The sequence below is a fragment of the Ensifer sp. Root31 genome, assembly GCF_001424825.1.
Classification (GTDB): Bacteria; Pseudomonadota; Alphaproteobacteria; order Rhizobiales; family Rhizobiaceae; genus Ensifer; species Ensifer canadensis.
The window spans coordinates 56,853-113,974 of record NZ_LMCO01000066.1 but is presented as its reverse complement, the minus strand read 5'-3'; the positions used below and the strand labels follow the sequence as shown (position 1 = coordinate 113,974).

51 protein-coding genes, 3 tRNA genes, 1 pseudogene and 1 riboswitch (2 of these 56 cut by a window edge) are annotated in these 57,122 nt (G+C 60.7%); of the genes and pseudogenes, 43 read left to right on the top strand and 12 right to left on the bottom strand.

What is annotated here, in order from left to right; all coding sequences use genetic code 11:
• Positions 1-200 carry the start of an agmatinase gene (gene speB / locus ASD00_RS34840; RefSeq protein ID WP_057211432.1) on the bottom strand. 763 nt of this gene lie to the left of the window's left edge, so only the first 200 of its 963 coding nucleotides appear in the window; it begins with the start codon at positions 198-200; its stop codon lies beyond the left edge, outside the window.
• A 183-nt stretch (positions 201-383) separates the two neighbouring features.
• Positions 384-1,175, bottom strand: a complete 792-nt coding sequence (locus ASD00_RS34835; protein WP_025426554.1) for a phenylalanine 4-monooxygenase — start codon at positions 1,173-1,175, stop codon at positions 384-386.
• Between the two features lie 112 nt (positions 1,176-1,287).
• Between ASD00_RS34835 and ASD00_RS34830 the strand changes: the two genes are divergently transcribed.
• On the top strand, positions 1,288-1,761 hold the full coding sequence (locus ASD00_RS34830) for an Lrp/AsnC family transcriptional regulator (protein ID WP_051509158.1): 474 nt from the start codon (positions 1,288-1,290) through the stop codon (positions 1,759-1,761).
• Between the two features lie 54 nt (positions 1,762-1,815).
• Here the strand turns inward: ASD00_RS34830 and rpsI are convergent, their stop codons facing one another.
• From rpsI to ASD00_RS34815, 3 genes are all read right to left on the bottom strand, one after another.
• Entirely contained in the window at positions 1,816-2,283 is a 468-nt protein-coding gene (gene rpsI / locus ASD00_RS34825; protein ID WP_025426556.1) for a 30S ribosomal protein S9, read from the bottom strand.
• The gene (gene rplM, locus ASD00_RS34820; protein WP_025426557.1) at positions 2,283-2,747 is read right to left on the bottom strand and encodes a 50S ribosomal protein L13; all 465 of its coding nucleotides are present in this window, start codon (positions 2,745-2,747) and stop codon (positions 2,283-2,285) included. The genes rpsI and rplM overlap by 1 nt, the downstream gene beginning before the upstream one ends.
• Positions 2,748-2,972: 225 nt before the next feature.
• On the bottom strand, positions 2,973-3,404 hold the full coding sequence (locus ASD00_RS34815; RefSeq protein WP_025426558.1) for a PaaI family thioesterase: 432 nt from the start codon (positions 3,402-3,404) through the stop codon (positions 2,973-2,975).
• Positions 3,405-3,576: 172 nt separating this feature from the next.
• On the opposite strand from ASD00_RS34815, the gene ASD00_RS34810 reads away from it, so the two are divergent.
• Positions 3,577-4,398 (top strand): enoyl-CoA hydratase, encoded by an 822-nt coding sequence (locus tag ASD00_RS34810; protein ID WP_025426559.1) that lies wholly within the window; start codon positions 3,577-3,579, stop codon positions 4,396-4,398.
• A 19-nt stretch (positions 4,399-4,417) separates the two neighbouring features.
• Here the strand turns inward: ASD00_RS34810 and ASD00_RS34805 are convergent, their stop codons facing one another.
• Positions 4,418-5,254, bottom strand: a complete 837-nt coding sequence (locus ASD00_RS34805) for an EamA family transporter (protein ID WP_025426560.1) — start codon at positions 5,252-5,254, stop codon at positions 4,418-4,420.
• 198 nt (positions 5,255-5,452) lie between these two features.
• Between ASD00_RS34805 and ASD00_RS34800 the strand changes: the two genes are divergently transcribed.
• From ASD00_RS34800 to ASD00_RS34790, 3 genes are all read left to right on the top strand, one after another.
• Positions 5,453-5,881 (top strand): CoA-binding protein, encoded by a 429-nt coding sequence (locus ASD00_RS34800; protein WP_025426561.1) that lies wholly within the window; start codon positions 5,453-5,455, stop codon positions 5,879-5,881.
• A 212-nt stretch (positions 5,882-6,093) separates the two neighbouring features.
• Positions 6,094-7,377, top strand: a complete 1,284-nt coding sequence (locus ASD00_RS34795) for an O-acetylhomoserine aminocarboxypropyltransferase (RefSeq protein WP_025426562.1) — start codon at positions 6,094-6,096, stop codon at positions 7,375-7,377.
• Between the two features lie 56 nt (positions 7,378-7,433).
• Positions 7,434-7,778 carry a cupin domain-containing protein gene (locus ASD00_RS34790; RefSeq protein ID WP_025426563.1) on the top strand — a complete coding sequence of 115 codons (345 nt, stop codon included), beginning with the start codon at positions 7,434-7,436 and terminating at the stop codon, positions 7,776-7,778.
• An 8-nt stretch (positions 7,779-7,786) separates the two neighbouring features.
• On the opposite strand, the gene ASD00_RS34785 is transcribed toward ASD00_RS34790, so the two are convergent.
• Positions 7,787-8,275 (bottom strand): MarR family winged helix-turn-helix transcriptional regulator, encoded by a 489-nt coding sequence (locus ASD00_RS34785; protein ID WP_025426564.1) that lies wholly within the window; start codon positions 8,273-8,275, stop codon positions 7,787-7,789.
• A gap of 128 nt (positions 8,276-8,403) precedes the next feature.
• Here ASD00_RS34785 and ASD00_RS34780 point away from each other — a divergent pair, with 128 nt between their 5' ends.
• Complete coding sequence (locus ASD00_RS34780) at positions 8,404-9,222, top strand: SDR family oxidoreductase (protein ID WP_025426565.1); 819 nt, start codon at positions 8,404-8,406, stop codon at positions 9,220-9,222.
• A 94-nt stretch (positions 9,223-9,316) separates the two neighbouring features.
• On the opposite strand, the gene ASD00_RS34775 is transcribed toward ASD00_RS34780, so the two are convergent.
• On the bottom strand, positions 9,317-10,564 hold the full coding sequence (locus tag ASD00_RS34775; RefSeq protein ID WP_025426566.1) for a cytochrome P450: 1,248 nt from the start codon (positions 10,562-10,564) through the stop codon (positions 9,317-9,319).
• Between the two features lie 257 nt (positions 10,565-10,821).
• On the opposite strand from ASD00_RS34775, the pseudogene ASD00_RS34770 reads away from it, so the two are divergent.
• From ASD00_RS34770 to ASD00_RS34730, 9 genes and pseudogenes are all read left to right on the top strand, one after another.
• Positions 10,822-11,392 (top strand): annotated as a pseudogene (locus tag ASD00_RS34770) (VOC family protein).
• Positions 11,393-11,628: 236 nt separating this feature from the next.
• Complete coding sequence (locus tag ASD00_RS34765; RefSeq protein ID WP_025426567.1) at positions 11,629-12,486, top strand: endonuclease/exonuclease/phosphatase family protein; 858 nt, start codon at positions 11,629-11,631, stop codon at positions 12,484-12,486.
• A gap of 22 nt (positions 12,487-12,508) precedes the next feature.
• On the top strand, positions 12,509-14,068 hold the full coding sequence (locus ASD00_RS34760) for a phospholipase D family protein (RefSeq protein ID WP_025426568.1): 1,560 nt from the start codon (positions 12,509-12,511) through the stop codon (positions 14,066-14,068).
• A 291-nt stretch (positions 14,069-14,359) separates the two neighbouring features.
• Complete coding sequence (clpP, locus tag ASD00_RS34755; protein ID WP_025426569.1) at positions 14,360-14,992, top strand: ATP-dependent Clp endopeptidase proteolytic subunit ClpP; 633 nt, start codon at positions 14,360-14,362, stop codon at positions 14,990-14,992.
• A 294-nt stretch (positions 14,993-15,286) separates the two neighbouring features.
• Complete coding sequence (clpX, locus tag ASD00_RS34750; RefSeq protein WP_025426570.1) at positions 15,287-16,564, top strand: ATP-dependent Clp protease ATP-binding subunit ClpX; 1,278 nt, start codon at positions 15,287-15,289, stop codon at positions 16,562-16,564.
• Between the two features lie 378 nt (positions 16,565-16,942).
• A complete protein-coding gene (gene lon, locus ASD00_RS34745; protein WP_025426571.1) occupies positions 16,943-19,363 on the top strand; it encodes an endopeptidase La in 2,421 nt (806 codons plus the stop codon).
• A 222-nt stretch (positions 19,364-19,585) separates the two neighbouring features.
• Positions 19,586-19,861 carry a DNA-binding protein HupB gene (hupB, locus tag ASD00_RS34740; protein WP_025426572.1) on the top strand — a complete coding sequence of 92 codons (276 nt, stop codon included), beginning with the start codon at positions 19,586-19,588 and terminating at the stop codon, positions 19,859-19,861.
• A 122-nt stretch (positions 19,862-19,983) separates the two neighbouring features.
• Positions 19,984-20,236, top strand: a riboswitch (FMN riboswitch).
• An 86-nt stretch (positions 20,237-20,322) separates the two neighbouring features.
• Positions 20,323-21,222: a DMT family transporter gene (locus ASD00_RS34735; protein WP_057211431.1), complete on the top strand. Its 900-nt coding sequence runs from the start codon at positions 20,323-20,325 to the stop codon at positions 21,220-21,222.
• Between the two features lie 98 nt (positions 21,223-21,320).
• Positions 21,321-23,516: an esterase-like activity of phytase family protein gene (locus ASD00_RS34730; protein WP_057211430.1), complete on the top strand. Its 2,196-nt coding sequence runs from the start codon at positions 21,321-21,323 to the stop codon at positions 23,514-23,516.
• Positions 23,517-23,610: 94 nt separating this feature from the next.
• Here the strand turns inward: ASD00_RS34730 and ASD00_RS34725 are convergent, their stop codons facing one another.
• Both ASD00_RS34725 and ASD00_RS34720 read right to left on the bottom strand, forming a co-directional pair.
• Positions 23,611-24,084 (bottom strand): MarR family transcriptional regulator, encoded by a 474-nt coding sequence (locus tag ASD00_RS34725; RefSeq protein ID WP_025426575.1) that lies wholly within the window; start codon positions 24,082-24,084, stop codon positions 23,611-23,613.
• A gap of 183 nt (positions 24,085-24,267) precedes the next feature.
• Complete coding sequence (locus tag ASD00_RS34720) at positions 24,268-26,106, bottom strand: HAMP domain-containing methyl-accepting chemotaxis protein (RefSeq protein ID WP_025426576.1); 1,839 nt, start codon at positions 26,104-26,106, stop codon at positions 24,268-24,270.
• 376 nt (positions 26,107-26,482) lie between these two features.
• Between ASD00_RS34720 and ASD00_RS34715 the strand changes: the two genes are divergently transcribed.
• Genes ASD00_RS34715 through ASD00_RS34705 form a run of 3 tightly spaced genes read left to right on the top strand, consistent with a single transcriptional unit; the run spans position 26,483 to position 31,672 of the window.
• On the top strand, positions 26,483-27,760 hold the full coding sequence (locus ASD00_RS34715) for an exonuclease SbcCD subunit D (protein WP_057211429.1): 1,278 nt from the start codon (positions 26,483-26,485) through the stop codon (positions 27,758-27,760).
• A complete protein-coding gene (locus ASD00_RS34710) occupies positions 27,760-31,221 on the top strand; it encodes an AAA family ATPase (protein ID WP_057211428.1) in 3,462 nt (1,153 codons plus the stop codon). The genes ASD00_RS34715 and ASD00_RS34710 overlap by 1 nt, the downstream gene beginning before the upstream one ends.
• A 52-nt stretch (positions 31,222-31,273) precedes the next feature.
• On the top strand, positions 31,274-31,672 hold the full coding sequence (locus tag ASD00_RS34705) for a cupin domain-containing protein (RefSeq protein WP_025426579.1): 399 nt from the start codon (positions 31,274-31,276) through the stop codon (positions 31,670-31,672).
• 298 nt (positions 31,673-31,970) lie between these two features.
• Here the strand turns inward: ASD00_RS34705 and ASD00_RS34700 are convergent.
• Positions 31,971-32,046, bottom strand: a tRNA-Val gene (locus tag ASD00_RS34700).
• A gap of 461 nt (positions 32,047-32,507) precedes the next feature.
• Between ASD00_RS34700 and ASD00_RS34695 the strand changes: the two genes are divergently transcribed.
• The 25 genes from ASD00_RS34695 (at position 32,508) to ASD00_RS34575 (ending at position 56,667) form a co-directional block, all read left to right on the top strand.
• A tRNA-Asp gene (locus ASD00_RS34695) sits at positions 32,508-32,584 on the top strand.
• 75 nt (positions 32,585-32,659) lie between these two features.
• Positions 32,660-32,736, top strand: a tRNA-Asp gene (locus ASD00_RS34690).
• A 295-nt stretch (positions 32,737-33,031) separates the two neighbouring features.
• Complete coding sequence (locus ASD00_RS34685; protein WP_025426580.1) at positions 33,032-33,397, top strand: NADH-quinone oxidoreductase subunit A; 366 nt, start codon at positions 33,032-33,034, stop codon at positions 33,395-33,397.
• Positions 33,388-33,966 (top strand): NADH-quinone oxidoreductase subunit B, encoded by a 579-nt coding sequence (locus ASD00_RS34680; protein WP_025426581.1) that lies wholly within the window; start codon positions 33,388-33,390, stop codon positions 33,964-33,966. Before ASD00_RS34685 ends, ASD00_RS34680 begins: the two co-directional genes overlap by 10 nt.
• 18 nt (positions 33,967-33,984) lie before the next feature.
• A complete protein-coding gene (locus ASD00_RS34675; RefSeq protein WP_025426582.1) occupies positions 33,985-34,590 on the top strand; it encodes an NADH-quinone oxidoreductase subunit C in 606 nt (201 codons plus the stop codon).
• 57 nt (positions 34,591-34,647) lie between these two features.
• Positions 34,648-35,838, top strand: coding sequence for an NADH-quinone oxidoreductase subunit D (locus ASD00_RS34670; RefSeq protein ID WP_025426583.1), 1,191 nt, complete (start codon positions 34,648-34,650; stop codon positions 35,836-35,838).
• Complete coding sequence (locus ASD00_RS34665) at positions 35,838-36,092, top strand: hypothetical protein (protein WP_025426584.1); 255 nt, start codon at positions 35,838-35,840, stop codon at positions 36,090-36,092. Before ASD00_RS34670 ends, ASD00_RS34665 begins: the two co-directional genes overlap by 1 nt.
• 16 nt (positions 36,093-36,108) lie before the next feature.
• The gene (locus ASD00_RS34660; RefSeq protein WP_025426585.1) at positions 36,109-37,236 is read left to right on the top strand and encodes an NADH-quinone oxidoreductase subunit E; all 1,128 of its coding nucleotides are present in this window, start codon (positions 36,109-36,111) and stop codon (positions 37,234-37,236) included.
• Between the two features lie 11 nt (positions 37,237-37,247).
• Entirely contained in the window at positions 37,248-38,552 is a 1,305-nt protein-coding gene (gene nuoF, locus ASD00_RS34655; RefSeq protein ID WP_025426586.1) for an NADH-quinone oxidoreductase subunit NuoF, read from the top strand.
• Positions 38,553-38,558: 6 nt separating this feature from the next.
• Positions 38,559-39,233, top strand: a complete 675-nt coding sequence (locus ASD00_RS34650) for an NADH:ubiquinone oxidoreductase (RefSeq protein ID WP_057211427.1) — start codon at positions 38,559-38,561, stop codon at positions 39,231-39,233.
• Between the two features lie 103 nt (positions 39,234-39,336).
• Positions 39,337-41,409 carry an NADH-quinone oxidoreductase subunit NuoG gene (gene nuoG / locus ASD00_RS34645; RefSeq protein ID WP_057211426.1) on the top strand — a complete coding sequence of 691 codons (2,073 nt, stop codon included), beginning with the start codon at positions 39,337-39,339 and terminating at the stop codon, positions 41,407-41,409.
• A 20-nt stretch (positions 41,410-41,429) separates the two neighbouring features.
• Positions 41,430-42,473: an NADH-quinone oxidoreductase subunit NuoH gene (nuoH, locus tag ASD00_RS34640; RefSeq protein WP_025426589.1), complete on the top strand. Its 1,044-nt coding sequence runs from the start codon at positions 41,430-41,432 to the stop codon at positions 42,471-42,473.
• 64 nt (positions 42,474-42,537) lie between these two features.
• Positions 42,538-43,029: an NADH-quinone oxidoreductase subunit NuoI gene (gene nuoI, locus ASD00_RS34635; protein WP_025426590.1), complete on the top strand. Its 492-nt coding sequence runs from the start codon at positions 42,538-42,540 to the stop codon at positions 43,027-43,029.
• A gap of 137 nt (positions 43,030-43,166) precedes the next feature.
• Positions 43,167-43,781, top strand: coding sequence for an NADH-quinone oxidoreductase subunit J (locus ASD00_RS34630; protein WP_025426591.1), 615 nt, complete (start codon positions 43,167-43,169; stop codon positions 43,779-43,781).
• A 28-nt stretch (positions 43,782-43,809) separates the two neighbouring features.
• Positions 43,810-44,118 carry an NADH-quinone oxidoreductase subunit NuoK gene (gene nuoK / locus ASD00_RS34625; protein ID WP_025426592.1) on the top strand — a complete coding sequence of 103 codons (309 nt, stop codon included), beginning with the start codon at positions 43,810-43,812 and terminating at the stop codon, positions 44,116-44,118.
• A 7-nt stretch (positions 44,119-44,125) separates the two neighbouring features.
• The gene (nuoL, locus tag ASD00_RS34620; protein WP_057211425.1) at positions 44,126-46,120 is read left to right on the top strand and encodes an NADH-quinone oxidoreductase subunit L; all 1,995 of its coding nucleotides are present in this window, start codon (positions 44,126-44,128) and stop codon (positions 46,118-46,120) included.
• Positions 46,120-47,631 (top strand): NADH-quinone oxidoreductase subunit M, encoded by a 1,512-nt coding sequence (locus ASD00_RS34615; RefSeq protein ID WP_057211424.1) that lies wholly within the window; start codon positions 46,120-46,122, stop codon positions 47,629-47,631. Before nuoL ends, ASD00_RS34615 begins: the two co-directional genes overlap by 1 nt.
• A gap of 19 nt (positions 47,632-47,650) precedes the next feature.
• Positions 47,651-49,096 carry an NADH-quinone oxidoreductase subunit NuoN gene (nuoN, locus tag ASD00_RS34610; protein WP_057211423.1) on the top strand — a complete coding sequence of 482 codons (1,446 nt, stop codon included), beginning with the start codon at positions 47,651-47,653 and terminating at the stop codon, positions 49,094-49,096.
• Positions 49,096-49,860: a biotin--[acetyl-CoA-carboxylase] ligase gene (locus ASD00_RS34605; protein ID WP_162249774.1), complete on the top strand. Its 765-nt coding sequence runs from the start codon at positions 49,096-49,098 to the stop codon at positions 49,858-49,860. The genes nuoN and ASD00_RS34605 overlap by 1 nt, the downstream gene beginning before the upstream one ends.
• 24 nt (positions 49,861-49,884) lie before the next feature.
• Positions 49,885-51,552, top strand: coding sequence for a ribonuclease J (locus ASD00_RS34600; RefSeq protein ID WP_025426597.1), 1,668 nt, complete (start codon positions 49,885-49,887; stop codon positions 51,550-51,552).
• A 69-nt stretch (positions 51,553-51,621) separates the two neighbouring features.
• Complete coding sequence (gene mce, locus ASD00_RS34595; RefSeq protein ID WP_025426598.1) at positions 51,622-52,026, top strand: methylmalonyl-CoA epimerase; 405 nt, start codon at positions 51,622-51,624, stop codon at positions 52,024-52,026.
• 228 nt (positions 52,027-52,254) lie between these two features.
• Complete coding sequence (locus tag ASD00_RS34590) at positions 52,255-52,524, top strand: DUF1467 family protein (protein ID WP_025426599.1); 270 nt, start codon at positions 52,255-52,257, stop codon at positions 52,522-52,524.
• Positions 52,525-53,304: 780 nt separating this feature from the next.
• Positions 53,305-54,633 carry a proline--tRNA ligase gene (gene proS / locus ASD00_RS34585; RefSeq protein ID WP_025426600.1) on the top strand — a complete coding sequence of 443 codons (1,329 nt, stop codon included), beginning with the start codon at positions 53,305-53,307 and terminating at the stop codon, positions 54,631-54,633.
• Between the two features lie 20 nt (positions 54,634-54,653).
• Positions 54,654-55,964: a lipoprotein-releasing ABC transporter permease subunit gene (locus ASD00_RS34580; RefSeq protein ID WP_025426601.1), complete on the top strand. Its 1,311-nt coding sequence runs from the start codon at positions 54,654-54,656 to the stop codon at positions 55,962-55,964.
• 16 nt (positions 55,965-55,980) lie between these two features.
• Positions 55,981-56,667, top strand: a complete 687-nt coding sequence (locus ASD00_RS34575) for an ABC transporter ATP-binding protein (protein ID WP_025426602.1) — start codon at positions 55,981-55,983, stop codon at positions 56,665-56,667.
• Positions 56,668-56,730: 63 nt separating this feature from the next.
• On the opposite strand, the gene ASD00_RS34570 is transcribed toward ASD00_RS34575, so the two are convergent.
• Positions 56,731-57,122, bottom strand: partial view of a DUF5680 domain-containing protein gene (locus ASD00_RS34570; RefSeq protein ID WP_025426603.1) — the 3' portion only. Its footprint extends 76 nt past the window's final position; 392 of the gene's 468 nt are visible here — the last part of the coding sequence; its start codon lies beyond the right edge, outside the window — the gene reads right to left on this strand; the stop codon is at positions 56,731-56,733.

The following is a 57,122-nucleotide window of genomic DNA, read 5'->3' as shown; positions in this document are numbered from 1 at the left end:
GCCTGCGGCCCGAAGCGGGCGCCGGGACGATTGGAGGTTGCGGCGTCGAACGGGATGCCCCAGACGACGGCATCGACGTCCTTCAGCTGCTTTGAGTATTTGCGCCGCATGAAGGAGAGAATGCCGGCATGCGTCGGGTCCGATGCCGCCGATGTGAGTGAGCGCGCCGTTAGCGCGTGATCGATCGTCCTGTTCGCCATATCCCGTCTCCCGTGTATGGCGGAACGTTGGACAATCGTCGCCGGCAAGGCAAGTCCCTGCCGGCGAATTCTACTGCATAGTTCCTTAAATCGATTCCGATTTAAGGATAAAAATATGTAGCAGGTTCAAAGTGTTACAGCGTCCTTCGCGCGTCATATTTGACGCGCGGCGCTGTAATGCTGTCAGGACGCCTTGGCTTCGAAGGTCGGCGCGAAGTCACCCAGCGCCTTGGCCTCGGTAATGCGCGCGCCGATGTCCTCTTCGATGATGGACTCGAGCTGCGCGAAGCTGTCGATCACGTAGTAGATCGGCTGGACGATATCGATGCGATAGGGGGTGCGCAGCACCGTCATCAGGTCGAAGGGGCGAAATTCACTCGCCGACGGCTCCATCGCCGTGCGGGTCTCGTTCGGCGACGACACGATGCCGGCACCGAAGCAGCGCCGACCTTGCGGCGTGTTGATCAGTCCGAACTCGACAGTGAACCAGAAGATCCGGAACATATGCCAGGAATAACCCTTGCCAAGTGCGACGGCCTTTTCGCCGAAGCGGCGGACGAAGTTGGCGTAGCTCTGGTTGGTCAGGAGCGGGCAATGGCCGAAGACCTCGTGGAAAATATCAGGCTCTTCGATATAGTCGATGTGTTCGCGCCTGCGGATGAAGGTTGCGAGCGGAAACTTGCCCTCAGACAGAAGTTCGTAGAACCGCGATGGCGGGATCAGTGCCGGTACGCCTTCGACACCGAAGCCGGTGGTTTCCTGCAGGCGGCGGTTGACGTCCTGCAACTGCGGCACGCGGTCAGGGCCAAGGCCAAGTTTGCGCGCGCCCTCCAGATATTCGTCGCAGGCCTTGTCGGCGAGCAGTGCCATCTGTCGCTGGTAAAGTTCGCCCCAGATCGCATCTTCCTCGGGCGTGTAGTGGTAGCTGCCATCGGGCTCCGGCAGTTTCGCGGTGTAGCTGCTTTCCTTGGGCATGACGTCTCCTCATTCGTCAAAACATCCGGTTGTTGCAATTGTATCGCGAATGGAGCGAGTATTTGTTTCACAGTTGCCGGCGGAAGCCGCTGATGCGGGAGGAAATTTCAAAATGTCGTCGGATTTGAAGGAAACTTCCCAGCCATTGCGCAAGCTGCTGAGGCTGATTCAGGCCGACAGCGGCCAGTCGCTGTCGGAGCTCGCGGAAAGCGCGGGCATGTCGCAAAGCTCCGCCTGGCGCCGGCTGCAGGAACTGGAGGCCGACGGCGTGATCCGCAAGCGGGTGGCGCTGCTCGATCCGTCGAAACTGGATCTGAAACTCTGCATCATCGCCCATGTGACGCTGGAGGATCATCATGACGAGGCCATCGCCTCTTTCTCGGCGGTTGTCCGCGATCGGCCGGAGATTATGGAGTGCTATGCGCTGTCGGGAACCTTCGACTACATGCTGAAGATCCGCGCGAACGACGTCGACAGCTATGACGCCTTCATGACGCGCTATCTCATGCGCAATCCGCATGTGCGCACGGTGGTTTCAAGCTTCGTGCTGCGCGAGTTGAAGTCGACGACCGAGCTGCCGATCTGAAACAAAAAAAGGCCGGGCGAACCCGGCCTTCCAAAATGCAGTGTCTTCCAGCGATTAACGCTTGGAGAACTGGAACGAACGGCGGGCCTTGGCCTTACCGTACTTCTTACGTTCGACGACACGGCTGTCGCGGGTCAGGAAGCCGCCCTTCTTCAGGACCGGACGCAGGCCCGGTTCGAAGTAGGTGAGCGCCTTGGAGATGCCGTGACGAACGGCACCGGCCTGGCCGGAGAGACCGCCACCGGCGACCGTCGCGTCGATGTCGAACTGGCCATCACGGGCAGCTGCGACGATCGGCTGCTGCAGGATCATCTGCAGAACCGGACGAGCGAAGTAGTCGAGGTACGGCTTGCCGTTGACGGTGATCTTGCCCGAGCCGGGCTTGACCCATACGCGGGCGACAGCGTTCTTACGCTTGCCGGTCGCGTAGGAGCGGCCCTGTGCATCGACCTTCTTGACGTGAACCGGAGCTGCCGGTTCCGCAGTCGTGGCGATTTCCTTGAGAGCGGAAAGGTCGGCCATTAGGCGCTCCTTGTGTTCTTGCTGTTCAGCTTGGCGACGTCGAGGACGGCCGGCTGCTGTGCTTCATGCGGATGGTTCGTGCCTGCGTAAACGCGCAGGTTCTTCATCTGGCGACGGCCGAGCGGGCCGCGGGGAACCATGCGCTCGACGGCCTTCTCGATGACGCGCTCCGGGAAGCGGCCTTCGATGATCTGGCGCGCGGTGCGCTCCTTGATGCCGCCGGGGTAGCCGGTGTGCCAGTAGTACTTCTTGTCGGTGTACTTCTTGCCCGTAAGCACGGCCTTCTCGGCGTTGATCACGATGACGTTGTCGCCATCGTCAACATGCGGCGTGAAGGTGGCTTTGTGCTTGCCGCGCAGGCGGTTCGCGATGATGGAAGCGAGGCGACCGACAACGAGGCCTTCGGCATCGATGATGATCCACTTCTTCTCCACCTCTGCAGGCTTCTGAACGAAGGTTGCCATAACAAAACTCTTTCTCTGGACCCGAACGGCGAACCGCTGGGCGTTTCTTGTTGCTTGGTTTTGACTGAAACTCAGCCAAAAGAAGAAAGCGGCCCGAGAGGGACCGCGATCTGAGGGTGCTTATACCCAAGCCCTAAACCGGCGTCAACAACGTGAATTTTGCAAGGTCGAAATAAAGTATTGCGAAAACAACGACTTAGCAATGTGGTACATTGATACCTCAATTTACTGAGGCGGAATCGAATAGGTCGCTGTCGCATGCGCCACGAGATCGTCGCTGCTGACCATTGCGATAGCGGCGTCAAGAACGGCCAATCGCTTACCGAGCTTGAGGATGCGGCAGGTGCATTCGAGCGGCCGCGGCTCCGGCTTGCGCAGGAAATTGATGTTGAGATTGGTGGTGACGGCAAGCGCCACAGGTCCGATATGGGCGATCAGCGCGATATAAGCCGAAACGTCCGCAAGCGCGAAAAGTGTCGGGCCCGATACGGTGCCGCCCGGCCGGATATGACGCTCGTTCGGATCGAGTCGCATCGTCGCAAATCCGGGGCCGGCCTCGGTGACATGGAACACTTTGCCGTCCGTGTGGACCTGAGGAAAGTCCGTGTCGAGAAACCGGTTCAGCTCCTCGACCGTCATGATGGGCTGGATCTTCATCGGCAGGTATTCCTTTGCGCTAACATCGACACTTAGTGAAGCCGACATGCGTTTTTGCGCAAGGCGGAAAAAGGTCTAAGTCGCGACAGCTACCACTGACTTGAAAGGTTGCAGGAGGCGGCGTACCACGGATGCCCATTTACGGGGATAGACAGGACAGCAGGAGAAAAGCATGGCGGACGTTGTTTCATTTCGGAAGGAAGAGCCGAGTGCATTGCTGGTGCGCGAGCTTTCGGGACCGGTGCTTCGGCTGACGCTCAACAACCCGCCAGCCAATGTGCTTTCGATCGAGCTGATGGAGGCGTTGCATACGGCGCTCGATGCCGTTGCCCATTCCAAGGACATCAGAGTTGTCGTGCTGGCGGCATCCGGCAAGCTGTTCTCCGCGGGCCACGACCTCAAGGAAATGACGGCACATCGGGCCGATGCCGACGGGGGCAGGGCCTTCTTCGAAACGACGATCCGCCTTGCTGCAGATTTGATGATCAAGATCACGCGGCTGCCCCAGGCGGTCATCGCCGAGTTCGACGGCCTGGCGACGGCAGCCGGTTGCCAGCTTGTTGCCAGCTGTGATCTGGCGATCTGCACCGACAGCTCCACCTTCTGCACGCCGGGCGTCAATATCGGCCTGTTCTGCTCGACGCCGATGGTGGCGCTGTCGCGGGCAGCACATCGCAAGCAGGCGATGGAAATGCTTCTGACAGGCGAGACCATCGATGCATCGACCGCCAAGGATTTCGGCCTGGTCAATCGCATCGTGCCCCAGCAATATCTTCGCCAGGTCGTCGACAAATATGCAGCCGTCATTGCTTCGAAATCGCCGCAGGCGCTGAAGATCGGCAAGGAAGCGTTCTATCGCCAGGCGGAAATGAGCCTTCCCGAGGCTTACGATTATGCGGTCGGCGTCATGGTCGAAAATATGCTGGCAGGCGACGCCGAGAACGGCATCGGCGCCTTCCTCGGCAAGCGGATGCCGGAGTGGGATAGGGAATAATTGGGATTGGGAATAGCGGTCAGGCCAGTTTCAGGAGCAGGGCGCCAAGCGCGATTACGCAGGCGGCGGCGATGCGCCAGATGCTGACGCGCTCCTTCAGAAACACCACGGAGATAACGACAGCGAACAGGATCGCGGTCTCGCGCAGCGCTGCGACGGTCGCGACCGGCGCCTTCGTCATCGCCCACAGTGCCAGGCCGTAGGCGCCAATGGAGCCGGCGCCGCCGATGAGGCCGCGCCACCAGTTCTTGTAGACGTGGCGGGCGACCGGCTTGATGCCCCGCCGGGCAAAGGCCCAGGTAAACAGCAACACCGGCGGAAGCAGCGCCATCCACAAAGTGTAGGAGATCGCGTTGCCCGACACCCGCGCGCCGATGCCGTCGACAAAGGTATAGCATGCAATCACGCAGGCATTGAGTAGCGCCAGGATGATCGCGTGTTTGCCGCCTTTTCGCGATTCGAAGGCGAGCGTCAGCACGCCGACGCTGATGGTCAACACACCCGCCATGGCGCCGGTTGTCAGCTGCTCGCCGATGATGACGCTGCTGGTGGAGGCGACGATCAGTGGCGCGACGCCGCGCATCAGGGGATAGACTAGCCCGATATCGCCGGCACGGTAGGAGGCAGCGACCAGCTGGAAATAGGCAAACTGGAAAAGCGCCGAAACCAGGATGAACGGCCAGGCTTCCGGCTGCGGCAATGGCAGGAACGGCAGGAAAGGAATGGCCACGACTGCCGCGCCGAGTGCGATCATTGCCGCATCGAGCGATTTCTCCGAGCCCGCCTTGACCAGCGCATTCCAGGTCGCGTGCAACAGCGCCCCGAAGAGGACGAGCGCAATGACATCAAGGGGCAAGGTGAAACCTCAGTGGAGAATGGGGCAGGCCGTTGCCAGCGTTGTCGCGCCACTGTACGGGAAAAGCAACCGGAAATTGGCGGGAGGATGCCTGTGCGGCGCTACAGCCGTTCCGCCGCCGCCATCGGGCGCTCGATTGACACCCGCCGCCACCGTGCGAACTATACACGCGTATAACAGATGAGTTCGGATCAGAACATGAACCACGACGCCTACCCGGATTATTACCTCGCCGACATCCTGCGTTCGACAAAGACGATCGCCCTCGTCGGTGCATCGCCGAACGCCGAGCGGCCGAGCCATCGGGTCATGGCCTTCCTGTTGCGCAAGGGCTATCGCGTCATCCCCATCAATCCGGGTCATGTCGGCAAGACGATCCTCGATCAGCCCGTCGTCGGCAGGCTCACCGACGTCAAGGAGCCGATCGACATGGTCGACGTCTTTCGCGCGGCCCATGCACTGCCGGCGCTCGTCGACGAGATCCTGGCGCTCGAGACCTTGCCGAAGGCGATCTGGGGCCAACTGTCGGTGAGGCACGACGCCGCTGCTGCCAAGGCGGAGGCCGCCGGTATCAAGGTCGTCATGGATCGCTGTCCGGCGATGGAGTATCCGCGTCTGATCGGCTGACACGGCATCGGCCACAGCGATGTTTCGTGCAACCGTCAGTTTTGAAAAAATCTTTCTTTGACCACGCGTGGCGGCTCTGGGATAGTGCCGCCGCTCCAGCGCATGAAGCCGAAATCGAAGCTGTTCTTCGACGCGCACGATGCCTGGAATCAAAGGGATAGGGTGCGTTTGGCGCCTCCATGGGAGGTGCGGCGCGGTCATGGGAGGGACGAATGACGAAAGACAATCCTGGTTTCAGCACGCTCGCAATCCACGCCGGAGCGCAACCAGATCCGACGACGGGCGCCCGGGCGACGCCGATCTACCAGACGACCAGCTTCGTCTTCAACGACACCGACCATGCGGCAGCACTCTTCGGCCTCCAGCAGTTCGGCAATATCTACACCCGCATCATGAACCCGACGCAGGCGGTGCTGGAAGAGCGCCTCGCCGCATTGGAAGGCGGCACTGCGGCGCTGGCGGTTGCTTCCGGGCATGCGGCCCAGCTTCTCGTATTCCACACGATCATGAGCCCGGGTGACAATTTCGTCGCCGCCAACCGTCTTTACGGTGGCTCGGTCAATCAGTTCGGCCATGCCTTCAAGTCCTTCGATTGGCAGGTTCGTTGGGCGGATCCGGGCGATCCTTCGAGCTTTGAGGCGAAGATCGATGCGCGCACCAAGGCGATCTTCATCGAAAGTCTCGCCAATCCGGGTGGTACCTTCGTCGATATCGCCGCGATTGCCGAGGTCGCACACAAGCATGGCCTGCCGCTGATCGTCGACAACACGATGGCGACACCCTACCTGCTGCGTCCGCTGGAGCACGGTGCGGATATCGTCGTGCATTCGCTCACCAAGTTCATCGGCGGTCATGGTAATTCGATGGGCGGCGTCATCGTCGATGGCGGCACCTTCGACTGGTCGAAGTCCGGCAAGTACCCAATGCTGTCGGAGCCGCGCCCGGAATATGCAGGCGTCGTGCTGCATCAGGCCTTTGGCAATTTCGCCTTTGCGATTGCTGCTCGCGTTCTCGGGCTTCGCGACTTCGGGCCGGCGATTTCGCCGTTCAACGCCTTCATGATCCTGACTGGCGTCGAGACGCTGCCGCTGCGCATGCAGCGCCATTGCGACAATGCGCTCGCCGTTGCCAAGTGGCTGAAGGGCCACGACAAGGTGTCCTGGGTCAACTATGCCGGGCTTGAGGACGATCCGAACAATGCGCTGCAAAAGCGCTATGCACCGAAGGGTGCCGGCGCCGTCTTCACCTTCGGTCTCAAGGACGGCTACGAGGCAGGAAAGCGCTTCGTCGAGGGGCTCGAGATGTTCTCTCACCTTGCCAATATCGGTGATACCCGTTCGCTCGTCATTCACCCGGCCTCGACCACCCATCGTCAGCTGACCCCGGAGCAGCTGGTTGCGGCGGGGGCAGGTCCCGATGTCGTGCGCCTGTCTGTCGGTATCGAAGACGTTTCCGACATCATCGCCGATCTCGAGCAGTCGCTCGCAAAGATCTGATATTGATATGAAAAAGAGGGGACGGACCTTCCGTCCCCTTATGGAGTTGGTGCGTGATGGTGAAGATGCAGAAATTCGACTTGGCGGCGATCGAGCCCGAAGTCGGCGGGCCTGCGGCCGATCGGCTGATTTCCGGCACGCCTCGGTTCCGCACCTGGAACGTCGAGGAGGCCGATGGCGGGATTTATGCCGGCGTCTGGGAATCCACGCCCGGAAAGTGGCGCATCGCCTATGACGAATGGGAGTACTTCCATATCCTGTCGGGCTACTCGGTCGTCACCGACGACGGCGGCGCAGTGGTGCACCTGCGCGCCGGCGACAGCATGATCCTCCAGCCCGGTTTCAAGGGAACGTGGGAGGTCATCGAGACGACCCGCAAGGATTACGTCATCCGCCTCTGATCGACCCGTTATCCCTTTGCGCCCGGCTCGGTACCGTCCGATGCCCGGGTGAACGCTTCGGCAAACGAGGCTTCCGAGATTCCGTTCAGCGCCCGCCGCAAGGCTTCGGCCTCCTGTTTACCGAGAGCATTGTCGAAGCGCGCCTGCGCCTTGCGCCAGAGATCCGTCGTCTCCCGCTGCTTCTTGGCGCCGAAGGGCGTCAGCTGAACGCGCTTCACTCGCCGGTCCGACGCGTCGGGCACAAGCTCGACATAGCCGTCGCGGATGAGTGGCTTCAGCGTGTGACCAAGCGCCGACAGGTCCATCACCAACAGATCCGCGAGCGTGCGCAGCGACGCATTCTTGCTATGGGCGATCTGGCTCAGCAGCGAATACTGCGTGCCGCGCAATCCGCTTGGTGCGAGCACATCCTCATAGAGCTGTCCTAACTGTCGCGAGGCGCGCTTCAGCGCACTGTTGGTGCAGAAGTCCCAGATTCCCTTCGGCGTGTCGTCCATCGTTTCCTCCGTCGGGAGCTGCGGCGCCCATTTTCGACTTTGGTAGCGCCACTCTTGCGCAGCGTCCAGTTTGCTGTATATTTAGTGGCATATACCACTAGATTGAAATCCGAACAAGGAAACCGACAATGCGTGCAGTGGAGAAAAGGGGTAAGGCGCTGGTGACGGGCGCGTCGTCGGGCATCGGCGCGACCTATGCGGACCGCTTGGCGCAACGCGGCCATGACCTGGTTCTGGTGGCACGCGATAAAAAGCGTCTCTCCGATCTTGCCGCCAAGCTGTCGGCGCAATACGGTGTGACGGTCGACGTGCTCAAGGCGGACTTGACGCTACGGGATGACGTAAGGCTGGTCGAGAAGCGCCTGCGCGAAGACGAGGCAATCGAACTCCTTGTCAACAACGCGGGGATCGGTCCGAAGGGACCGCTGCTCACTGATGACCTGGACTATCTCGAAGCCATGATCGAGCTGAACGTCGTCGCCGTGAACCGGTTGGCGATTGCCGCCGCCCAGACATTCGCGATGCGCGGCAAGGGAGCGATCATCAACATCGCCTCCGTCGTCGCGCTGGTGCCCGAGCGGTTCAACGGCACATACAATGCCTCCAAGGCGTTTGTGCTTAACCTGACGCAATCGATCAACGTGGAAGCGGCAGACAAGGGCGTCAGGGTTCAGGCGGTGCTGCCCGGGCTGACCCGCACCGAGATCTTTGACCGGGCCGGCGGCTCGATCGACCGGCTCGACCCTTCGATGGTGATGGACGTCACCGATCTCGTCGACGCGGCACTTGCCGGTTTCGACCAGGGAGAACTGGTCACCATTCCATCGTTGCCCGACGCTGCCGACTGGCACGCCTTCACAAAGGCGCGCATGGTGCTGTCGCCCAATCTTTCGCATGACAGGCCGGCGGCGCGCTACGGTGTCGAACAGACGGCCGCCGCCGTCTAAACCCCAACGCATTCGCCTCTGCAATTGGGATCAAACGGCTTCGGCGGTTGCGTCGAAGCCGTTTGCTTTGCGCAGACCGGGCAGGGGTGTCCCTTCACCAAACGAGATCGAGCCGCTCCAGGCCATGGAAATGGAAACTGTCCTTCACTTCCGGCGGGTGTTTCAGCCGCATCCCGGGCAAGCGCTGGAACAGGATCGGCAGCGACAGCTTGAGTTCGAGCCGGGCGAGCGGCGCTCCGATGCAGAAGTGCAGGCCCGCACCGAACGAGACGTTGACGCCCTCGTCGCGCGCAGGCTTGAAGCGGTCAGGGTCGCTGAACTTCCGCGGATCGACATTGGCGGCACCAAGAAGCAGGCCGATCTTGTCGCCCTTGCGAAGCGCAATCCCTTCGTCGAGTTCGATATCCGACAGCGCATAGCGTTGAAAGATATGCAGCGGTGCGGCAAATCGGAGGCACTCCTCGATCGCAAGATCGGTCGTCGCCTCCGTTGCGAACAGATCTCCCGGCGCGTGGTCCGACTGCAGGATCGTTCTGACCGCGTTGCCGATCTGATGGACGGTCGCCTCGTGGCCGGCGTTGAGAAGCAGGGCGGCCGTCGAAACCAGCTCTGCCTCGGACAATCGCTCTCCATCTTTCTCCGACGTGATCATATGTGTCAGCAGATCGTCGGCCGGCTTGCGGCGCTTCTCGGCGATGATGGTCTTGAGGTAGTCGGCGAAGTCGGCGGAGGCCTGGTTGGCGTCGAACTCGGTCTCGTGGCTCCGATTGAAGACGTACATTCTCACCATGCGATGCGACCAATCGAGCAGGTTTGGCGCGGCGTCGACGGGAATGCCGAGCATCCTGGCGATGATCGTGACCGGGATCGTTTCGGCATAGGTCTTCAGTAGCTCGACTTCGCCGTCCTGCTCGAAACCGTCGATGATCGTATGCGAAAGCCGTTCGATGTCCGGCCGCAACTGTTCGATCTGCCGGGAGACGAAGGCGCGGTTGACGAGGGTGCGAAGCCTGGTGTGGGTCGGCGGTTCGAGCTCCAGTAGCGAATGCTCCTCAAGTGCGTCGAAATCCTTCAGATGCGGCTTCGGTGCCGGCATGCCGAGTTCTTCGCGTGTCGCCACGTGTAGGATCTGCCGGCCAAAACGCCGGTCGCGTAGCAACGCGTTCACCTGGTCGTAGCCCGCGAAATACCATTGTTCGCGCTCGCTCCAGTAAAATGCCGGGCAATGGGCGTGAATTTCCGCGTAAGCCGACAGTGGCGCACGGTAGAAATCCGGGTCGTGCACGTCGATCGAAACGCTTCGCTTGGCGCTGTCGATGATGATGGCGGGCTTGGGCGGCATGATCTGGCTCTTTGCAAGGCGGGTGCGACAGCTATTTCTAAGGGCGACCGGGTTCGCCCCGCAAGAGTACAAGTTGCAGAGCCCTGACCGATCGACAGCGCGACTGAGTGGTTGTCGCAACGGGTCATCGGCTTGCGGTATCAGCGCGTTGACAAGATAGCTCACCGCGAGTCAATGTTCTGACGCTGCGTAGGGCGCATCGGTGCAAGGTCGAAAGGGCAACGCCCACCTACGGTAGATAGACCTTAGTTGCGCCCATGCCGAACCTCGAAAACCTCAAGAAGCAGGCCCGACCTGGATGATCGGGAAATATTGAAGGCAGACTTCAAGCTCGCCGACGCCCAGGAACTGGTCGCACGCCAGATGGGTTTTGACGGCTGGCAGGCGCTCAAATCAGGAGCCCTGACAATGACCATGCAAGCAAAACAAGCAGCACCGCGCCCTGTTCTGCAATCGACTTCGGCACAATTGTTCGTCGCCGATATCAAGGCGTCTTGCGACTTCGTCACCGACAAACTCGGTTTTGCCGTCGACTTCGTCTACGGCGATCCACCCTTCTATGGCCAGGTGAAACGCGACAATGCGCTGCTCGCATTGCGCCTGGTCTGCGAGCCTGTCTTCGTCGGCGACATCAGAGAGCGGGAGCATCTGCTTTCCGCCTCCTTGACCGTCGCCACATCGGATGAGCTCAAGCGCCTGTTCCTCGACTATCAGGCCGCCGGCGTGCGTTTTCACCAAACATTGCGGACCGAGCCTTGGGGTGCGCGGAACTTCATCGTCCTTGATCCCGACGGCAATCTGATCCTCTTTGCCGGTCCGGCGGATTGAAGGTCGCGTTTGCGCAACGGCGGGTGGCCCGGCGGCCGGCCGTCATTCTCCAGCCCTCAAAAATGCGGGAAACAGTCTACCTGTGCCTTGAGGTCTGAGCGGCGCCGATGACTGTGGAGCAGTTCGAAAAAGCGCCACTGCCGCCATTTCGAACGGAACAAGTTTTGGTCTGGAGCCTTTTTCAGTGGCGTCCGGCGACCTATTTGCGCATGATGCGGCAGCAAGCAGGGAGCGGCATGGCAAAAAACCAGACCAGTCTATCGGCGGGCATCGTAGCGGCAATCCGCAAGCGGCGACCCACCGTCGTCAGCCGTGAGGCGGCGGTCAACCGCGGTGATATCGTCATCGCTTCCTACAACATCCACAAATGTGTCGGCACCGATGGCCGCTTTGATCCGGGCCGCACGGCCCAAGTGATCGGCGAACTCGGCGCCGATATCGTCGCCCTTCAGGAAGCCGACCAGCGGTTCGGTGAGCGGGCAGGGCTCCTCGATCTGGAACATCTGCGGCGCGAAGCGCATCTCGTATCCGTTCCGATCTCGGGCTTCTCCACCAAGGGGCATGGCTGGCACGGCAATGTGCTGCTTCTGCGTGAAGGTGCGGTTTCCGACGTACAGCAACTGAAACTTCCGGGTGTCGAGCCGCGCGGAGCGCTCGTTGTCGATCTTGACCTCAGGATGGGGCCGCTGCGCGTGATCGCCGCCCATCTCGGATTGCTTCGTCATTCCCGCGCGCAACAGGCCGAGGCGATCATCGAGGCGGCCTCCGATGCGGGCGGGCGACCCACGCTTTTGATCGGCGACCTCAACGAGTGGCGCATGGGCAAACGGTCGTCGCTGTCCTTCCTTAGCCCCGTCTTCGACCCCTCGCATGCGACCGTCGCGAGCTTTCCCTCTCGCTTTCCGCTGTTGCCGCTCGATCGCGTTCTCGGCAACCCGCACAGCCTGGTGACATCGGTCGCAGTGCACGATTCTCCTCTGGCCCGCATCGCTTCCGATCATTTGCCGGTCAAGGCATCGATCGATCTGAAGGTCGGCAAGCGGGAAGACCATAACAACGAACGGATTGAAGTGAGCCGGGCCGGATCGGCCTGAGACACTTTCTGGCGGGCAGGTGATGTTGTCCTTTGTCATTGTTGCCGTTGTCGCCATCGGCGGCGCGTTCGGTGCGGCGATTTTCTATGTCTATGGCCGCTTCGGTCGGCGTCCCCATGGAGACCCGTCTGCTGCACTCCCTGTCGCTGACGCCGATACCGAACTCGATCGGGCCATAGGCCCGCTGCTTCGCACCCGTTCCGGAAAGAACGGCATATCGCTGGTCTCTGACAACATCGAAGCTTTCGTCGTCAGGGCGCATGCGGCTCGCAGGGCCGGCCGCGGCCTCGACCTGCAATACTACTACTGGAAGGATGACTTGACCGGTCTCTTGCTCACGCGTGAAATCCTGACGGCTGCCGACCGCGGCGTCCACGTCCGCCTGCTGCTCGATGATATCAACGCCGGCATCCACGACCGGATGTGCATCGCGCTTGATGCCCACGAGAACATTGAGGTCCGGCTCTTCAATCCAAGCCGTGCCCGCACCGATCGTATCCGCCGGGGTTTCGAGATGGCCATCCGCGCTTTCAGCGCCACACGCCGCATGCACAACAAGCTGTGGGTTTCCGATGCGCGCCTGGCCATCGCCGGCGGGCGCAATATCGGCGATGCCTATTTCGACGCGGCCGAGCTTTCAAACTTTCGTGACCTCGATCTCTGGATGATCGGGCCGGTGGTCGATCAGGCAACGGCAATGTTCGATCGCTATTGGAACAGCACGTCCGTGCTGCCGATCGCCAAACTGCGCACCCCCCGCAAGCAATATCTGCCGGCGCTGAGGGAGGCGCTCGATGCCCATGCGCGCACGCCTGCCGCCCGTTTCTATCTGGAGCGCGTGACTGACGCGATGGCCGAAGAGACGTTCTATAGCGGCTCGAGAAGGCTGTACTGGATCGACAACGTTCGCCTTGAGGCCGACCCGCCCGAGAAGGCGCTGATGCAAAAGCGGCAGAACTGGCTGCTGCGCGAACTCTTCCCGCTGATCCAGGCGGCAAAGAACGATCTGCGCATCATTTCGCCCTATTTCATTCCCGGCACGGCCGGGACGCGCGAACTGACGGCGCTTGTGAAAAAGGGCATCCGCGTCGCGGTGCTGACAAATTCACTGGCTGCGACCGACGTCGCGGCCGTTCATGGTGGCTATGTGAAGTACCGTCGAAACCTCGTTCGCGCCGGTGTCGAGCTTTTCGAACTGAAAGAGCAGGGCGATACGGTCGAGAGTCATCGTATGTCGCTGTTTGGCCGGCGCAATGCGAGCCTGCACAGCAAGGCCTTTGTGGTCGATGGTCTGAACGGCTTCGTCGGTTCGATGAATTTCGACCCGCGGTCGGCATCGCTGAACACCGAAATGGGCGTTGTGTTTGTGGATGCAGCACTTGCCGGCGAACTCGCCACGATGTTTGAGGACGAGACGGCCCCGTCCGTCAGTTATCGGCTAAGCCTTGAAGGTGCGCGGCTCGTCTGGCGTGACCGAACCAACGGGACCGAGCGGCGGCTGCGGCGCGAGCCCGACGCCAGCCTGCTGAGGCGCGTTATCGCCGGGATCATCCGTATCCTGCCGATCGAATCGCAGCTTTGAGGTCCGCCGTGGCGCGCGCGCCGTTTACCGTCCGTTTACCCAGCGGTGGCGAATGCTGTGCGGAAAGCGCAAAAGCCAGGGCGTTGGCAAAGGCGGCGGCGAAAAAATGTTCTATCAGCAATCACGTGTGGAGGACCGCTGTTCTTAGGCTGGAAGGGCGCCGCCGATTAAGGTTATCGGAGGTTGGCGACTTGAAGTGAAGGGTGTTGACACTCTATGTAGGGGCAGAAGGCTAATCCTGTGATTCCCGGTTCGCAAAGGCATTGCGGGCCCGATTGATGAAGGTTCGATATGAGAAATCCAGTTGATACCGCCATGGCGCTGGTGCCGATGGTTGTGGAGCAGACCAACCGCGGCGAACGTTCCTACGATATCTTTTCGCGCCTTCTGAAAGAGCGCATCATCTTCCTGACCGGTCCGGTCGAAGATCAGATGGCAACGCTCGTCTGCGCCCAGCTTCTTTTCCTCGAGGCAGAAAACCCGAAGAAGGAAATCGCTCTCTACATCAATTCGCCGGGTGGCGTCGTTACCGCCGGTATGGCGATCTACGACACCATGCAGTTTATCAAGCCGGCGGTTTCGACGCTGTGCATCGGTCAGGCCGCCTCGATGGGTTCGCTCCTGCTGGCTGCCGGCCACAAGGACATGCGTTTCGCCACCCCGAACTCGCGCATCATGGTGCATCAGCCGTCCGGTGGCTTCCAGGGCCAGGCCTCTGATATCGAGCGTCACGCCAAGGACATCCTCAAGATGAAGCGGCGCCTGAACGAGGTTTACGTCAAGCATTGCGGCCGGACCTACGAAGAGGTTGAACAGACGCTCGATCGCGACCATTTCATGAGTTCCGACGAAGCGCTCGACTGGGGTCTGATCGACAAGGTCATCACGTCGCGCGAAGCGATCGAGGCTGCAGAGCAGGCGTGATAACGCGCTTTTGTGTCACGATAGATGCAATTGTGACACAATTGTAATGGTGAAAGGGCTTTATCGAGGGGGTAAAGCCGCTAAGATGACCCCTTAATGTTCTATTGAGCTGTGAAGACATAGGGTTCAGAGTTAGGTGGGAGAGTCGTTGCGGCCGAATCTTGGGCAAAATGCCCTGATACGGTGAGTACTCCCGGAAGCCCTCTTAATGCGGCGCAGGTCTTTGCGCGGGGCGAATTGAGTGGTCCGTGATATCTTTTCCGAAGATGTCCGGCGTGCTGGAAGGAAATGGAAATGAGCAAGGTCAGCGGTAGCAACGGCGGTGACTCGAAGAATACGCTTTATTGTTCGTTTTGCGGCAAGAGCCAGCACGAAGTCCGCAAACTGATTGCCGGACCGACGGTCTTCATCTGCGATGAATGCGTCGAGCTCTGCATGGACATCATTCGCGAAGAGAACAAGACCTCGATGGTCAAGTCCCGCGATGGCGTTCCGACCCCCCAGGAAATCATCAAGGTCCTCGACGAGTACGTCATCGGCCAGCAGCAGGCGAAGCGCATTCTTTCGGTCGCCGTGCACAACCACTACAAGCGTCTGGCCCATGCGGCCAAGGGCAGCGATGTGGAGCTGGCGAAGTCGAACATCATGCTCGTCGGCCCGACCGGTTGCGGCAAGACCTATCTCGCACAGACGCTTGCACGCATCATCGACGTGCCCTTCACGATGGCCGATGCGACGACGCTGACGGAAGCCGGCTATGTCGGTGAAGACGTCGAAAACATCATCCTGAAGCTGCTGCAGGCTGCCGACTACAATGTCGAGCGCGCCCAGCGCGGCATCGTCTACATTGACGAAGTCGACAAGATCTCGCGCAAATCCGACAACCCGTCGATCACCCGTGACGTTTCCGGTGAGGGCGTGCAGCAGGCGCTCTTGAAGATCATGGAAGGCACTGTTGCTTCGGTGCCGCCTCAGGGTGGCCGCAAGCATCCTCAGCAGGAATTCCTGCAGGTGGATACCACCAATATCCTGTTCATCTGCGGCGGCGCCTTCGCCGGCCTCGATAAGATCATCTCCGCCCGTGGCGAGAAGACGTCGATCGGTTTCGGCGCGACGGTTCGCTCGCCGGAAGATCGCCGCGTCGGCGAAGTTCTGCGCGAACTCGAGCCGGAAGATCTGGTTAAGTTCGGCCTGATCCCGGAATTCATCGGCCGTCTGCCGGTTCTGGCAACGCTCGAAGACCTCGATGAGGACGCGCTGATCCAGATCCTGTCCGAGCCGAAGAACGCTCTGATCAAGCAGTACCAGCGGCTGTTCGAGATGGAGGACGTCGAACTGACCTTCCACGAGGACGCGCTGCGCGAGATCGCCCGTCGCGCCATCGTGCGCAAGACCGGCGCCCGTGGCCTGCGCTCGATCATGGAAAAGATCCTGCTCGACACGATGTTCGAGCTGCCGACGCTCGAAGGCGTTCGCGAAGTCGTGATCTCCGACGAGGTGGTGAAGGGTGCGGCGCGGCCGCTCTACATCTATTCCGAGCGCTCGGAAGAGAAGGCGAACGTTTCGGCCTGATCGCAGGCCCACAGATCGGACCTGAAAAAGCCCGCCTCGTGCGGGCTTTTTCATGGCCTTGCACTTAGTTGTTGAGATGGCTTGCGCGGGGGACGATTTAACAATTCGGTTGTTGCTAAAGTGTCTTAACAACGCAATGATGTGACGATTCAGTAGAGGGCCTCGGCCGTTGCATATCCTTGAAGCCTCGTTTTCCGTCGCAAGGTACGCAACAGCAATAAAGCGTAGTCAGAAGGACCCGGCCACTGATGGTGGATGTTGCGGCGAGCCTTGAAAAGGACTCTCTAGCACTCCACTTTCATGTGGAAAATATGACAACCGGGAGTGCCGCTGTGGCTCCCGGGAACGGGCCCGAAATCGGGACGGAAAGGAAATGACATGACGAGCAAAACGTCTCCGGCGACTGAAAGCGCGACCTATCCGGTCTTGCCGCTTCGCGACATTGTAGTCTTCCCGCACATGATCGTGCCGCTCTTTGTCGGCCGTGAAAAGTCCATCCGTGCGCTTGAAGAAGTCATGGGGACCGACAAGCAGATCATGCTTGCCACCCAGATCAACGCGACGGACGACGATCCGGAAGCCTCGGCGATCTACCAGGTGGGCACGATTGCCAATGTCCTGCAGCTCCTGAAGCTGCCCGACGGCACCGTCAAGGTGCTGGTCGAAGGGCGCACGCGCGCCAAGATCGACAGCTACACGCCGCGCGAAGAATTCTACGAAGCGTCCGCACAGGCGCTCGACGAGCCGGAAGAAGATCCGGTCGAGATCGAGGCGCTCAGCCGCTCGGTCGTCTCCGAATTCGAAAGCTACGTGAAACTCAACAAGAAGATTTCTCCGGAAGTCGTCGGCGTCGCGAGCCAGATCGAAGATTATTCGAAGCTTGCCGACACCGTCGCATCGCATCTATCGATCAAGATCGTCGAAAAGCAGGAAATGCTGGAAACCACCAGCGTGAAGATGCGCCTGGAAAAGGCGCTCGGCTTCATGGAAGGTGAGATCTCCGTCCTGCAGGTGGAAAAGCGTATCCGTTCGCGCGTCAAGCGCCAGATGGAGAAGACCCAACGCGAGTACTACCTCAACGAACAGATGAAGGCGATCCAGAAGGAACTCGGCGACGGTGAAGACGGCCGCGACGAGATGGCCGAAATCGAAGAGCGCATCGCCAAGACCAAGCTTTCCAAGGAAGCGCGCGAAAAGGCCGACGCCGAGCTGAAGAAGCTGCGCCAGATGAGCCCGATGTCGGCGGAAGCAACCGTCGTGCGCAACTATCTGGATTGGCTGCTTGGCATGCCGTGGGGCAAGAAGTCCAAGATCAAGACCGATCTGAACCATGCCGAGGAAGTGCTCAACGTCGATCACTTCGGCCTCGACAAGGTCAAGGAGCGCATCGTCGAATATCTCGCCGTCCAGGCCCGTTCGACGAAGATCAAAGGCCCGATCCTGTGCCTCGTCGGCCCTCCGGGCGTCGGCAAGACTTCGCTTGCCAAGTCGATCGCCAAGGCGACCGGCCGCGAATACGTGCGCATGGCGCTGGGTGGCGTTCGTGACGAAGCCGAAATCCGCGGTCACCGCCGCACCTACATTGGCTCGATGCCCGGCAAGGTCGTCCAGTCGATGAAGAAGGCGAAGAAGTCCAACCCGCTCTTCCTGTTCGACGAGATCGACAAGATGGGCCAGGACTTCCGTGGCGACCCGTCCTCGGCTCTGCTGGAGGTGCTGGATCCAGAACAGAACTCGACCTTCATGGATCACTACCTTGAAGTCGAATACGATCTGTCCAACGTGATGTTCATCACCACGGCGAACACGCTGAACATTCCGGCGCCGCTGATGGACCGCATGGAAGTGATCCGTATTGCCGGCTACACCGAAGAGGAAAAGCTGGAAATCGCCAAGCGGCACCTGCTGCCGAAGGCGATCCGCGATCACGCGCTGCAGCCGAAAGAGTTTTCGGTCACCGACGGTGCGCTGATGGCGATCATCCAGACCTACACACGCGAAGCCGGCGTTCGTAACTTCGAGCGCGAACTGATGAAGCTCGCCCGCAAGGCGGTAACCGAGATCATCAAGGGCAAGGCCAAGGCAGTGGCAGTCACTGCCGGCAACATCCAGGACTACCTTGGCGTACCGCGTTATCGTCACGGCGAAGCCGAACGCGACGATCAGGTCGGTGTGGTCACAGGTCTTGCCTGGACCGAGGTCGGCGGCGAACTGCTGACGATCGAAGGCGTCATGATGCCCGGCAAGGGCCGCATGACCGTCACCGGCAACCTGCGCGACGTGATGAAGGAATCGATTTCGGCGGCGGCATCCTATGTCCGCTCGCGGGCGATCGACTTCGGCATTGAGCCGCCGCTGTTCGACAAGCGCGACATCCACGTGCACTTGCCGGAAGGCGCGACGCCCAAGGATGGCCCGTCGGCCGGTGTTGCCATGGCAACAGCGATCGTCTCTGTCATGACCGGTATTCCGATCTCCAAGGACGTGGCGATGACGGGTGAGATCACCCTTCGCGGCCGCGTGCTGCCGATCGGAGGACTGAAGGAAAAACTGCTGGCGGCCGTTCGCGGCGGCATCAAGAAGGTGCTGATCCCCGAGGAAAACGCCAAGGATCTCGCCGAGATCCCGGACAACGTGAAGAACGTGCTGGAGATCATCCCCGTTTCGCGGATGGGTGAAGTGCTCGAGCACGCTCTGGTCCGCGTCCCGGAGCCGATCGAATGGGACCCGGCAAATGAGCCGGCAACCGTCGCCGCGGTTGATTCGCAGGACGAAGCGGGCGCTTCCATCGCCCACTGATTGACAGGACCGGGCGGGTGCAATTGTGTTCCCGTCAGGCCCATTTGGCAGAAAAACAAGGAAGACCGGCCTCTGGCCGGTCTTTTTTGTTGTAAAAGCATGCTGCAAGCCTTGCATTCCAAGGGATTAGGCGCAATTGGGAATGGCAAGACGCGGGCGATGCGCAAGCCGCCGCGGCTTAAAAACACAGTCGTTTCGAACCATTTTGAAAGGGGTGGAAACATGAACAAAAATGAGCTCGTGTCTGCCGTTGCTGAGAAGGCCGGACTTTCCAAGACCGACGCATCTTCCGCAGTTGATGCAGTTTTCGAGACCATCCAGGCTGAACTTAAGGACGGTGGCGACATTCGCCTCGTCGGTTTCGGCAACTTCTCCGTTTCGCGTCGCGAAGCCTCCAAGGGCCGCAACCCGTCCACGGGCGCTGAAGTTGACATCCCGGCACGCAACGTTCCGAAGTTCACGGCCGGCAAGGGCCTGAAGGATGCCGTTAACGGCTGATAGGTTTGCTTGACGGCCGGATACGAGGCCGGCCGTCCAAGTCTTGAAGGGTTCGGTTCACGCCGGACCCTTTTGCGTTTCGGCTGCCCTTGCAGCAGCGCGGTCTTTGGTCTACGGCTCAGCCCTGTTCTCAGGGCGGGGTGAAACTCCCCACCGGCGGTAAGGGCTCAGCGCCGCGCGTCAAATATGACGCGCAACGGACGCTGTGACACTTGAAAGCTGCTGCATAATTTTCTCCTTAAATCGGATTGGATTTAAGGAATTATGCAGCAGGCCCAAGCCCGCGAGCACTTCAGGCGCTGTCGTGTCGGAAGGTTAGCAGATCCGGTGCGATTCCGGAGCCGACGGTCACAGTCCGGATGAAAGAGAATGATCGTGGGTGCGACGGGCGGGCGGTCCGTCGTCGCATCCTGCGCTCATGTGTCCTGATTTGTGTAGGTCCCTGTTTGCGGATGAAGGACATGAGCGAGACGACCCAAGCACTTTTCACCTCCCGTGCCATGGCCGGTGCGGCCTGGATGATACTGGCCGGCGTCGCCTTTGCTCTCCTGAATGTCGTCACGCAATGGATGACGATGCAACTCGGCTTTTCCGCCACCTCGACTGCCTTCTGGCAATATGCATTTGCACTCGTCTTCTCCCTGCCGTTCCTGTTTCGCGCCGGCCTGTCGGCCATGCGCACCGATTACCCCTGGCGTCACGTCATTCGCGTTGCCTTTGCGGCGCTCGGCGTAGGGGCCTGGGTTTCGGGCCTGGCTTCTGTTCCGATCTGGCAGGCGATCGCGCTGGTGATGACATCGCCATTTTTCATCATTCTTGGTGCGCGGCTCTTCCTGGGCGAACGCGTTGGTCCGGCACGCTGGGCAGCGGCGGCAGTCGGCTTTGCCGGCGCCACGATCATCCTGCAGCCCTGGTCGGAAAGCTTCACCCGGGCAGCGCTGCTGCCGGTTTTCTCGGCGCTGCTCTGGGGGGCGGCGTCGCTGATCACCAAGAGCCTGACAGGCATCGAGCGCCCTGAGACGATAACGGTCTGGTTGCTCGTGCTTCTGACGCCGATCAATGGTGTGCTGGCGCTGTCGGCAGGGTTTGTCGTGCCGAGTGGAACTATCCTTGCGCTATTGGTGCTGGCGGGGCTTTTGACCGTGGTGGCACAGTATCTGTTGACGCTTGCCTATACCGTCGCAGACGCAGCGTATGTGCAGCCTTTCGACGATCTCAAGCTACCGCTCAACGTTCTCGCCGGCTGGCTCGTCTTCGGTTATGCGCCGAGCGGCTATCTGTGGCTGGGGGCGGTCCTGATCCTCGGCGCCTCGCTTTTCATCATGCGCAACGAGATGAAACGCGAGCGCGCGACCGCGTAAGACAACGCTGCACAACAAAGGCGCGGGACTGTCATGCGCCTGTCATCGCCATCCCGCAGAACCCCCTTGTTTTGAATATTCGACATGGGGGATTTTTCATGACCATTTCATCATGCAGAACGGCACTTGCCGCCATACTTCTTGCGTCCGTTGCCTTTCCGGCTGCCGCCGAACCGGTGTTCAATCGTATTGCGTCCTTCGCCGTTGCCGACAATCTGCCGGAGGGCGATGCCCGCAAGGACGCGACATCCGCGGAAATCATTACCGCCACCGAAGACGGCAATACGCTGATCTATTCCGATAGCCCGGGCAAGCGCATCGGCCTTATCGATATCACCGACGCCAAGGCGCCGAAGGCGGCCGGTATCGTGTCGTTCGATGGCGAGCCGACCTCGGTAACCGTCGCCGGTACCAAGGCCCTGATCGCGGTCAACACACGCGAAAGCTTCACCAAGCCTTCCGGCTTTCTCGCTACCGTCGACGTTGCCTCGAAGAAGGTCGAGTCGACCTGCGATCTCGGCGGCCAGCCGGACTCCGTCGCGGTCAACAAGGACCGGACCATTGCTGCGATCGCGATCGAGAATGAGCGCGATGAAGAGGTCAACGACGGCAAGATCCCGCAGATGCCTGCCGGCGACCTGGTGATCCTGTCTCTGAAGGATGGTGGTGCCGATTGCGCGACGATCAAGCACGTGACCCTCACCGGTCTTGCCGAGGTTGCAGGCGACGACCCGGAGCCGGAATTCGTGTCCTTCAACGGCAAGGACGAGATTGCGCTGACGCTGCAGGAGAACAACCACATCGTCATCATCGACGGCAAGTCGGCGACGGTAAAGACGCATTTCTCCGCTGGCGCGGTCGACCTTAGGGACATCGACGCCAAGCGTGACGGCGCTATCGCCTTCATGGACGAGCAACCGGGCCGCAAGCGCGAGCCTGACGCCGTCAAGTGGCTCGACGACAATCGCATCGTCGTCGCCAACGAAGGTGACTATGAGGGCGGTTCGCGCGGCTTCACCATCTTCGATACGGCCGGTAAGGTCCTGTTCGAATCGGGTGCGAGTTTCGAACACGAGATCGCTTCGATCGGCCACTATCCCGAGAAGCGCTCGTCGGCCAAGGGCGTCGAGCCGGAAGGCCTCGAGGCTGCCAAGTTCGGCGAAGACAATCTGTTCTTCGTGCTTGCCGAACGTGCATCCGTCGTCGGCGTTTACAAGGACACCGGCGCCGAGCCGGAACTGCTGCAATTGCTGCCGTCGGGCATCTCGCCGGAGGGTGCCGTCGCGATCCCGTCGCGCAATCTGCTTGCGACCACCAACGAGGTCGATCTCGGCGAAGACGGCGGCGCTCGCTCGCATGTGATGATCTACGAGCGTGGCGAAGGTGAAGCCGCCTATCCGCAGATCCGTTCGGCGGACAAGGATGGTCTGCCGGTGGGCTTCGGAGCCTTGTCGGGCCTCGCAGCCGTTGCCGACAAGCCGGGCTTCCTGCGCGCAGTCAACGATTCGGTTTATGCATCGCAGCCGACCATCTTCACCATCGATGCGACGCAGAAGCCGGCGTTGATCACCGAGACGCTTCGGATCACCCGCGATGGCGCCCCGGCACAGAAGCTCGACATCGAAGGCATCGCCAATGATGGGGAAGGGGGCTTCTGGCTCGCTTCGGAAGGCAACGCCGACAAGCTCTACAGCCACGCGCTGCTGCGTGTGAACAAGAAGGGCGAGATCAAGAAGGAGATCGCCCTGCCCGAAACTCTGCGTGCAGGCGAGAGCCGCTTCGGCTTCGAGGGTGTAACGGTTGTCGGCGAAGGCGACGATCAGGTTCTCTGGATGGCCGTCCAGCGCGAATGGAAGGACGACGAGAAGGGCTTCGTCAAGCTCGTCTCCTACAAGCCGTCGAGCGAGGAATGGGGTGCTGTGCGTTATCCGCTCGAGAAGGCGGATGGCGGCTGGGTCGGCCTGTCGGAAATCTCCGTCCACGGCGATTATGCCTATATCATCGAGCGAGACAACCTGATCGGCCAGGCAGCCAAGCTGAAGAAGCTCTACCGTGTCGCCCTTGCCGACCTGAAGCCGGCAGCCCTTGGCGGCGAGCTTCCTGTCGTCAAGAAGGAAGAGGTTCGCGACCTCCTTCCCGATCTGAGGGCCCTGAAGGGTTACGTCGTCGACAAGGTCGAAGGCTTCACCGTCGATGCCGCCGGCAACGGCTATGTCGTCACCGACAATGACGGCGTCGACGATTCCTCCGGCGAGACACTGTTCTTCTCCATCGGTGCCATCGACGCGATGTAATCGTCGGGCCAGGAGAAAAACGAAAGAGGCCGGGACATGACGTCCCGGCCTCTTTCTGTTTCGGCTATCTGTAAAGGCTGGGGGAAGGGCGGGCCTAGCGAGCGACCGCAATCTGTGCTGCTTCGGCCTCATCCTTGCGCTTGCGAATTTCGTCGGTCTTGTCGACGAGTTTGCCGACGATATCGAAGAGCTGACCGAGCTCCTTGTCGTCGAGCGCGGAGAAGATCTCCTCGATCAGCTGTTTGCGCGGGTGTTCGGCTGCCTCCAGGATCACGCGTCCCGTGTCGGTGATCGAGACGATCTTGGCGCGGCGATCCTCGGGATCGGGTTTGCGCATCACCAATCGGTCGCGCTCGAGGCCGTCGATCGCTTCGGTGACGGTGCGCGGCGCAAAGTTCAGCGCGCAGGCGATATCCGTCGAGCGACAGGGGCCGAGCTTGCTCAGGAAGAACAGGAATTTGCTCCGCGCCAGCGAAACGCCTTCCTCCGTCATCGACTCGTTCACGAGCCGGTGGACGCGGTGATAAAGCTCAAACAGTCTGTCGGAAACTTCGAATGTCTTCTTCATGATCATCGTTGGAAAATTGTGAGGTGCCATGTCAAATGGCAGCAACATTATTGATAGTTACAATTGCTACATTTGTCGACTAAAACCTCTGCAATTTCACGGTAACGACCTCCGCAAGCAAGAAACGGCCTCCGTTTCCGGAGGCCGTTTCACTTGTAGTGCCAAGAATTTCACCCGTTCGGACTATGCTGCCCGGCGCGATGAGCCGGTCCAAGGCGCGTAACCGTGGCCCGAATCCTGGGCCAATGTGAAGCGAGCGATCAGTTCGCGAAGACGGCCGGCCTCCTGTGCCAGCGTCGCGCTTGCGGCGTTCGCCTCTTCGACCATTGCGGCGTTCTGCTGGGTCACCTGGTCCATCTGGTTGACGGCGGTGTTGACCTCGGAAAGCCCGGCGGACTGTTCCTGTGCCGAAACGGCGATCGCGTCCATGTGCTGGTTGATCGTGACGATAAAGCCTTCGATCGTGCGCAGAGCCTCGCCGGTTTCACGCACGAGTTTGACGCCGCTCTGCACTTCCACCGCTGAATTGCGGATCAGGTCCTTGATCTCCTTGGCGGCATTGGCCGAACGCTGTGCGAGTTCGCGCACTTCCTGGGCGACGACGGCAAATCCCTTGCCGGCATCACCGGCGCGCGCTGCTTCCACGCCGGCATTCAGCGCCAGCAGGTTGGTCTGGAAGGCGATTTCGTCGATGACGCCGATGATGTTGGAGATTTGGCTCGACGAATGCTCGATGCGGCCCATGGCGTCGATTGCGCCGGAGACGATGGCGCCGGACTTGTGGGCGCTTTCGTTTGCCTGGCTGGCAATGGCGCGGGCTTCGTTGGTGCGCTTGGACGAGCTGCCGACATTGACCGTGATCTGGTCGAGGGCGGCTGCCGTTTCTTCCAGCGACGCGGCCTGCTGTTCGGTGCGACGTGACAGATCGTCGGCGCTCTGGCTGACTTCGCGTGCACCGCTGTCGATGCTGCCCGAGCTGGAGGAGACGGCAGCCAGTGTATCGGCCAGCTGGGCAACGGCCTGGTTGAGGTCGTGACGCAGCTGTTCGAAATCCGGTGCGAAAGGTTCGTTGAGCTGGAAGGCGAGATCGCCGGCCGCCAGGCGGCGAAGACCGGTTGCAAGGCCGGCTGTCGCTTCCTGCAGACGGAGCTGTGCGGCCGCCTCGGCCTCTTCGGTCACGCGGTGACGCTCGGCCTCTGCCTGCGAACGCTGGACCTTGGCATCTTCCTCGAGCTGAAGATTGGAGATGGCCGCCTCGCGGAAGACCTCGACGGCGCGCGCCATCTCGCCGATCTCGTCCTTGCGCACGCCATAGGGAATGGCGGTGGCCGTATCGCCATTTGCGAGACCTGCCATCGAGCGGGTGATGATCTGGATTGGACGGGCAATGCCGCGGATTGCGTAGAAAATAGCGCCGAGGACGATGAGAGCCGCAACCGCGATGACAGCCATTTCGATCATACGGATCTGGTCGTGCGTGGTGGAGCTGTCAGCAACGGCAGCGTCGGCGCCGGCCAGATTGAGCGCGCGCATTTCCTTGATCGCCTGGTCGACCTGCTGTTCCCTCTCGCGCATCTCGACCTTGAACACGCTTTGCGCCTTCATATTCTCGAGATTGTTGGAGAGCTTGACCATGCCGGCGGAAACCGAGAGGTAGGCCTCATAGGCGCTCTTGACCTTTTCAAGTGCTGCCTTGTCGGCGTCGTTGACCATCAGGGCGGCGTATTCGTCCGAAAGCTTGTTGAAGCCATCTACGGTTTCGCCGATGACCTTCTCGGCCGCCTTCTTCTCGAAGGGGGTCAGCGAGATCAGGTGCCGGGCAAACGACATGCGTGTGTCCGAAAGCTGGGTTTCCAGTGCGCGCGAGAGCGAGACACGCGGCAGCCACGTGGTGGCAATCTCGTTGTTGCGCTCGTTCATCATCTTGATGCCGCCAAGCGAGGCGACGGCCAGAACGGTGACGATGAGGCCAACCATCAGGAAAAGGGCAATAAGGGTGTGTGATATCTTTAGGCGCGACATGAATAACTCCGGAGGAACGGCGTCCGTAAAAGCTTGTGCATGAATAAGTCGTTCCGGCTCTTGATCGTCATGACGGAGCGGATGCCGAAGCAGGGAGTCATTCCTGTGCTTGGCCGCACGCAAAATGCAGCCGAGCGGAACCTAGCCAACAAGTTCTTACAAAAGCGCTAATCGATTAAAGTGAGTATAATCTGATATTTGCACATAGGGGCGCGCGCTTTTGCGGCAGAACGTTTCAAGTCGAAACTCCAGTCATTACGTATGAGCGCTGGCTTTACTTAACTGCCCTGAAATAACGGCGAGTGACGGGCGCATCCGCGTGGATGACGGTGTCCGGCGCATTGACGGGTGCTGCTCCCACGGGCCATGGTCGGCCATGTCCTTCCGCTTCGTTCACACCGCCGATCTTCATCTTGATTCCCCGCTGCGCAGCCTTGCGCTTCGAAATGCCGAGCTCGCCGACATCGTGCGCGGTGCGACCAGGCAAGCGCTTGTGAGGATCGTCGATCTTTGCCTTGCCGAAGAGGTCGATGCCTTGCTGATCGCCGGCGACCTTTATGATGGCAGCCAGACCTCGATGAACACCGCGCTGTTTCTCGCTGGCGAACTGCGCCGGCTCGACGAGGCCGGCATCCGGGTCTTCATCATCCGCGGCAATCACGATGCCCAATCGCAAGTGACGAACGAGCTGACGCTCTCGCCATCGACACACGTCTTCAAGGGCCGCGGCAAGGCAGTCCTCGCAAAGACGCTGGAGAGCGGCCGCGATGTCTATATCCATGGTGTGAGCTTTGCGAACGCCCATGCGTCGGAAAGCTTGCTGCCGTCCTTTCAGTCACCGGTCGCCGACGCGATCAATATCGGCATGTTGCACACGAGCCTCGCCGGCGCTGCCGGCCATGACCTCTATGCTCCCTGCAGCGTGGCGGATCTCCAGGCGCACGGCTTCGACTATTGGGCGCTCGGCCATGTCCATCAGCGTCAGGTCCATGCCAGCGAACCTTTCGTCGTCATGCCGGGCATGCCGCAGGGGCGCGACATCAACGAAGCCGACAGCAAGGGCGTGACGTTGGTGACGGTGACCGACGAAGGGCGGGTTTCGATCGAGGAGCGGGCAATCGGCCTTGCCACCTTCGAGCGGATCAGCCTTGACCTCACCGGCGTTTCCGAGTGGGGCGATATGCTTGATACGGTCGGGAACGCTTTCTTGCAGTCGCGCGAGACGACCGCTGCCGACAATGTGATCTTCCGCCTGACACTGACTGGCGCGACGCCGCTTTCCTGGCGCATGCGCCGTGATGGCGATCTGCTCCGGGCCGAGATCGACAATGTGGCTGCGGGCAACGGCGGCTGCTGGGTCGAGAAAATCGAGCTCGATTGCCGCAGTCCTGGTGCAGAGGCGGGGGCGGTTATGGCTGATCCGGTCGACGAACTGGCGGCCCTTGTCGGCAGCGATGTCCTGCCGGCCCACGGTTTCCGTCAGGAAGTGCGCTCTGCGGTCGAGGAATTGCTGCAGCAGTTGCCGCCGGACCTGCGCCAGGTTCTGGCGCCGGATGAGGCGGCGGTCGAAAGACTGGCGTTCGATGCCGGTGTCTCCGGTGCTGCGGAGGTGCTCGCACACCTTCATGGCAATGCAGGCGAGGGTTCACGCTGATGCGGCTGCGCGAACTCGACCTGGTGCGGTACGGCAAGTTTACCGAGCGGCGCCTCGACTTCGGTCCGGCGATATCAGGTAGGCCAGACCTGCATATCGTTTACGGCCCGAACGAGGCCGGCAAGTCGACGCTGTTTTCGGGCTTCCTCGACCTGCTCTTCGGCATCGAGCATTACAGCTCCTACGGCTTTCTGCACGCCTATCAGACGATGCGGGTTGGCGGCACGATCGAGGCGGCCGGCCGCACCCATCAGGCCTTCCGGATAAAGCGCAAGACCAACACGCTGGTCGGTGCCGACGATCAGCCGTTGCCGGACAATCTGTTTTCCGCCGCGCTCGGCTCGATCGACCGCGCGACCTACCGCATGATGTTCTCGCTCGACGACGACAGTATCGAGCAGGGAGGGGAGGCGATCCTGAAGAGCGAGGGCGAACTCGGCTCCCTGCTCTTTTCCGCCAGTTCAGGTCTGCCGGACAGCGCTGCGATCCTGTCTATCCTGCGCGCCGAGGCGGATGCCTTCTATCGACCCCAGGCACGCAAGCATCAGCTTTCCGAGCTGAAGGCCGAACTCGATGCGTTGAAAGTCGAGCGCAACGGGCTGGACGTCAATGCGCGTGAATATGCATCGCTGCGCAAGACGCTTCTTGCCGCCCGCGAGCGCCACGACGCGGCCATGGCGCGGCGCGTCGAACTGCGAGTGGAGCGCGATCGCCTGCGAGCGCAGATCGATGCCTTGCCGCTCTTCCGGCGCCTGTGTGGCTTGCGCATTGATCTGGCAAAGGCGCCGGCCTTGCCGCCAGCGCCGGCCGAGTGGGCCGCAGAACTGCCCGCACTGCGACGGCGCGACATCGAAATTGCGACCAGGTTGCGTCAACTCGCGGACGAAAGTCGCCGTCGGCAGGAAGAGCTGGAGGTCCTGCCGCATGACAAGGCGGCCCTCATCCTGGTGGAACGTTTGAACGCGCTGCAGGAGACGGCGCTCGATGCGCGTTACGTCACAGCCGCGCGCGACATGCCCGCACGGATCGACGAACTGTCGCGGACAAATATCGAAATTTCTGCCTGCCTCGTTAGGCTCGGCGAGCGCGGCGACCAGGATCCGGCATCGCTGCTGTTGCCGACGGCCACAGGCGCTCGCCTGCAGGAACTCTCACGGCGGCATTCCGCGTTGCAGGAGCGTGCGGCATCGGCTCGACAGGAGGCGGATGGGGCAAAACGGATGGAGCGGGAGGCGACAGACGAGCTGGCGCGGCTGCAGGCCGAACGCAGCTCGGCCATCGATCCGAGCGCGTTTGTCGAGCGCTTGCGGCGTGTTCGGCAGGATGATTGCTCCCTGCGCCTGCAGGCCACCCGACAAGTGCTCGAACGCCTGGATGCAGAGCTTGCCGACAAGCTGGCGGCTTTGAAACCCTATTCAGGCAGCGCCGATGATCTGCTTGGCCTGACTGTGCCCGCTGCCGGCACGATCGAGACCTGGCGACGCGACACGGCGGCGCAGGACCAAAGGCGCCTGCGCCTTGCCGACCGCGTCGCGAGCGAAACTGAACAACTGGCCGGAGAGGAAGCTCGCCTCGCGGCCCTGATTGCTTCGGGCGGCGCCCTTGACGACCGGGCGTCCATCGAGATTCGCCAGCAGCGACAACACGCCTGGGAGCGGCACAAGGTCCGGTTGGATGCGACGACTGCGGAAATCTTTGAGGACGCGTTGGGTCGCGACGACGATGCGACGGCATTGCGGCTCGCCGAGGCAGCAAAGGTCGCGGATATGCGCTCGCTCGCTTTGTCGATCGCCGAGCGCCGGGCGCGTCTTGATGAGCTTGGGCGACAACAATGCTCGCTCGCCGAGGAGGCGTCTGCACTTGCACAGGCGGTCAAAGCAACAGCCTCTGCAAGCGGTTTACCTGACGTCACGCAGTTGACGCAGCTGGAAGCCTGGCTCGTGTCCCGGCTCGCGGCGCTCGATGTCCGCACACAACAGCGTTCTACGCGGCTGGAGCTCGATCGCGCCCAGGCCGACGAGAATGACGCGCGCGATGTTCTGAAGGATTCACTTGCCGAGATCGGTGTGACCGAGCGTTTGCCGCAACGGCTCGACGATCTCATGGCCTTTGCCGAGAATGCTGTCGGGCAGGCCCAGGCGGCTTTTTCTGCCGGCAAGGCGGCGCGCGAGGCGGTCCGACGTTCCAGTGACGCGCTGGAGCAGCGTAAGTCGATCTTGGCGCAAGCCGAGGACGCCCTGTGCTCCTGGCGGGAGCAATGGGACGATCTGCTCTCAACCACCTGGCTTGCCGGTCGGCCGGAACAGCTGCTGCCGGATCAAATCGCCCCCATGCTCGCGGTCTTGCAGGATCTCGACAAGCTGGTGCAGCGCAAGGCCGATCTCGATCACCGCGTCGCCGGCATGCGCAAGGATCAAGTGGCTTTTGAAGCGGCGATCGCAAATCTTGCCGGTGTGCCCGACACCGGAGATACGCTTGCGATTTTCGCCGCCATGAAGGCGCGTGCCGCAGAGGCTGAAAAGCAGGAGGATCGGCGCGCTACGCTGTTGACGGAGCTTGCCCGCCTTGAGGAGGAGAAACGCAGCGTTGCTGCCGAGCAGGATCTTCACATTGCCCGCAAACGTCTGGTCCTCGACTTCTTCGACTGCGAGACATTGGATGAAGCCGGCTTGCGGCTCGACGCTTCCCGCGAGCAGGAACGGCTGCGCCAGCGCATTGCCGAATCGGAGGCCGACCTTGCGCAGCGCCTTGGTGTCGCCCGCAGCGAAGACGCCGAGGCGTTGCTGGCTGCGCTTGACGACGAAGCGGTGCGGCTGGAACTGGCTCGCGTCGAGGCGCTGCTTGAAGAGAGCGACCGTGATGTAAGTGAATTGCACGCCGACATGCGGACGAAGGAAGGGGCGCTCGCCAATATCGCCGGCGACGACGCTGTCGCAGCACTCGATCAGCGTCGCCGCACGCTGCTTCTGGAGATCGAGGCCAAGGCGCTCGGCTATCTCAAGCTGAGAGCCGGCCTGATCGCCGCCGAGCAGGCACTCCGGCTCTTTCGCGAGCGCCATCGCAGCGGCATGATGCGGCGCGCCTCGGAAACCTTCAGCCGCATCAGCGGTGGAGAATATTCCAGCCTGTCGGCGCAGGCCGACAAGGGTCAGGAATTCCTGATTGCCAACGCCGCAACTGGCGGGTCCAAGCTGGCGCGCGATCTTTCCAAGGGGACGCGCTTTCAGCTTTATCTGTCGCTCAGGATCGCCGGCTATCACGAGGTCGCCGCGGCGCGCGAAACCTTGCCCTTCATCGCAGACGACATCATGGAGACGTTTGACGACGGCCGCGCCGGTCGCGCCTTCGAGCTGATGGCGGATATGGCCCGCGTCGGGCAGGTGATCTACCTGACGCACCACGAGCATCTTTGCGATATTGCCCGAACGGCGTGCCCGGAAGTGACTATCCACAGGTTATGATGCCGACATGCCGTCGGCGAATGATCGTGACGGAAACCCGGAGGAACGGCAGATGGAAATCATACCCAGCGGATCGCGAGCGTCGACACGACCCTCGGCCGACTACTTCACCGGGACAGTCAGGCAGGATCCCGTCATCGAGGCAGCAGAGCCGGCCCGTGTGCGCGCCGTCAACGTGACCTTCGAGCCCGGCGCGCGGACCGCATGGCATACGCATCCGCTTGGGCAGACGCTGGTGGTGACATCGGGCAGAGGCCTGGCGCAGGTCTGGGGCGAGCCGGTGCGTGAGATTCGTACGGGAGACGTGGTCTGGTTTCCGCCAGGCGAAAAACATTGGCACGGTGCCGCGCCTGACACGGCCATGGTTCACCTCGCCATCCAGGAAGCGCTCGACGGCAAGGCGGTCGACTGGCTGGAGCATGTCACCGACGAACAGTATCGCGGCAGCTAGCTGATTCTTTTGCTCGTCTGCTGCTTTGCGATTCGTGACGAATCTGTCGCCAGCGCGTTCACAGCGCACGTGGCGTAAGGATCGCTTTCAACAAATTCGGTTGCATCGCGCGAAAGGCGCAGGTCGCTCTATCGTCGAAGCCTGTGCGGGCGTTTGCCTTGGGTCACGGTACCGACAGCTCGATCTGATGAACGCCTGAACACAGGAAGCGCAGAATTTTGGCCACGGACAGTTCGACAGTGAAAACATGAACGCAAATGCGCTTGTTGAGTCGGCGGTGGAAGTTCCAAGGAAAAAATGGTGGGCGATGAGAGACTCGAACTCCCGACATCCTCGGTGTAAACGAGGCGCTCTACCAACTGAGCTAATCGCCCTTCAGCGTTCGGACCGGATGTGTCCGCCGCGTCGGTGGCCGTGATCTAGGCGTAACCGAAAAAAACCGCAAGAGCATTTCCGTCGTTTTTTTGATTTTTTTTGCACGAGGCGACAAAAGTGCAGGAGTTGCCGGGTTTTCACATTGTGGAAAAAAGCGGAGAGCGGCGACTGTGGAAAAAGGTGATTGGCCACGCGACGACTTTCATCCGAATCCATCAGTCGCTGGCATGTATCTGTGCATTGTCTTTCCTCACGCCAGAGCCGGCTGCTGCGCAAAGGGCAGGGGCCTGGGGAGGTCGAGGGCGGCTTTGACATTGCCTGTGGATCAAAATTGGCTCCGTTATGGATTTGTCTCCAAACACGCTTGACACCCAAATGCGAACCGCTTAGTTAGCCGCTCATCGAACGGGCAAGCCCGCTCGGTGCCGGGGCGGAAACGCTCCAGCCACTTCAAGATGATGCGGGTGTAGCTCAGTCGGTTAGAGTGCCGGCCTGTCACGCCGGAGGTCGCGGGTTCGAGCCCCGTCACTCGCGCCATTCTTGACATGGTTTGACTTGAGGCATTCTCACGAAGCGCCGATGGTGGTAATACTGACCCCTTGGGTCATATGCGCGGGTGTAGCTCAGTCGGTTAGAGTGCCGGCCTGTCACGCCGGAGGTCGCGGGTTCGAGCCCCGTCACTCGCGCCATTTACCTCTTGATTCCTCCGATACAACGTCACTGCAAATTCTGTTTTTTGCAGTGCGGCAATCTGTCCTTCTGGCGTCGCTTTTACCGTAAAGTCTGCCCGTGCCTGCAAATCAGCGCTTTGCCGCGACACGTCGTCCAATCCTGTGCCGCGAACCGGTTTAAATGGCCCTCGAAGGCTTGCGCGCAAGCGCGGGCTGCGCTAACCACTCTGGCGTTGCAACATATTTTTCGGCCTGCGAGATTTGTTGTTTGGCGCTCTCCCATGCGCCCTCCCGCAGGCAGGGACGGATAACAATGACTGAACTTCTCGGTTCCTATGTTCCGATCGCGATTTTCATTGGAATCGCACTTGTGATCGGCGTGGCACTTTTGATTGCCCCCTTCGCCGTCGCGTTCAAGGCGCCTGATTCGGAAAAGCTGTCGGCCTACGAATGCGGTTTCAATGCGTTCGACGACGCTCGAATGAAGTTCGACATTCGTTTCTATCTTGTGTCGATCCTCTTCATCATCTTCGACTTGGAAGTCGCCTTCCTCTTTCCGTGGGCCGTCTCGTTCCACCAGCTGGGCTGGTTCGGATTCTGGTCCATGATGGTCTTCCTCAGTGTGCTGACGATCGGCTTTATCTATGAATGGAAGAAGGGAGCGCTGGAATGGAACTAGCATCCGGCACCACGCTCGTTGCGCCCAAGCCGAAGGGGATCATCGATCCCTCGACCGGCAAGCCGATCGGCAGCAATGATGCATTCTTCGGCGAGATCAACAATGAGCTCGCCGACAAGGGTTTTCTGGTTACGTCGACCGACGAGCTCATCAATTGGGCGCGCACTGGTTCGCTGATGTGGATGACCTTCGGTCTTGCCTGCTGCGCCGTCGAGATGATGCAGATGTCGATGCCGCGTTACGACGCCGAGCGCTTCGGCTTCGCGCCGCGCGCTTCACCGCGCCAGTCCGATGTGATGATCGTCGCCGGCACCCTGACCAACAAGATGGCGCCAGCGCTCCGCAAGGTCTACGACCAGATGCCGGAGCCGCGTTACGTGATCTCGATGGGCTCGTGTGCCAATGGCGGCGGCTACTATCACTATTCCTATTCCGTCGTGCGTGGCTGCGACCGTGTCGTGCCCGTTGATATCTATGTGCCAGGCTGTCCTCCCACAGCAGAAGCGCTGCTTTACGGCGTGCTTTTGCTGCAGAAGAAGATCCGCCGGACCGGCACGATCGAACGCTAAGGGTAGGGGGTCCTTAACATGAGTGAAGCCCTGAACGAGCTTGCCTCCTATCTGCGCGAGACGCGCAGCCAGCTGATTTCGGATGCCGCCATCAACTACGGCGAACTGACGCTGACGACGACGGCTGCAAACCTGATCGAGCTCTTGACGTTCCTGCGCGACGACGTGCAGTGCGCCTTCATCAACTTCGTCGATGTTTGCGGTGTCGACTGGCCTCAGCGGCCGGACCGTTTCGATGTCGTCTACCACCTGCTGTCGCCACGCCAGAATTTCCGCGTGCGCATCAAGGTTGCGACCGGTGAAGGCGAGCCTGTGCCGTCGGCCACCAGCGTCTTTCCGGGCGCCGACTGGTTCGAACGCGAAGCCTACGACATGTATGGCATTCTGTTTACCGGCCATCCGGACCTGCGTCGCATCCTGACGGACTACGGTTTCGAAGGGCATCCGCTGCGCAAGGACTTCCCGGTCACCGGGTTTGTCGAGGTTCGCTATGATGACGAAGCCAAGCGCGTCATCTATGAGCCCGTTGAACTGAAGCAGGAATTCCGTAACTTCGACTTCCTCTCCCCGTGGGAAGGGACGGAATACGTCCTGCCCGGCGACGAGAAGGCGAAAGCACGGTGAGACTAAGTCGGCCCGCGGCGACCCTTTGAGGGCGCCGTCCGGCCTGGAGCAATCGGTATGACCGAACATAACGTCCGCAATTTCAACATCAACTTTGGTCCGCAGCATCCGGCGGCGCACGGCGTTCTTCGTCTGGTGCTCGAGCTTGATGGCGAAATCGTCGAGCGTGTCGACCCGCATATCGGTCTGCTGCATCGCGGCACCGAAAAGCTGATCGAAACCAAGACCTATCTGCAGGCGATTCCCTATTTCGATCGGCTCGACTACGTCGCGCCGATGAACCAGGAGCATGCTTTTGCGCTTGCAGTGGAAAAGCTGACCGGAACCGAAGTTCCGATCCGCGGCCAGCTGATCCGCGTTCTCTATTCGGAAATCGGCCGTATCCTGTCGCATCTTCTGAACGTGACCACGCAGGCCATGGACGTCGGCGCGCTGACGCCGCCGCTCTGGGGCTTCGAGGAGCGCGAAAAGCTGATGGTGTTCTATGAGCGTGCCTGCGGCGCGCGCATGCACTCGGCCTATTTCCGTCCCGGCGGCGTGCACCAGGATCTGCCGCATGAGCTGGTCGAGGATATCGGCAAGTGGATCGACCCGTTCCTCAAGACCGTCGACGATATCGACGAGCTTCTGACTGGCAACCGCATCTTCAAGCAGCGCAACGTCGACATCGGCGTCGTCAAGCTGGAAGACGCCTGGGCCTGGGGTTTCTCGGGCGTGATGGTTCGCGGTTCCGGCGCTGCCTGGGACCTGCGCCGTTCGCAGCCCTACGAATGCTATTCGGACATGGATTTCGACATTCCGATCGGCAAGAACGGTGACTGCTTCGATCGTTACCTCATCCGCATGATCGAAATGCGCGAGTCGGCCAAGATCATGCGTCAGTGCGTGAACCGTCTGCTCGGCGATGCCAAGATTGGCCCGGTCTCGTCGATGGACGGTAAGATCGTTCCGCCAAAACGTGGTGAGATGAAGCGCTCGATGGAAGCGCTGATCCACCACTTCAAGCTCTACACCGAAGGCTACCACGTGCCGGCCGGCGAGGTTTATACAGCCGTTGAAGCGCCCAAGGGCGAATTCGGCGTCTATCTCGTCTCCGACGGTAGCAACAAGCCCTATCGCTGCAAGATCCGTGCCCCGGGCTACGCGCATCTGCAGGCGATGGACTTCCTCTGTCGCGGACACCAGCTTGCCGACGTGTCAGCCGTGCTGGGCTCCCTCGATATCGTGTTCGGTGAGGTGGATCGCTGATGCGTTTCGCGCCCCTGGCAATGGCAGGATTTCTTATGCTTGCGACGGCGGCATCCGCACAGGATTCCGTCAACAGCGAAGCGTCTGCCGCGATGCGTGGGGGCTCGATGGCCGATCTCGTGGCCAAGGGCTACGAGATCAAGGCGGCCGTGGCCAACGGCACGCGCTACATCGTATTTTTACAAAAAGACCAGTCAGCCTATGCCTGCGAATTCGTTTCGGTGACGAAATCGCGGTGTGGGTCGATTAACTGATAAGGTGTCGTGAAGAATGTCTGTTCGTCGACTAGCCGAAGACAATGTTCAGCCGGCCGCATTCGCGTTCAATCGCGAAAACGCCGCTTGGGCAAAGAAGACAATCCAGAAGTATCCGAAAGGCCGTGAGCAGTCCGCGGTCATTCCGTTGTTGATGCGGGCGCAGGAGCAGGACGGCTGGGTAACGAAGGCCGCGATCGAATCGATCGCTGACATGCTCGGCATGGCCTATATCCGCGTGCTCGAAGTTGCGACCTTCTATACCCAGTTCCAGCTGAAGCCGGTCGGAACGCGCGCTCACGTGCAGGTCTGCGGCACGACGCCGTGTATGCTGCGTGGCGCCGAAGACCTGATCCGGGTCTGCAAGAGCAAGATCGCCCACGATCCTTTCACCCTCAACGAGAGCGGCACGCTTTCCTGGGAAGAAGTGGAATGTCAGGGCGCCTGTGTGAATGCGCCGATGGTCATGATCTTCAAGGACACCTATGAAGACCTGACGCCCGAGCAGCTCGAGCAGATCATCGACCGCTTCGATGCAGGCAAGGGTGCCGAAGTCGCCACCGGTCCGCAGATCGATCGTGTCTTCTCGGCGCCGGAAGGTGGCCCGACCACGCTCATGACGCCGGACGCGCCGGCCAGGAAGGCTCCCGCGAGCGCGAAGAAGGTCAGCGATGCGCCTGTTGTCAGCGTTCCGCCATCGAACGCTGCACGGGCAAAGACCGCTGCCAGCGAAACCAACGCCGCCGTGAAGACGCCGGCGACGGCGAAGAAGGAAGCGGCGGCAAACGCCAAGGTCGAGGGCGACACCGCCGACAAGTCGAAGCCCGCCAGGGCGGCCGACGTTTCCGGCAAGCCGTCGCTTGAAGACAAGAACCGCCCGGCAGGCATCGCTAGGCCGGCGGCTGTCGACGACCTCAAGCTGATCTCCGGCGTTGGCCCGAAGATCGAAGGCACGCTGCACGAACTCGGCATCTACACGTTCGCGCAAGTCGCGTCGTGGAAGAAGGCCGAGCGCGAATGGGTCGACAGCTATCTCAATTTCAAGGGCCGGATCGAACGTGACGATTGGGTCAAGCAGGCCAAGGCGCTCGCCAAGGGTGGCGAAGCCGAATACATCAGAGTTTTCGGCAAGAAGCCGCGGTAAAGAGGTGAACCATGCTCAGAGATGAAGATCGCATCTTTACCAATATCTACGGCCTCAAGGATAAGTCTCTCAAGGGCGCGATGAGCCGCGGCCATTGGGATGGCACCAAGCAGATCCTCGAAAAGGGTCGCGACTGGATCGTCAACGAGATGAAAGCTTCGGGTCTTCGCGGTCGTGGCGGCGCAGGCTTCCCGACCGGTCTCAAGTGGTCCTTCATGCCGAAGGAAAGCGACGGGCGTCCGCACTATCTGGTCGTCAACGCCGACGAATCCGAACCGGGCACCTGCAAGGACCGTGACATCATGCGTCACGATCCGCACACCCTGATCGAAGGCTGCGTCATCGCCAGCTTCGCCATGGGTGCGCACACCGCATACATCTACGTGCGCGGTGAATATATCCGCGAGCGCGAGGCGCTGCAGGCTGCGATCGACGAATGCTACGACGCCGGCCTGCTCGGCAAGAACAACAAGCTGGGCTGGGACATGGACATCTACGTCCACCACGGCGCCGGCGCCTACATCTGCGGCGAAGAAACCGCGCTGCTCGAAAGCCTTGAAGGCAAGAAGGGCCAGCCGCGCCTGAAGCCGCCGTTCCCGGCGAACATGGGTCTCTACGGCTGCCCGACGACCGTCAACAACGTCGAGTCGATCGCAGTTGCCCCGACGATCCTGCGCCGCGGCGCTGGCTGGTTCTCGTCGATCGGCCGTCCGAACAACGTCGGCACCAAGCTGTTCATGCTCTCCGGTCACGTCAACAAGCCGTGCACGGTCGAAGAAGCGATGGGCATCACCTTCCGTGAACTCGTCGACAAGCATGCCGGTGGCATTCGCGGCGGCTGGGACAACCTGCTGGCGGTCATTCCCGGCGGCGCATCGTGCCCGGTGGTCAAGGCGGAAGACATCATTGACTGCCCGATGGATTTCGACGGGCTTCGTGAAGTCAAATCGTCCTTCGGCACGGCGGCTGCCATCGTCATGGATCGCTCCACGGACATCATCAAGGCAATTGCCCGCATCTCGGCTTTCTTCAAGCACGAGAGCTGCGGCCAGTGCACGCCGTGCCGCGAAGGCACCGGCTGGATGTGGCGCGTGATGGAACGCATGGTGCAGGGCCGCGCCCAGAAGCGCGAGATCGACATGCTGTTCGACGTCACCAAGCAGATCGAAGGTCACACGATCTGTGCTCTGGGTGATGCGGCCGCCTGGCCGATCCAGGGCCTGATCCGCAACTTCCGTCCGGAGATCGAAAAGCGCATCGACGAATACACCCGCAACGCGACGTCGCACGGCGCGGTGCTGGAAGCGGCGGAGTAACGGGCCATGGCCGGCACACGCAAGGATGGACAGGTGAGGGGAGAGGCCGAGAGCGGCATTCCGTCCGCACGTCCGCTTGGCAGTGATCCGGCCGATCCGTTCGGCATGGCCGAATGGATGAAGACCATGCCCAAAGTGCCGCTGCATCCGCTGATGGCGCATCCGGCAGGCGCCGTGGCAGCTGCCACCGCGCTTGGTTTCGGTCTGTCGAGCCACATCGCCGGCGTTATGTTCGGCGCGATGCAGGGCGCCGTCGAAGCGCTGCAGAAGGGCTCGGCCTTGGCTGGCCAGATGCAGGCAGACGCCCCGGCTGAGGTCGTTCCGACCCAAGCAGCTCCGGTTCAGGCAGAAGCAATGCCGCAAGAGACGGTGAAGCCGGTAGTCGCCAAGAAAGGCGCGGTATCAAAGCCGAAGGCTGAGAACAAGCTGGCGGAGCGCGTGAAGGCGCCGGCAGCTTCGCGGTCCAAGACCCGCACCGCCGACGACCTCAAGCGGATTTCCGGCATCGGCCCGAAGCTCGAGCAGGTCCTGAACGGCAAGGGCATTCGCCGGTTCGCCGATATCGCCGCCTGGAGTGACGCCGACATTGCCCGCTTCGACGACGAACTGGGCTTTGGCGGACGTATTCTGCGCGACGACTGGGTAAAGCAGGCAAAGGCGCTGAAAGGCGCAAAAGAATAAGAGGCGGTGACCGGCAGAGGTCGCCACCGGCAAGCAGCATGGCTGTGTTGGAATTGTCCGTCGCCTCAAGGTGGACGGATGGAAGACAGGATTGAGTACGAAGATGGCAAAGCTGAAAGTCGACGGAAAAGAGATCGAGGTCCCGGATCATTTCACGCTGCTTCAGGCGTGCGAAGAAGCCGGCGCCGAGGTTCCGCGCTTCTGTTTCCATGAGCGGCTGTCGGTCGCCGGCAACTGCCGCATGTGTCTGATCGAGGTGAAGGGAGGGCCACCAAAGCCCGCCGCCTCCTGTGCCATGGGTGTGCGCGACCTTCGTCCGGGTCCGAACGGCGAGACGCCGGAAGTCTTCACGACCACACCGATGGTCAAGAAGGCGCGCGAAGGCGTCATGGAATTCCTGCTGATCAACCATCCGCTCGATTGCCCGATCTGCGACCAGGGTGGCGAATGCGACTTGCAGGACCAGGCGATGGCCTTCGGCATCGATAGTTCGCGCTACCAGGAAAACAAGCGCGCTGTCGAAGACAAGTATATCGGCCCGTTGGTCAAGACGGTGATGAACCGTTGCATCCATTGCACGCGCTGCGTCCGTTTCACCACGGAAGTGGCCGGCATTGCCGAACTCGGCCTGATCGGCCGCGGCGAAGACGCCGAGATCACTACCTATCTTGAACAGGCCATGACCTCCGAGCTTCAGGGCAATGTCGTTGACCTCTGCCCGGTCGGCGCGCTGACCTCCAAGCCGTTCGCCTTCACGGCGCGTCCGTGGGAACTGAACAAGACCGAATCGATCGACGTGATGGACGCGCTCGGTTCGGCCATCCGCGTCGATACCCGTGGCCGCGAAGTGATGCGCATCATGCCGCGCGTCAACGAGGACATCAACGAAGAGTGGATCTCCGACAAGAGCCGCTTCATCTGGGACGGCCTGAAGACTCAGCGTCTCGACCGTCCTTATGTCAAGAAGGACGGCCGTCTGCAGGCTGCAACGTGGAGCGAAGCGTTCCAGGCGGTCAAGGCTGCCGTTGCAGCGACCTCCGGCGACAAGATCGGCGCCATCGCCGGTGACCTTGCTTCCGTAGAAGAAATGTACGCGCTGAAGGAACTGCTTGCTTCGCTCGGTTCCGAAAACGTCGACTGCCGCCAGGATGGTGCAGCGCTCGATCCGTCGCTCGGCCGCGCCAGCTACATCTTCAACCCGACCATTCAGGGGATCGAGAGCGCCGACGCGCTGCTGATCATCGGCTCGAACCCGCGCTTCGAAGCATCCGTTCTCAACGCACGCATCCGCAAGCGTTACCGGATGGGCAATTTCCCGATCGCCGTCATCGGCGAGCGGGGTGAACTGCGCTACGAATACGAATACCTCGGTGCAGGCACCGACACGCTGGCCGAACTCGTGTCCGGCAAGGGCAAGTTCGCTGCGACCTTGAAGAAGGCGCAGCGTCCGATGATCATCATCGGCCAGGGCGCCGTTGCAGGGGAGGGCGGTGCCGCCGTTCTCGCCGCTGCCGCCAAGCTTGTCGGCGCAGTGACGGCCGACTGGAACGGCTTTGCCGTTCTGCACACCGCAGCGTCCCGCGTCGGTGGTCTCGACCTCGGCTTCGTCCCGGGCAAGAACGGCAAGACGGCCGCCGAAATGGTTTCGGCCACTGACGTTCTCTTCCTGCTCGGCGCCGACGAGATCGATCTTGCTGGCCGCAAGTCCGGCTTCACTGTCTATATCGGTTCGCATGGCGACAATGGCGCCCACGCTGCCGACGTCATCCTGCCCGCCGCCACCTACACCGAAAAATCCGGCACCTGGGTCAACACCGAGGGCCGCGTGCAGATCGGCAACCGTGCCGGCTTCGCTCCGGGCGACGCCCGCGAGGACTGGGCGATCATCCGTGCGCTCTCCGACGTTCTCGGCAAGAAGCTGCCCTTTGATTCGCTTGGCGAATTACGCTCGAAGCTTTACGCCGCGCAGCCGCATTTCGCCGATGTCGACGCGATTGCCGTCGGCAGTGGCGACGAAATTGCCGCACTTGCTCAAAAAGCCGGTGAGATGGGCAAATCCGTGTTTGCGTCTCCGGTCAAAGACTTCTATTTGACGAACCCGATAGCGCGCGCATCCGCCGTCATGGCCGAATGCTCGGCTTTGGCACGCAACAACTTCAAAGCTGCGGCGGAATGAGCGCGAGGGAATAGAGTATCATGGACGCTTTCGTTTCGACCTATGTCTGGCCTGCGATCATCATGGTCGCCCAGTCGCTGCTGCTGCTGGTCGCGCTGCTGCTTTTCATCGCCTACGTTCTGCTGGCCGACCGCAAGATCTGGGCTGCTGTCCAGCTTCGCCGTGGTCCGAATGTGGTGGGCCCCTGGGGTCTTTTCCAGTCCTTTGCCGACCTTTTGAAGTTCGTCTTCAAGGAGCCGGTGATTCCGGCTGGCGCAAACAAGGCAATCTTTCTGCTCGCGCCGCTCGTCTCCGTGACGCTGGCGCTCGCCGCCTGGGCGGTTATTCCGCTCAATGCCGGCTGGGTGATCGCGAATATCAACGTCGGCATCCTCTTCGTGTTCGCCATATCTTCTCTTGAAGTTTATGGCATCATCATGGGTGGCTGGGCGTCGAACTCCAAATATCCCTTCCTCGGCGCGCTTCGTTCTGCCGCGCAGATGGTGTCTTACGAAGTCTCGATCGGCTTCGTCATCGTCACCGTCCTGTTGTGCGTGGGTTCGCTGAACCTGACTGATATCGTCAATGCGCAGAGCAACGGCATCGGTACGAACTTGGGTCTGCCCGCATCGTTCCTCGACTGGCACTGGCTCGCACTGTTCCCGATGTTCATCGTGTTCTTCATTTCGGCGCTGGCTGAAACGAACCGCCCGCCCTTCGATCTGCCGGAAGCGGAATCCGAACTCGTCGCCGGCTTCATGGTCGAATACGGCTCCACGCCTTACATGATGTTCATGCTCGGCGAGTATGCCGCCATCTGCCTGATGTGCGCGCTGACGACCATTCTCTTCCTCGGCGGCTGGCTGCCTCCGGTTGACGTCTGGTTCCTCAACTGGGTCCCGGGCATCATCTGGTTCGTTCTCAAGGCATCCTTCGTGTTCTTCATGTTCGCGATGGTGAAGGCTTTCGTTCCGCGTTACCGCTACGACCAGCTGATGCGTCTCGGCTGGAAGGTCTTCCTGCCGATTTCTCTGGCAATGGTCGTGATCACTGCATTCGTTCTCAAGCTGACGGGAGCTGCATGATGCTGGCTTTCGCTCGGTTGCATACCGCTGGCCGCTCCCAGGCCGGCAAGTCTGGAGGTAAATGATGGCCGGTCTTTCGCAAGCCGTCAGCTCGCTGTTCCTCAAGGAATTCGTCGGCGCGTTCTTTCTGTCGATGCGCTACTTCTTCAAGCCGAAGGCGACGTTGAACTACCCCTTCGAAAAGGGGCCGGTCAGCCCGCGCTTCCGTGGCGAACACGCCCTGCGCCGTTATCCGAACGGCGAAGAGCGCTGCATCGCCTGCAAGCTCTGCGAGGCGATCTGTCCTGCCCAGGCCATCACCATCGAGGCCGGCCCGCGCCGCAACGACGGCACCCGCCGCACGGTGCGCTACGACATCGACATGGTGAAGTGCATCTATTGCGGTTTCTGCCAGGAAGCCTGTCCGGTCGACGCCATCGTCGAGGGACCGAACTTCGAATTCGCCACCGAGACGCGTGAAGAGCTGTACTACGACAAAGACAAGCTCCTCGCCAATGGCGACCGTTGGGAGCGGGAAATCGCACGCAACATCGCAATGGACTCGCCCTATCGCTGAGGCCGATGCGTGGTGTCGCCCTTCAAGGCGGCACATGTGAAACAGTTTGGGGCAAAGGCCGGACATCAGTCCGGCTTTGCCAGTGGAGTGGGGGCTGCAAGAGCCTCACGCCGTGCAAGACGAAAAAGGCACCGATCATGGGTCTGCAGGTTCTTTTTTTCTATCTCTTTGCCTTCATCGCGGTGGCATCGGCATTTATGGTCATTGCGGCCAGGAACCCCGTTTATTCGGTGCTGTTCCTGATCCTGACCTTCTTCAATTCGGCGGGCCTGTTCCTGCTGGCTGGCGCCGAGTTCCTGGCGATGATCCTGCTCGTGGTCTATGTCGGCGCGGTTGCGGTGCTCTTCCTGTTCGTCGTCATGATGCTCGATATCGATTTCGCCGAACTCAGAGCCGGCGTGCTTGAATATGCGCCCGTCGGTGCGCTGATCGGTCTGATCCTGGCTGCCGAACTGATCATCGTCGTCGGCGGCGCGACCTTCTCGCCGGAGATTGCCAAGGGCATCTCGATGCCGATCCCGGCGGTTGCCGACCGGACGAACACCGCCGCACTCGGCGACGTGCTCTATACCCACTACGTCTACTTCTTCCAGATCGCGGGCCTTGTGCTGTTGGTCGCCATGATCGGCGCCATCGTCCTCACGCTGCGCCACCGCACGAACATCAAGCGCCAGAGCATTCCGCAGCAGGTTGCCCGCACGCCCGAGACCGCCGTCGAGGTGATCACGGTCAAGCCCGGGCAGGGCATTTAATTCGGACGCGAGGTCGAGGAACCAAAAAATGGAAATCGGAATTTCCCACTATCTCACCGTCAGCGCCATCCTGTTCACGCTTGGTGTCTTCGGCATCTTCCTGAACCGGAAGAACGTCATCGTCATCCTGATGTCGGTCGAACTGATCCTGCTTGCGGTCAACATCAACATGGTCGCCTTCTCGTCGTTCCTGAACGACATCACTGGCCAGGTCTTTGCTCTGTTCATTCTGACCGTCGCGGCCGCGGAAGCCGCCATCGGGCTTGCAATTCTCGTCGTCTTCTACCGCAACCGCGGCTCGATCGCTGTTGAAGACGTCAACATGATGAAGGGCTGATTGGGCTATGGATACCATCATCAAGGCTATCGTCTTCCTGCCTTTGATTGGCTTTCTGGTCGCCGGCCTTTTCGGCACTTCGATCGGCGCCAAGGCTTCTGAATATGTCACCAGCGGACTGATGATCATCGCCGCCGCATTGTCGTGGTACGTCTTCTTCGACGTCGCGATGGGCGAGCAGGAACTGATCAAGGTTTCGGTGCTGCGCTGGATCCAGTCCGGCGGCTTCGACGTCGAATGGGCGTTCCGCGTCGACACGCTGACCGCAGTCATGTTCGTGGTCGTCAACACAGTGTCGACGCTCGTGCATGTCTATTCGATCGGCTATATGCACCACGATCCGCATCGTCCGCGTTTCTTCGCCTATCTGTCGCTCTTCACCTTCGCGATGTTGATGCTGATCACGTCGGACAACCTGGTGCAGATGTTCTTCGGCTGGGAAGGCGTGGGTCTCGCATCCTACCTGCTGATCGGCTTCTGGTATAAGAAGCCGTCGGCGAACGCGGCGGCGATGAAGGCGTTCATCGTCAACCGCGTTGGCGACTTCGGTTTCTCGCTTGGCATCTTCCTCGTCTTCGTGCTGTTCGGTTCGGTCAACCTCGAAACCATCTTTGCAGCAGCCCAGACCTACCTGCCGGCCGAAGGTGCCGCAGCAGGGGAGGCGGTTGTTACGCTGTTCGGCATGCACCTCGACAAGGCAGATGCCATCACGGCCGCATGCCTGCTGCTCTTCATGGGCGCGATGGGCAAGTCGGCTCAGTTCCTGCTGCACACCTGGCTTCCGGACGCGATGGAAGGCCCGACCCCGGTTTCGGCCCTCATTCACGCCGCAACCATGGTCACCGCCGGCGTCTTCCTTGTCGCTCGCATGTCGCCGCTGTTTGAGCTGTCGCCGACTGCACTGACGGTCGTCACGCTGATCGGCGCGATCACGGCCTTCTTCGCCGCAACCGTCGGTCTGGTCCAGAACGACATCAAGCGCGTCATCGCCTATTCGACCTGTTCGCAGCTTGGCTACATGTTCGTGGCCCTCGGCGTCGGCGCCTATGGCGCGGCCATCTTTCATCTGTTCACGCACGCCTTCTTCAAGGCTCTCCTTTTCTTGGGTGCAGGTTCGGTCATTCACGCCGTCGATGGCGAACAGGATATGCGTTACATGGGTGGCCTGCGGAAGCATATTAAGGTCACCTATTGGATGATGTTCATCGGCACGATCGCGCTCACCGGCGTCGGCATCCCCGGCACCGTCATCGGTACGGCCGGCTTCTTCTCGAAGGATGCCATCATCGAATCGACGTTCGCTTCGCACAGCATCGTTTCGGGCTTTGCCTTTGCGATGCTGGTGATCGCCGCTCTGTTCACCAGTTTCTATTCCTGGCGCCTGACCTTCATGACCTTCCACGGCAAGCCACGCGCTTCGTCGGATGTCATGCATCACGTCCATGAATCACCTCAGGTCATGCTGGTGCCGCTCTACATCCTGGCTGCCGGTGCTCTGCTCGCAGGCTTCCTGTTCCACGACCACTTCTTCGGCGAGGGCTATGCCGAGTTCTGGAAGGGTGCGTTGTTCACCTCGGCTGAAAACGAAATCCTCCATGAGTACCACCACGTTCCGCTGTGGGTTAAGTGGAGCCCGTTCTGCGCCATGGCGCTTGGTCTCTTCACGGCCTGGTACATGTACATCCGTCGGCCTGAGCTGCCGAAGTACCTGGCGGAACAGCATCGCGGCCTCTACCAGTTCCTGCTCAACAAGTGGTACTTCGACGAGCTATACGACTTCCTGTTCGTACGCTCGGCCAAGCGCCTCGGCGTCTTCCTGTGGAAGGAAGGCGACGGCCGGGTCATCGACGGCCTTGGCCCTAACGGAATTGCGGCACGCGTGCTTGATGTCACCGATCGTGTGGTCCGGCTGCAGACCGGTTACCTCTATCACTACGCGTTCGCCATGCTGATCGGCATTGCTGCGCTCGTTACATGGATGATGCTCGGGAGTTCCTTCTGATGACCGATTGGCCCGTACTTTCCGCGGTCACCTTCATGCCGCTCGTCGGCGTCCTGCTTCTCTTGCTGACAAGAGAAGACAGCGCCTACGGCCGCCGCAACATCCTGAACGTATCGCTGCTGACGACGCTCTTCACGTTCGCCGTGTCGGTCTATATCTGGTACCAGTTCGATAGCTCGAACCCGGGTTTCCAGATGACCGAGAAGCACGAATGGCTCGGCACCGGGATTTCCTATCATCTCGGCGTCGACGGCATCTCGGTGCTCTTCGTCGTTCTCTCTGCCTTCCTGATGCCGTTCTGCGTGCTCGCAAGCTGGTTCTCGGTCGAAAAGCGGCTGAAGGAATACATGATCGCGTTCCTGATCCTGGAAACGTTCATGATCGGCGTGTTCGTGTCGCTCGACATCGTGCTGTTCTACGTGTTCTTCGAAGCCGGCCTCATTCCGATGTTCCTCATCATCGGTGTCTGGGGCGGCAAGGATCGCGTCTATGCGAGCTACAAGTTCTTCCTCTACACGCTGCTCGGCTCGGTGCTGATGTTGCTCGCCATCATGGCGATGTACTGGCAGGCCGGTACCACCGACATCACTGAACTTCTCGCCTACAACTTCCCGCGTGAGATGCAGACGTGGTTATGGCTCGCCTTCTTCGCTTCCTTCGCGGTGAAGATGCCGATGTGGCCGGTGCACACCTGGCTTCCCGACGCGCACGTTCAGGCGCCGACGGCGGGTTCGGTCATCCTGGCCGCCATCCTCCTGAAGCTTGGCGGTTACGGCTTCGTGCGCTTCTCGCTGCCGATGTTCCCGCTGGCGTCCGACTATTTCGCGCCCTTCGTCTTCACGCTGTCGGTCATCGCGATCATCTACACCTCGCTGGTGGCGATGATGCAGACCGACATCAAGAAACTGATCGCCTATTCGTCCGTCGCACATATGGGTTACGTGACGATGGGTATCTTCGCGGCCAATACGCAGGGTGTTCAGGGTGCGATTTTCCAGATGCTGTCGCACGGCATCGTCTCCGGCGCGCTCTTCCTTTGCGTCGGCGTCGTCTATGACCGGCTGCACACCCGCGAGATCTCGGCCTATGGCGGCCTCGTCAACAACATGCCGAAATACGCCGTCGCCTTCATGGTGTTCACCATGGCCAACGTCGGCCTACCCGGCACATCAGGCTTCGTCGGCGAAGTGCTGACGCTCGTCGGCGTCTTCCGCGTCAATACCTGGGTTGCGTTCTTTGCAACGAGCGGCGTTATTCTCTCGGCTGCCTACGCGCTCTGGCTCTACCGCCGAGTGATCTTCGGTGCGCTGGAAAAGGAAAGCCTGAAGGCTCTGCTCGATCTTTCGGCTCGCGAGAAGGCGATCCTTTACCCGCTGGTGATCCTGACGATCTTCTTCGGTGTCTATCCGGCGCCGATCTTCGATGCGACCGCAGCCTCCGTGGATCTGCTCGTCAACAACTACTCCGCAGCCCTGCAGGCAGCGCAAAACGTTGCGCTTTCGGTGCAATGACCACAGGACGTGATTGGACATGACTGCTGAAATCCTCCTCGCTAGCCTGCAGCTCTCGATCCCCGAGTTGATCCTCGCGGTCGGCGCGATGGCGCTCTTGATGATCGGCGTGTTCGCCGGTGAAAAGTCGACCTCGACCGTCACCGGCCTTGCGGTTGCCCTTCTCATCATCGCCGGCCTCTGGCTCGTCCTGAAGACGGGCGAGGGCGAAGCTTACGGCGGCGCCTTCCTGTCCGATCCCTTCGCCAAGTTCATGAAGGTGCTGGCGCTGATCGGCTCGATCACCGCCATGGTGATGACGGTCGGCCATGCCCGTTCCGCGCAGATCGATCGTTTCGAGTTCCCGGTGCTGCTGGTGCTCGCCACCCTCGGAATGCTCCTGATGATCTCGGCCAACGACCTGATGTCGCTGTACCTGTCGCTGGAATTGCAGTCGCTGGCGCTCTACGTCGTAGCCGCCATCAACCGTGACAGCATCCGTTCGACGGAAGCCGGCCTGAAGTATTTCGTCCTCGGCGCGCTGTCTTCGGGCATGCTGCTTTATGGCATGTCGCTGGTCTACGGCTTCACCGGCCACACCGGCTTTGACGAGATTGCCGCTGCATTGACGACTACGGGCACGCCGTCGCTCGGCCTGATCTTCGGACTGGTCTTCATCCTTGCCGGCCTTGCATTCAAGATTTCTGCCGTTCCGTTCCACATGTGGACGCCGGATGTTTATGAAGGTGCGCCGACGCCGGTCACCGCATTCTTCGCCGCGGCCCCGAAGGTTGCCGCCATGGCCATCTTCGTTCGCATCGTCATCAACGCGTTCGAGCCGGTCGTTGTCCAGTGGCAACAGATCGTCGTCTTCATCTCGATCGCTTCGATGCTGCTCGGAGCCTTTGCGGCGATCGGCCAGAAGAACATCAAGCGCCTGATGGCCTATTCCTCCATCGGTCACATGGGCTACGCGCTCGTCGGTCTCGCCGCCGGCTCTATGGCGGGCGTTCGCGGCGTTCTGCTCTACATGCTCATCTACATGGTCATGACGCTCGGCACCTTCGCCTGCATCCTCGCCATGCGCCGCAAGGATGGCGAGAACGTCGAAAGCGTCGACGATCTCGCTGGCCTGTCGCAGACCAACCCCTTCATGGCCACGGTCCTTACCATCCTGATGTTCTCGCTCGCCGGCATCCCGCCGATGGCAGGCTTCTTCGGGAAGTACTTCGTGTTCATGGCGGCTATCGAAGCCCATCTCTATGCGCTTGCCATCATCGGCGTGCTCGCTTCGGTCGTCGGCGCCTACTACTACCTGCGTGTCATCAAGGTGATGTGGTTCGACGATGCCAAGGGCGAGTTTGCCCGGACGGCCGGCGAGCTTCGCCTGGTTTTCGGTCTCTCGGGCCTGTTCGTGCTTGGCTACGTCCTGATCGGTGGTCCGCTCGGCAACGCCGCTGAAGTCGCGGCTCGGACCTTCTTTTGATAGGCCTTGAAGGCGGCGGCCGGGTTTCGCTCGACGATTTCCGGCACGTCGCTCTCAATGAAGTCGGTTCGACCAACAGCGAATGCCTGGTGCGGGCGCGCGAGGGGGACAGGGGAAATCTCTGGATCACCGCCGCCCGCCAGACAGGTGGACGTGGTCGACGCGGTAGGGCCTGGTTTTCAGAGCCCGGCAATCTCTATGCTTCGCTCCTCTTGATCGAGCCGGCTCCGATCGAGCTGCTGCACTCGCTGCCGCTGGCAGTGGCAGTGGCGGTTCACAGGGCCATCCGACAGGTAATGCCGCTGGCCGGCGCTCCGGTCGAGATCAAATGGCCGAACGATATCCTCATCGACGGCAAGAAGACTTGCGGCATCCTGCTTGAAGGCGAGAGTCTTGCAGACGGACGTCGCGCGCTGGTCATCGGCTGCGGCATCAACATCGCCGTCATGCCCGACGAGGCACTCTACCCGGTGACTTCGCTTCGCAACGAAGGGGCGTCGGTATCGCCGGACGACTTGTTTGCCCACCTTTTCCTGACCATGGCCGAAACGCTCTCCGTTTGGGACCAGGGCAGGGGTGTGGCACACATCATAGACCAATGGCGGGCGGCAGCGCGCGGCATCGGCGAGACCATTACGGTGAACCTGCCGGATCGGTCGCTTTCCGGCCGCTTTGCCGGTATTGATCAGGACGGCCGGCTGATGCTCGATACGGGCTCGGACACGATGCAGACGATCGCCGCCGGCGACGTATTTTTCGGATAATCAAAACAAGGGCGCATCAAAAACATGGCGCAAGAAGAAGAACTGGTGTTCTTGCCGCTCGGCGGCGTCGGTGAAATCGGGATGAACCTCGGCCTCTATGGCTATGGCAAACCCGGTCATCGACAGTGGATAATGGTCGATTGCGGCGTCACCTTCCCGGGGCCGGAGCTGCCGGGAGTGGATCTGGTTCTGGCCGATATCAGTTTCCTGGCGGAAGAACGCCGCAATCTCAAGGGCATCATCATCACCCATGCCCACGAGGATCACTATGGTGGTCTCAACGATCTTTGGCCGGGGTTGAACGTACCGGTCTATGCCTCGCCGTTTACCGCGGGCATGCTTGAGGCGAAACGCGACTTCGAAAGGAGCCGCGGCGAAATCCCGATAACGATCTTCAAGCAGGGCGACCGCATCAATGTTGGCCCGTTCGAAATCGAAGCGGTCGGCGTCAACCACTCGATCCCCGAGCCGATGTCGCTGATCATCCGCACGCCGCTTGGCGCGATCGTTCACACCGGCGACTGGAAGATCGATCTTCAGCCGTCGCTCGGGCCCCTGACCGACGAGCAGCGCTTCCGCAAGATCGGTGACGAGGGCGTGCTGGCGCTGGTCTGCGATTCGACCAATGCGCTTCGTGACGGGGTCTCGCCGTCCGAGCAGGAGGTTTCGGCAAGCCTGACGCAGATCATCTCCAAGTCTGAAGGACGTGTGGCGATCACCACCTTCTCTTCCAATGTCGGGCGCATCCGTTCGATTGCGGAAGCTGCGGAAGAGGCGGGCCGCGAGGTGTTGCTTCTCGGCAGCTCGATGAAGCGCGTCGTCGCCGTCGCCCGCGATCTCGGCCTGATGGAAGGCATCAAGCCTTTCCTCGCCGAAGACGAGTTCGGCTATGTGCCGCGCGACAAGGTCGTGGTGATCCTGACCGGTAGCCAGGGCGAACCCCGTGCCGCACTTGCCAAGATCGCCCGCGACGAGATGCGCAACGTCGCCTTTTCCGCCGGCGATACGGTCGTGTTTTCGTCGCGTACCATTCCCGGTAACGAGAAGGCGATCAACGACATCAAGAACGGCCTGATCGAGCAGGGCATTCACATCATCACCGACAGTGAAGCGCTGGTGCATGTGTCGGGCCACCCGCGTCGCAGCGAGCTGCAGCAGATGTACCAGTGGGTCCGTCCGCAGATCCTCGTGCCGGTGCATGGTGAGGCCGCACACCTGACGGCGCATGCCGAACTTGGCCTGCAGTCGGGTATCGCCAGCGTTCCGCGGCTTCGCAACGGCGATATGCTGCGGCTGGCGCCAGGTCCGGCCGAAGTCATCGACACTGCGCCGCATGGCCGGATCTACAAGGATGGCTCGCTGATCGGTGATTTCGAGGAAATGGGCATCGGTGAGCGGCGCAAGCTCTCCTTTGCCGGACATGTCTCAGTCAACGTCGTGCTCGACAACCGCTACGATTTCCTCGGTGATCCTGACCTCGTTGCCATCGGCTTGCCCGAGTTCGACGACGAGGGCGAGGACATGGAAGACACGCTCTATGACGCCGTGCTCGGTGCTGTCGAAAGCATCCCGCGTGCCAAGCGCAAGGATCTGGCCATGCTGCAGGAGGCGGTGCGCCGCGCCGTGCGTAGCACCGTCAACCAGATCTGGGGCAAGAAGCCCGTGGTGACCGTGTTCGTCACCAAAGTCTGATTTCCTTCAGGCTCCCGGCGCTGTAGACGTCCGGGGGCTTGAAAACAGCCCGAAGGTTGGAGGATCGCGATGCTTGGACGTGTAAACCATGTGGCAATCGCCGTGCCGGATCTGGCATCCGCTGCTGAGGGCTACCGAGTGACGCTCGGCGCTTCGGTGACCGAGCCGCAAGCCTTGCCCGAGCACGGTGTCACCGTCGTTTTCGTCGCGCTTCCCAACACCAAGGTCGAACTGCTGGAGCCGCTCGGCGATGCCTCGCCGATTGCGGCGTTTCTCGCCAAGAACCCGTCCGGCGGCATGCATCACATTTGCTACGAGGTCGAGGACATCATTGCTGCCCGTGACACGCTGAAGGCGTCCGGCGCGCGGGTTCTCGGTGACGGCGAGCCGAAGATCGGCGCTCACGGCAAGCCGGTGCTTTTTCTGCACCCGAAGGATTTTCAAGGCACGTTGATCGAGCTTGAACAGGTGTGACAGTTGACCGCGCGATGCCGGTTTGTGTGATCGCGCCGGTGGCGTTATAAGCGGGCTACAGCGCCGCGCGTCAAGCTTGACGCGCGGCGCTGTAACACTTTAAACTTGCTGCATAATTTTCTCCTTAAATCGATGCCGATTTAAGGAATTATGCAGTAGAATATCGCGAGGATCGTTCCGTTGAGGGCCAGTAGCCAGTTCGGGACAGGTCTTCATCAGGAGCCGGAAATGCCGCTTTTTTCAACCTTTGCCATCTACTTCATTATCTGGTGGCTGACGCTGTTTGCAGTGCTGCCGCTTGGCGTGCGCACGCAGGCGGAGGAAAACGAGGTGGTGCCCGGCACTGTCGAAAGCGCGCCGGCGCGGTTCCGTGCCAAACGGGTCATCCTGCTGACAACTGCAATCGCGGCGGTCATCCAGCTTGCCTGGTACATTGTGTCGGTGCGGCTCGGCTACGGCATCGACAGCATTCCGCGCTTCTATCCGAAGTTCTATTGAGCCAAGCATCGGCAAGCATGTGGGCGCTCGGCGTCTAGGGATATCGAGTGATCGTGTCCGCTTCCTCACAATCCCCAGTTAAGTATTATCGATTTACCGCTGCACAGGCCCGTAGAGTTCTCTCGGGTGCCTCTCTGCGCGAAACCCGGGCAATCCTACGATTGACCGCCCCGAAATTGACATAGTTCAAGAAAGCCCGGGTGCTCCGATGAGGGTTCGCTTGGCGAAAGGCAAAAAAAAACAAGGCTAAAAGCCTTGTTTTTCAAGTATCGCGTGATCTTTAATCCGTTTCCGGCGGCAGCGACGAAGCGCGCCTAAGATCTTATCCTCCCAAGACTTGACCGCGAAAGTAGGCAAGAATTTAGACTTCATGCCTGTTTTGTGAGCCGAAATTAGCCCAAACATTGGGCGATGTCACCTTATTTTTTTGCATTTTTGCTACAGTTGGATAAAATTTCTCCGTTGACAAGCATCGTCGCAATACTGTTACTACCGTGCTCTTTTGACGCAGCTTTTGGCTTGTCGGTTCTCCTTCGAATCTCTCGATCCACTCTGTGTGGTTCCTTCTGCAAGCAGGGTTTTCATCCGGGCGCGAAGCGGCTATGAACGCAGGGCTCGGAAAGGTTCCTGCCGACTTGTCGGTGACGGAAATTTGAGAGCCGACCCCAAGAAGCAATGGTCGCCTTTGCCTGTTTTCGGCGAGACCGGCGTACCTGAGCTCAACGTCATTTCGCCCGAATCCGTCGATAGTGCGACGTTCATCAAGTTCTGGAACCCGTCATGCGCCTGTCCCGCTTTTTCATGCCCATCTTGAAGGAAAATCCGAAGGAAGCGGAAATCGTTTCCCACCGTCTTATGCTCCGGACGGGCATGATCCGGCAGCAGTCCTCGGGGATCTATACCTGGCTGCCGTTCGGAAAGCGGGTTCTCGACAAGGTCAATGCGATCGTTCGCGAAGAGCAGAACCGCACCGGCGCGAATGAGCTTTTGATGCCGACGCTGCAGTCCGCCGAGCTTTGGCAGGAGAGCGGCCGTTATGACGCCTATGGCAAGGAAATGCTGCGCATCAAGGACCGCCAGGATCGGCCGATGCTCTATGGTCCGACCAATGAGGAAATGATCACGGATGTCTTCCGTTCCTACGTGAAGTCCTACCGCAATCTGCCGCTCAATCTCTACCATATCCAGCTGAAGTTCCGCGACGAGATCCGTCCGCGCTTCGGCACCATGCGCTCGCGCGAGTTCCTGATGAAGGATGCCTATTCCTTCGATCTCGACCGCGAAGGTGCCGAGCACGCCTATAACAAGATGTTCGCCGCTTACCTGCGCACCTTCTCGCGCATGGGGCTGCGTGCCATTCCGATGCGTGCCGACACCGGACCGATTGGCGGCAATCTCAGCCATGAATTCATCATTCTCGCCGAAACCGGTGAATCCGAAGTGTTCTGCCACAAGGACTTCCTCGGCTTCGATATTCCCGGCGAAGACACCAATTTCGATGATGTCGCTGGTCTGAAGACGATCTTCGACAAGTGGACCTCGCGCTACGCGGCCACGTCCGAAATGCACGACGAAGCGGCGTTCAACGAAGTCGCCGAAGGCGATCGCCTGTCGGCACGCGGCATCGAAGTCGGCCATATCTTCTACTTCGGCACCAAGTATTCCGAGGCGATGGGCGCGAAGGTTCTCGGTCCGGATGGCAAGGAACACGCGGTCCATATGGGCTCCTACGGCATCGGCCCGACACGGCTGGTTCCGGCGATCATCGAGGCGTCGCATGACGACAACGGCATCATCTGGCCGAAGTCGATCTCGCCGTTCGATGGTGTGATCATCAACATGAAAGCGGGCGATGCCGCTTGCGACGCAGCCTGCGAGACGCTCTATTCGAAGCTCGGCGCCGCAGGATTCGATGCGCTGCTCGACGATACGGACGACCGCGCCGGCGCGAAGTTCGCCTCTGCCGATCTTATCGGCGTACCTGTCCAGATCATCGTCGGACCGCGTTCTATCGCCAACGGCGAAGTCGAGCTCAAGGATCGCAAGACCGGTGAGCGCGAGACCATGACTGTCGAGGCAGCCCTCAACAAGCTGATCGCGACGAAGTAAGTGAGGCAAGGGGAGGCAGGATGACCGCCGTGACGGAAGATCAGGTGCAGGCCGCTGGCCAGTCTGCAAAGTCCGCCAGCCGCCCTTTTTCCGCCTTTGAGCGCATGGTCGCCTGGCGCTATCTGCGTTCGCGGCGCAAGGAAGCCTTCATTTCGGTGATCGCCGGCTTCTCCTTCATCGGCATCATGCTCGGCGTCGCGACGCTGATCATCGTCATGGCGGTGATGAACGGTTTTCGCACCGAGCTCATCTCGCGCATCCTCGGCATCAATGGCCACATGATCGTGCAACCGATCGACGGTCCGCTCAACAATTACCCCGACCTCGCCACCCGCTTTTCCGGTGTGAAGGGTGTGACGATGGCGATCCCGCTGGTCGAAGGCCAGGTTCTGGCCCAGGGCGTCGGCGATTCTTCGACCGGTGCGCTCGTGCGCGGCATCCGCGCCGATGACCTCAGCAAGATGAAGTCGGTCTCCGACCATATTCAATCCGGCGATCTCGTCGGCTTCGCCGCCGGCACCGGCGTGGCGATCGGTTCACGTATGGCTGAGCAGCTCGGCATTCAGGTGGGCGGCACGATCACGCTGACATCGCCGAACGGCGACGTCACGCCGATGGGCATGAACCCGCGGGTCAAGGCCTATACGGTCTCGGCAATCTTCGAGATCGGTATGTCGGAATATGATGCGTCGATCATCTTCATGCCGCTTGAGGAATCGCAGCTGTTCTTCAATGCCGAAGGCTTGGCCCAGCAGATCGAGATCTTCGTCGAGCACCCCGATATGGTCGACGATTTGCGCAAGCCGGTCGAGGACGCTGCCGAGCGGCAGATCTTCATCACCGATTGGCGCGACCGCAACAAGACGTTCTTCTCGGCGCTCGAGGTCGAGCGTAATGTGATGTTCATGATCCTGACGTTGATCGTTCTGGTCGCGGCGCTGAACATCATTTCCGGACTGATCATGCTGGTGAAGGACAAGGGGAGCGACATCGCCATCCTTCGCACGATGGGCGCGACCTCCGGCTCCGTCATGCGCATCTTCTTCATGACTGGAGCTGCCATCGGTGCGGCGGGAACCGTTGCCGGCGTGCTGCTCGGTGTCGTCGTCTGCCTGAACATTGAGTCCATTCGCCAATTCTTCTCCTGGATTTCAGGCACGACGCTGTTCAGCCCCGAGCTCTATTTCCTCAGCCAGTTGCCGGCAGATATGAACGCCGACGAGACGATCCTCGTCGTCGTCATGGCCCTCAGCCTGTCGTTCCTTGCCACGATCTTTCCGGCATGGCGCGCCTCGCGCCTCGATCCCGTGCAGGCCCTGCGGTACGAATGACAAGGACATCATCTGAATGAATGCGCGCGTGGCACTGCAGCTTTCGGGCATCGAGCGTAATTACGGGCAGGGGGACACCTTCCTCTCGATCCTCAAGGGCGCGGACTTCACGCTGAAAAGCGGCGAGACCGTTGCGCTTGTGGCGCCGTCAGGCACTGGCAAGTCGACGCTTCTGCATGTTGCGGGCCTGCTGGAGCGGCCGGATGGCGGAAAGGTCGTGGTCAACGGCGTGACCTGCGACGGTCTCAACGACGACAGGCGCACCGCTATCCGTCGCAACGAGATCGGTTTCGTCTACCAGTTCCATCATCTGCTTCCGGAGTTCACCGCTCTCGAAAACATCATGATGCCGCAGCTGATCGCCGGCCTTGGCAAGGCTGAGGCCGCCGAGCGTGCGCGGGCGCTGCTCGACTACATGCGTATCGGCCACCGCGCCGATCACCGCCCGTCGGAGCTTTCAGGCGGCGAACAGCAGCGCGTGGCGATCGCCCGCGCCGTTGCCAATGCTCCCTTGGTATTGCTGGCCGATGAGCCGACCGGCAATCTCGATCCGGAAACTGCGGGATACGTCTTCGAAGCGCTCGAAGCATTGGCTCGCCAGTCCGGTCTTGCAGCCCTGATCGCCACGCACAATCACGAGCTGGCATCGCTTATGGACCGGCGGGTGACGATCGAGGACGGCAAGGTCGTCGAGCTGAAATAACGCTCGCGTCAAAGCCCGTTTCCAATGGAGCGCGCGATATCAATGTGATGCGAAACCTTTAGTTTAAGGCACGATGAGGCCACCTCGATAGTCGAGTTCGTAGGCTTCGTCGCCGTCGACAAAGATGACTTCACGTCCGGAAAAGTGCCCGGTGTCGCCGCGGCTGTTGTCGATGTAGTAGCCGTAGGCGTGGCGATATTCCATTCCACCGAGAAAGTGCCGCTTCTCGCGATACATGGTATCGAGCGCGGCTTTGATGACGATGCCGGCGCGTTCCGCATCGATCAGATCGGGCCGGATGACGCGGCCGAAATAATTCATGGCCCAGCGGGTGTCGTCCTCGAACCAGACGGTTTCCTGTCCTGCGAAATCGGTCCCACCGAAGTAACTGTCGAGATACCGCCACCGGTCGCGTTGGTAGCCGATATCGCGCGAGCCCGCGCGCGATGGCGGGC

Coding starts and splice junctions, on each gene's coding strand:
- ASD00_RS34835 (WP_025426554.1), bottom strand. CDS start 1,175: ATGCCCAAGGAAAGCAGCTACACCGCGAAACTGCCGGAGCCCGATGGC.
- ASD00_RS34830 (WP_051509158.1), top strand. CDS start 1,288: ATGTCGTCGGATTTGAAGGAAACTTCCCAGCCATTGCGCAAGCTGCTG.
- rpsI (WP_025426556.1), bottom strand. CDS start 2,283: ATGGCCGACCTTTCCGCTCTCAAGGAAATCGCCACGACTGCGGAACCG.
- rplM (WP_025426557.1), bottom strand. CDS start 2,747: ATGGCAACCTTCGTTCAGAAGCCTGCAGAGGTGGAGAAGAAGTGGATC.
- ASD00_RS34815 (WP_025426558.1), bottom strand. CDS start 3,404: ATGAAGATCCAGCCCATCATGACGGTCGAGGAGCTGAACCGGTTTCTC.
- ASD00_RS34810 (WP_025426559.1), top strand. CDS start 3,577: ATGGCGGACGTTGTTTCATTTCGGAAGGAAGAGCCGAGTGCATTGCTG.
- ASD00_RS34800 (WP_025426561.1), top strand. CDS start 5,453: ATGAACCACGACGCCTACCCGGATTATTACCTCGCCGACATCCTGCGT.
- ASD00_RS34795 (WP_025426562.1), top strand. CDS start 6,094: ATGACGAAAGACAATCCTGGTTTCAGCACGCTCGCAATCCACGCCGGA.
- ASD00_RS34790 (WP_025426563.1), top strand. CDS start 7,434: ATGGTGAAGATGCAGAAATTCGACTTGGCGGCGATCGAGCCCGAAGTC.
- ASD00_RS34785 (WP_025426564.1), bottom strand. CDS start 8,275: ATGGACGACACGCCGAAGGGAATCTGGGACTTCTGCACCAACAGTGCG.
- ASD00_RS34780 (WP_025426565.1), top strand. CDS start 8,404: ATGCGTGCAGTGGAGAAAAGGGGTAAGGCGCTGGTGACGGGCGCGTCG.
- ASD00_RS34775 (WP_025426566.1), bottom strand. CDS start 10,564: ATGCCGCCCAAGCCCGCCATCATCATCGACAGCGCCAAGCGAAGCGTT.
- ASD00_RS34765 (WP_025426567.1), top strand. CDS start 11,629: ATGGCAAAAAACCAGACCAGTCTATCGGCGGGCATCGTAGCGGCAATC.
- ASD00_RS34760 (WP_025426568.1), top strand. CDS start 12,509: ATGTTGTCCTTTGTCATTGTTGCCGTTGTCGCCATCGGCGGCGCGTTC.
- clpP (WP_025426569.1), top strand. CDS start 14,360: ATGAGAAATCCAGTTGATACCGCCATGGCGCTGGTGCCGATGGTTGTG.
- clpX (WP_025426570.1), top strand. CDS start 15,287: ATGAGCAAGGTCAGCGGTAGCAACGGCGGTGACTCGAAGAATACGCTT.
- lon (WP_025426571.1), top strand. CDS start 16,943: ATGACGAGCAAAACGTCTCCGGCGACTGAAAGCGCGACCTATCCGGTC.
- hupB (WP_025426572.1), top strand. CDS start 19,586: ATGAACAAAAATGAGCTCGTGTCTGCCGTTGCTGAGAAGGCCGGACTT.
- ASD00_RS34735 (WP_057211431.1), top strand. CDS start 20,323: ATGAGCGAGACGACCCAAGCACTTTTCACCTCCCGTGCCATGGCCGGT.
- ASD00_RS34730 (WP_057211430.1), top strand. CDS start 21,321: ATGACCATTTCATCATGCAGAACGGCACTTGCCGCCATACTTCTTGCG.
- ASD00_RS34725 (WP_025426575.1), bottom strand. CDS start 24,084: ATGAAGAAGACATTCGAAGTTTCCGACAGACTGTTTGAGCTTTATCAC.
- ASD00_RS34720 (WP_025426576.1), bottom strand. CDS start 26,106: ATGTCGCGCCTAAAGATATCACACACCCTTATTGCCCTTTTCCTGATG.
- ASD00_RS34715 (WP_057211429.1), top strand. CDS start 26,483: ATGTCCTTCCGCTTCGTTCACACCGCCGATCTTCATCTTGATTCCCCG.
- ASD00_RS34710 (WP_057211428.1), top strand. CDS start 27,760: ATGCGGCTGCGCGAACTCGACCTGGTGCGGTACGGCAAGTTTACCGAG.
- ASD00_RS34705 (WP_025426579.1), top strand. CDS start 31,274: ATGGAAATCATACCCAGCGGATCGCGAGCGTCGACACGACCCTCGGCC.
- ASD00_RS34685 (WP_025426580.1), top strand. CDS start 33,032: ATGACTGAACTTCTCGGTTCCTATGTTCCGATCGCGATTTTCATTGGA.
- ASD00_RS34680 (WP_025426581.1), top strand. CDS start 33,388: ATGGAACTAGCATCCGGCACCACGCTCGTTGCGCCCAAGCCGAAGGGG.
- ASD00_RS34675 (WP_025426582.1), top strand. CDS start 33,985: ATGAGTGAAGCCCTGAACGAGCTTGCCTCCTATCTGCGCGAGACGCGC.
- ASD00_RS34670 (WP_025426583.1), top strand. CDS start 34,648: ATGACCGAACATAACGTCCGCAATTTCAACATCAACTTTGGTCCGCAG.
- ASD00_RS34665 (WP_025426584.1), top strand. CDS start 35,838: ATGCGTTTCGCGCCCCTGGCAATGGCAGGATTTCTTATGCTTGCGACG.
- ASD00_RS34660 (WP_025426585.1), top strand. CDS start 36,109: ATGTCTGTTCGTCGACTAGCCGAAGACAATGTTCAGCCGGCCGCATTC.
- nuoF (WP_025426586.1), top strand. CDS start 37,248: ATGCTCAGAGATGAAGATCGCATCTTTACCAATATCTACGGCCTCAAG.
- ASD00_RS34650 (WP_057211427.1), top strand. CDS start 38,559: ATGGCCGGCACACGCAAGGATGGACAGGTGAGGGGAGAGGCCGAGAGC.
- nuoG (WP_057211426.1), top strand. CDS start 39,337: ATGGCAAAGCTGAAAGTCGACGGAAAAGAGATCGAGGTCCCGGATCAT.
- nuoH (WP_025426589.1), top strand. CDS start 41,430: ATGGACGCTTTCGTTTCGACCTATGTCTGGCCTGCGATCATCATGGTC.
- nuoI (WP_025426590.1), top strand. CDS start 42,538: ATGGCCGGTCTTTCGCAAGCCGTCAGCTCGCTGTTCCTCAAGGAATTC.
- ASD00_RS34630 (WP_025426591.1), top strand. CDS start 43,167: ATGGGTCTGCAGGTTCTTTTTTTCTATCTCTTTGCCTTCATCGCGGTG.
- nuoK (WP_025426592.1), top strand. CDS start 43,810: ATGGAAATCGGAATTTCCCACTATCTCACCGTCAGCGCCATCCTGTTC.
- nuoL (WP_057211425.1), top strand. CDS start 44,126: ATGGATACCATCATCAAGGCTATCGTCTTCCTGCCTTTGATTGGCTTT.
- ASD00_RS34615 (WP_057211424.1), top strand. CDS start 46,120: ATGACCGATTGGCCCGTACTTTCCGCGGTCACCTTCATGCCGCTCGTC.
- nuoN (WP_057211423.1), top strand. CDS start 47,651: ATGACTGCTGAAATCCTCCTCGCTAGCCTGCAGCTCTCGATCCCCGAG.
- ASD00_RS34600 (WP_025426597.1), top strand. CDS start 49,885: ATGGCGCAAGAAGAAGAACTGGTGTTCTTGCCGCTCGGCGGCGTCGGT.
- mce (WP_025426598.1), top strand. CDS start 51,622: ATGCTTGGACGTGTAAACCATGTGGCAATCGCCGTGCCGGATCTGGCA.
- ASD00_RS34590 (WP_025426599.1), top strand. CDS start 52,255: ATGCCGCTTTTTTCAACCTTTGCCATCTACTTCATTATCTGGTGGCTG.
- proS (WP_025426600.1), top strand. CDS start 53,305: ATGCGCCTGTCCCGCTTTTTCATGCCCATCTTGAAGGAAAATCCGAAG.
- ASD00_RS34580 (WP_025426601.1), top strand. CDS start 54,654: ATGACCGCCGTGACGGAAGATCAGGTGCAGGCCGCTGGCCAGTCTGCA.
- ASD00_RS34575 (WP_025426602.1), top strand. CDS start 55,981: ATGAATGCGCGCGTGGCACTGCAGCTTTCGGGCATCGAGCGTAATTAC.